Origin of the sequence: Roseateles cavernae (genome assembly GCF_040187885.1) — a bacterium.
Lineage (GTDB): Bacteria > Pseudomonadota > Gammaproteobacteria > Burkholderiales > Burkholderiaceae_C > Roseateles_E > Roseateles_E cavernae.
The window spans coordinates 113,475-163,685 of record NZ_JBDPLH010000011.1 but is presented as its reverse complement, the minus strand read 5'-3'; the positions used below and the strand labels follow the sequence as shown (position 1 = coordinate 163,685).

The window sequence follows — 50,211 nt, the reverse complement described above, 5'->3', positions numbered from 1 at the left end:
CAGCGCATACATGCTTCCGAGCACCAGCCCGTTGATGATTTGCTGTACAAAAGTTTCCATCGAAGACCCTCTGCTTTTTGAGGCGACCAGCGCCGCCCGACCCGGTCTTCATTGCAATCCATATGCCAGTTCCGAATAACTGCGGGTAATCACCGAAGGATCGGCCCTCAAAACACCCCGAAACACCGCTCGGCCGGCGTGCGGCGCCGACCGGCCTGGAGCAACAGGGCGGAAATCCACACAACACGACAAAACAGCGGGCGGGTTTTCGCATCAGCCCGACAACAGCGCACGCGGCCGGGACGGCTCGCATCAGATTGGGCACACTACGCATCCCCATGATCGACCGCTTCCAACTCGCAGCGCTGCGACAGCGGCTGACCCGCCGACTGAGCCGACCCCGCTTCTTCATCTATGTGACGGGGGGGCTGATGCTGCTCGGCCTGGTGCTGGGCCAGCGCCTCAGCGAGACCGCCGGCATGGCGCACCTGGCCGCGCTGGCCAATGAGCGGCTGGAACTCTATGCCACCAATCTGGAGGCCGAACTCGGCCGCCACGCCTACCTGCCCGACCTGCTGGCCATCGACGACGAGATGCTGGCTCTGCTGGACTCGCCGCAGGACGAGGCACGCCGGCGCCGCGCCGACCAGGCCCTGGCCCGCATCAATGTGCGCGCCGGCACCATGCAGATCTTCATCGCCGATGCCGCCGGCCAGGTGCTGGCCAGCAGCGACCGCAGCCCCGCGCCGGCCCGTCTGCGCGAGGCCATCGCCACCGACCTGCGCCATTTCTTTGCCAGCGATGCCGCCACCCGAGGCACCGACTTCTATCTGCTGCATCCGGTACGCCAGCAGGGCCGGCTGCTCGGCGTGATCGCGGTGCGGCTGAGCCTGGCGCCGCTGGAGGCCACCTGGGTGGACCTGGGCCTGCGCAGCCAGGGCGAACGCCTGCTGGTGGCCGATGAGCAGGACGTGGTCATCATGAGCTCGGTGCCCTACTGGAAGTATTTCGTGCTGGGCCAGGCCGACGAGGACCGGCGCGCCGCGCTGCGCGCCAGCGGCCGCTATCCCGAGTCACCACTGACCAGCGTGGGCATCCCGCGCCGCCTGCTGGCCAGCACCAATTCCAGCCTGGTGCGCGTGCCGCCGCTGGAGGACAAGCCGCGCGTGATCGAAGGCCCGCAGCTGCTGGCCCAGGAGCGCTTGCTGGTGCCGCTGGGCCTGCGCATGGTGGCGCTATCCGACCCGACCGAGGTCTGGCGCCAGGCCCGTTACGCCGGCTGGAGCGGCGCGGCCTTCGGCGCCTGCGCCGGCATGCTGGCCCTGTATCTGTCCTCGCGGCGGCGCGCGCTGCGCCAGCTGTTCCAGGCCAAGGCCGAGCTGCAGGAGGCGCACGGCCAGCTCGAGCGCATCGTCGACATCCGCACCACCGAGCTGCGCGGCAGCAATGCCGAGCTGAAGCGCCAGATCGCCCAGCGCCTGCAGGTCGAGGATGAGCTGGTGCAGGCCGGCAAGCTGGCGGCGCTGGGCCAGATGTCGGCCGGCATCTCGCACGAGGTGAACCAGCCGCTGACCGCGCTGCGCGCGCTGGCCCGCAACGCGCAGCTGCTGCTGGAGAGCGGCCGCCACGAGGCGGTGGCCGAGAACCTGCGCACCATCGATGCGATGGTCGAGCGCATGGGCCTGATCACCCGCCAGCTCAAGAGCTTTGCGCGCAAGGCCGAGCTGATGAGCGCGCCGGTCTCGCTGCTGCAGGCGGTGCGCAATGCGCAGCTGCTGGTCGAGCACCGGCTGCGCGAGGGCGCGGTGGAGCTGCGCCTGGAGGTGCCGGCCGGGCTGCGGGTGCGCTGCGAGGGCAACCGGCTGGAGCAGGTGCTGGTCAATCTGTTCGGCAATGCGCTGGATGCGATGGCACACGAGACCCGGCGGCAGCTGGGCGTCAGCGCGGTGTCCATCGACGCCGGCGCGCGCGTGCTGGTGAGCGTCAGCGACAGCGGCAGCGGGCTCAGCGAGGCCCTGCTGCCGCGTCTGTTCGAGCCCTTCTTCACCACCAAGCCGGCCGGCGAAGGCCTGGGCCTGGGCCTGGTGATCTCGTCGAAAATCATCCATGAGTTCGGCGGCACGCTGCGCGCCGTCCGGCTGGATCAGGGCATGAGCTTCGAGTTCGACCTGGCCGTCGACACCTGGGATGCAGCAAAGGAAGCACATGTTTGAGGGATATCACGTCGTCTTTGTCGAGGACGATCTGCCGGTGCGGGTCAGCCTGACGCAGACCCTGGAGCTGGCGGGTCTCGCCGTCACGCCCTGCCGCTCGGCCGAGGAGGCGCTGCCGCATATCGCACCGGGCGCGCAGATCATCGTGATCACCGATGTGCGCCTGCCCGGCATGGACGGCCGCGCCCTGCTCGACCATGTGCTGGCCACCGATGCCAGCATCCCGGTGATACTGATCACAGCCCATGGCGACGTCGCGATGGCGGTGCAGGCGATGCGCAGCGGCGCCTACGACTTCTTCGAGAAGCCCTTCGCGCCCGAGCGCCTGGTCGACACCGCGCGGCGCGCGCTGGATCTGCGCCTGCTGCGCAGCGCCACCGACGAGCTGCGCGCCCAGCTGCAGCGGGCCAGCGGCATCGAGGCCGCGCTACTGGGCAACTCGGCCGTGATGCAGCAGCTGCGCCGGCAGATCCTCAATCTGGCCGGCACCTCGGCCGATGTGATGATTCTGGGCGAGACCGGCACCGGCAAGGAGCTGGTGGCGCGCTGCCTGCACGACCAGAGCGCGCGGCGCGACCGCAACTTCGTCGCGATCAACTGCGGCGGCCTGCCCGAGGCCTTGTTCGAGAGCGAGCTGTTCGGCCATGAGCAGGGCTCGTTCACCTCGGCGGCCAAGCGCCGCATCGGCAAGATCGAGCATGCCAACGGCGGCACCCTGCTGCTCGACGAGATCGAGACCATGCCCATCGCGCTGCAGATCAAGCTGCTGCGGGTGCTGCAGGAGCGCCGCGTCGAGCGCCTGGGCTCCAACGATGAGCTTCCCATCAACGTGCGCTTCGTCGCCGCCAGCAAGGCCGATCTGCGTGAGCTGGGCGAGCAGAACAAGTTCCGCAGCGATCTCTACTACCGGCTCAATGTCGCGCTGCTGCATCTGCCGCCGCTGCGCGAGCGGCGCGAGGACATCCCGCTGCTGTTCCAGCATTTCGTTGCCCAGGCCTGCGCCCGCTACGAGCGCCCGGCGCCCGAACTCAAGCCCGAGCGGCTGCGCGAGCTGATGGCGCACGACTGGCCCGGCAATGTGCGCGAGATCCGCAATGCGGCCGACCGCTTCGTGCTGGCGCTCGATGATCTGGACAGCAGTGCCGCGCTGCAGCAGGTGCCGGCGCTGAATCTGGCGCGCCAGATGGACCTGGTCGAGAAGACCCTGATCGAGCAGGCGCTGCGCCGCACCCAGGGCAAGGTGCCGGCCGCGATGGAACTGCTGGGCATCGCGAAGAAGACGCTCTACGACAAGCTGCACCGGCACGCGATCAATCTCGACGCGTTCAGGTGATCAGCGGTAGTGCGCGGGATCGGGCGTGTCGGTCGGCTGCGCGATCACGCGCTTGAAGGCCGCGCTCATCGGCAGCTGCAGATTGATGCCCAGCGGTGGTATCGGCGACTCGAACCAGCGCCGGTAGATCGCGAAGATCTCGCCGCTGCGGTACAGGCCGATCAGCACGCCGTCGACCAGCTGCTTGAAGGCCGGGTCGTGGCGGCTCAGGCCGATGCCATAGGGCTCGACGGTCAGCGCCTGCTCGGACACCTCGTAGCCCTGCGGGCTGGGCAGCTGGGCCAGCATGCTGCGCAACAGCACATCGTCCATCATGAAGGCGCGCGCGCGCCCGGTGCGCAGCAGATGGAAGGCCTCGGGGTCATCGAGCCCGGCCAGGATGCGAAAGCCCAGATTGTCCTGCTCGTTGATGCTGTGCAGGTACTGGATGCTGGTCGTGCCTATGGTGGAGGCCACCGGCTTGCCGCGCAGATCGCGCAGGCTGCGCACCCCGTCGACGCTGCGCGACAGCAGCTTGGTCTCGGTCACGAAGGTGGTGATCGAGAAGGCCTGGTTGCGCGCGCGCTCGGCATTGTTGGTCGTGATGCCGCACTCCATGTCCAGCATGCCGTTGGCCACCATGGGCAGCCGGGTGGCCGAGCTGACCGCGACCCGCTTGACCTCCAGCTCGGGCAGCCTCAACTCGCGTTTGACGGCCGCGATCACCCGCTCGCACAGCTCGATCGAGTAGCCGATCGGCTTCAGATTGGCGTCAAGATAGGAAAACGGCAGCGAGGCGGGCCGGTAGCCCATCACGATGACGCCGGTGTCGCGGATGCGCGAGATCGACGGGCCATCGGCGGCGGCCGCCCCCAAGGGCAGTAAGCAAAGCAGGAGCAACAAGCGCATGCCCCGATTTTTGTTCGCGCCGCGGCGCCAGGCAAGCGCGCAACTACCGATGGCACCCGGCGACACAATCGGCCGGAATTCGGTACACACTGCGGCCCTCACCGCTCACGGAGATTGATTTGAAACTGAAGATGGCGAAGAACTCGCTGTTCGCGATCCTGCTGCGCTCGTCCTGGTGGATCAGCCTGCTGATCGCGCTGCTGCTGGGCCTGCTCAGCGCGGCCCTGCTGCCCGACGGGCTGAAGGTGGTCGGCGCCATGTCGGGCCTGCCTTTTGTCGTGATCAGTGTGATGGCCGCGCGCCGCCAGTGGCATCTGCCCAGCGCCGCGCGCATCGCGCAGACCGAGCAGGCCGTGATGGCGATGAACTGGCCGAGCTTCTCGGCACTGCTGGAGCAGGCTTTTGTTCGCGACGGCTATGCGGTGCAGCGCGGCAAGGGCGAGGCCTTCGACTTCGAGCTGACCAGAGGCGGCCGCCGCATGCTGGTCTGCGCCAGGCGCTGGAAGTCGGCCCGCACCGGGCTGGAGGTGCTGCGTGCGCTGCAGACGGCGCGCGCGAGCTCGGAGGTGGAAGACGCGCTCTACATCGGCCTGGCCCCGCTCAGCGACAACGCCCGCCCCTTCGCGACCGAGCAGCGCATTGCGATCTGGCAGTCGGCCGAGCTGGCCCATGCCCTGCGCGGCCTGCCGCTGCCGCCCGCGGCCGGCTAAGAAAGCGCCCGGCGCCGGCCGGGCTTGATGCATATCAAAGCGCCGGCCCGCTGCGTGGCTAAGCTGCGGCCATGCTCCAACGTCTACGCAGCCTCGTCGGCAAGCTGGCCATGATACAGACCGGCTTTCTGGTCGTGGCCCTGGCGTCGATCGCCTTCACGCTGTGGGTGTCGTGGCAGCTGGAGGGCGGCGCCGGCGCGATCAACGAGGCCGGACGCATGCGCATGCTGAGCTATCGCATGGCCTTGTCCCAGGCCGACGCCCGGCCGAGCGCGCTGCAGCGCGATCTGCAGGAGTTCGAGGCCATGCTGCTGCGCCTGCGTGTCGGCGACTCGCAACGGCCGCTGTTTGTCCCCGACACCGAGGATTGCCGCGAGCGGCTGGCCGCCGTCGAGCGGCAGTGGCCGATGCTGCGCGCCGCGCTGCTGGAACCGGTCGAGGGCCGCAGCCTCAGCCCCCAGGTCGACGCTTTTGTGGCCACCATCGATGGCTTGGTCGGTGCTGTCGAGCAGACCATCGCGGCCCGCACCGCCATCCTCGGCGGCCTGTGCTTCAGCCTGGTGGTGCTGGTGGTGGCCGCCTCGGTGGTGTTCGTCTCCGGCACCTATGTCTGGATCATCCAGCCATTGCAGCGCCTGCGCGAGGGCTTGCGGCAGATGGCAGCGGGCCAGCTCGGTGTGCGGGTCGATGAGACGAGCTCGGTGGTCGAATTCAGCAGCCTGGCCGAGGGCTTCAACCAGATGGCGGGTGCGCTGGCGGAGTCCTATCAGGGGCTCGAAGACAAGGTCAGGGACAAGACCGCCCATCTGGCCCAGCAGAACGAGCGGCTGGAGGCTCTCTACGATGTGGCGTTGATGGCCGGCCAGGCCGATGCCAGCCTGGAAACAATGGCCCAGTCCTTTGCCGTCAAGGTCGCGCGCATCGCGCGTGCCGATGCCTGTGCGGTGCGGCTGGCCGCGCAGGACGAGCAGCGCTGGCTGCTGATGGGCCAGACCTGCCTGCCGCAGGCGATGATCGACGCCGAGCGCTGCCTGCGCAAGGGCGAATGCGCCTGCGGCAGCGCCCTGCCCGAGGCGAGCGGCGCCCGCGTGATACCGATCCAGAGCATCGAGGCCCCGAAGCTGGGGCATTGCGAGGCGGCCGGTTACCAGACCGTGATCTCGGTGCCGATGCGGGCCGGAACGCGCATGGTCGGCGAGGTCGAGCTGTTCTTCTACGGCGAGCGCCGCCTCAGCGAGGCCGAGCGGCTGCTGCTCGATGCGCTGGTGGGGCAGTTCGCGATCCAGGTCGACAATGTGCGGCTGGCGGCGCGCGACCGCGAGATGGCCGTCTCCGAGGAGCGCAATCTGCTGGCCCAGGAGCTGCACGACTCGATCGCCCAGGTGCTCGCATTTCTGAAGATCCAGGTCCAGCTGCTGCGTGGCGCGCTGGCCAGGCAGCGTCTCGCCGAGGTGGAGCGCAGCGTCGACGAGATCGACACCGGGGTGAAGGAATGCTATGCCAATGTGCGCGAGCTGCTGGTGCACTTCCGCACCCGGCCCGGCCACGAGGACATCGAACACGCGCTGCGCAGCACGCTGGCCAAATTCGAGCGCCAGAGCGGGCTCGGCACCCATCTGAGCTTGCAGGGCGACGGCCTGCCCTTGCCGCCCGACCACCAGGTGCAGGTGCTGCACATCATCCAGGAGGCCCTGTCGAACGTGCGCAAGCATGCCGAGGCCGACCATGTCAGCCTCAGCGTCGAACAGCTGCCACGCTGGAGCTTCGAGATCCGCGACAACGGCCGTGGCATCGAGCTGCCCGATGCCGGCAGCGAGCAGACCCATGTCGGCCTGCAGATCATGCGCGAGCGGGCCCAGCGCATCGGTGCGCAGCTGCGCATTGCCCGCCTGCCCGAGGGCGGCACGCTGGTGCGCCTGACCCTGCCCCAGCAGACCTCGCTGCAAGCCGCCCCCGAAACCCTTCAGACCGCCCTGCACTCATGAGCCCGGCCATCACCATTCTTGTCGTCGACGACCACACGCTGTTCCGCCGCGGCCTGATCGCGCTGCTGCGCCAGGAGGAAGGTATCGAGGTGCTGGGCGAGGCGGCGGATGCCGGCGAGGCCTTGCGCTGCGCCCAGGCCCTGCAGCCCGATCTGATCCTGCTGGACAACCATATGCCCGGCGTCAGCGGCGTGAGCCTGCTGCCGGCGCTGCGCGAGGTGGCGCCGCGCTCGCGTGTGCTGATGCTGACCGTCAGCGAGGACGAGGACGATCTCAGCGCGGCGCTGCGCAACGGCGCGCAGGGTTATCTGCTGAAGACCATCGACGGGGAGGACCTGGCCGCCGCGCTGAGTCGCACGATGCGGGGCGAGTCGGTGGTCAGCCCGGAGATGACACACAAGCTGCTGAACGCGCTGCGCAGCAGCGGCGCCGCGAGCGCGCCCAAGCCGCCGCCGGCGGGCGAGCTGTCCCCGCGCGAGCTGGACATCCTCAAGGAGCTGACCCGTGGCGCCAGCAACAAGGAAATGGCCCGCACGCTGGGCATCGCCGAGACCACGGTGAAGATCCATGTGCAGCACATCCTGCGCAAGCTCAAGCTGAGCTCGCGGGTGCAGGCGGCGGTCTGGGGCAGCGAACAGGGCCTGGGCGGCTGAGATCCGGCTTGCGCCAGATCAAGCCAGGGCGCCGCATAGTTCTTTCGAACGAGGCCCGCTGCGGCGCCCTAGTTCCGATGCACTGACACCCATCGCCCCCTGAAGGATGTTCAGCCCGGGGCCGAAGATCGACAGTGGCAGACATGAAAACGAGGAGCTCCTCCATGTCTGCAGCAAGTCCCTCGAACCCAGGCGGCCGTGCGCTCTCGGTGCTGGTGGTCAGCACCCTGGCCTTCACGGTCTGCTTCATGGTCTGGATGATGTTCGGCGTGATCGGCATCCCGATCAAGAAGCAGCTCGGTCTGAACGCCACCGAGTTCGGCCTGCTGACCGCGATGCCGGTGCTCAGCGGCTCGCTGGTGCGCGTGCCGCTGGGCATCTGGACCGACAAGTTCGGCGGCCGCATCGTCTTCTTCAGCCTGATGCTGGCCTGCGTGATCCCGATCTGGTTGATGGCCTATGCAACGGCCTACTGGCATTTCCTGACCATCGGCCTGTTCGTCGGCCTGGCCGGCGGCAGCTTCTCGGTCGGCACGCCCTATGTGGCGCGCTGGTTCCCGAAGAACCGCCAGGGCTTCGCGATGGGCGTGTTCGGCGCCGGCAACTCGGGCGCGGCGGTCAACAAGTTCGTCGCCCCGGCCCTGGTCGTGGCCTTCGGCTGGACCATGGTGCCCCATGTCTATGCGGCGGTGCTGCTGGGCACGGCCATCCTGTTCTGGTTCTTCAGCCACTCGGACGAGCAGCATCTGGTCACCAGCAAGGCCAGCTTCGCCAGCCAGCTGAAGGCCTTGAAGGACCCCAGGGTGCTGAAGTACTGCCAGTACTACAGCATCGTGTTCGGCGGCTATGTGGCGCTCTCGCTGTGGATGGTGCAGTACTACGTCGGCGAGTACGGCCTGGACATCCGTATCGCCGCGCTGCTGGCGGCCTGCTTCTCGCTGCCCGGCGGCGTGCTGCGCGCGATCGGCGGCTGGCTCAGCGACCGGCATGGCGCCCACAACGTCACCTGGTGGGTCATGTGGGTCAGCTGGATCTGCCTGTTCCTGCTGTCCTACCCGCAGACCGAGTTCACCGTGCAGACGATCAACGGCGCCCGGACCTTCAGCATCGGCCTGAACGTCTATGTGTTCACCGCGCTGATGTTCATCCTGGGCATCGCCTGGGCCTTCGGCAAGGCCAGCGTGTTCAAGTACATCAGCGACGACTACGGCCAGAACATCGGTGCCATCAGCGGCATCGTCGGCCTGGCCGGCGGCCTCGGCGGCTTCGTGCTGCCCATCATGTTCGGCGCGCTGATGGACCTGACCGGCATCCGCTCCAGCGCCTTCATGCTGATGTACGGCGTGGTCTGGGTCTCGCTGATCTGGATGTACTGGACCGAGGTGCGCAAGACCGAGGTCATGGGCAAGCAGGCGCCCGACGCGCCCTTCAGCCGCTCCTTCCCGCGCTGACCCCCGGCGCACAACGGAAAAGAACCATGAACAACAAAAGCAGCAGCGCCGACATCGCGGACTGGCGCCCCGAGGACGAACAGTTCTGGAACAAGACCGGCAAGAAGATCGCCTACCGCAATCTCTGGATCTCCATCCCCGCCCTGCTCTGCGGCTTCGCGGTCTGGGGCATGTGGGGCATCATCACCGTGCAGATGCTGAACCTGGGCTTTCCCTTCAGCCAGGCCGAGCTGTTCACGCTGACGGCCATCGCCGGCATCTCGGGCGCCACGATGCGCATCCCGGCCAGCTTCCTGATCCGCATGGCCGGCGGGCGCAACACCATCTTCCTGACCACCGCGATGCTGCTGGCCCCGGCCATCGGCACCGGCGTGGCGCTGCAGCACCCCGAGTGGCCGCTGTGGGTGTTCCAACTGATGGCGCTGTGGTCGGGTGTCGGCGGCGGCAACTTCGCCTCGTCAATGTCCAATATCTCGACCTTCTTCCCGAAGCGCCTGCAGGGCACGGCGCTGGGGCTGAACGCCGGCCTGGGCAATTTCGGCGTCACGACCATGCAGATCGTGATCCCGCTGGTGATGACCGTCGGGCTGTTCGGTGCGCTGGGTGGTGACTCGAAGTCGCTGCTGAAAGACAGCGGCTGGATCTTCGGCAAGATCGCCGCCGGCACGCCCACCTGGATACAGAACGCCGGCTTCGCCTGGGTGCTGTCCCTGGTGCCGCTGTCCCTGCTGTGCTGGCTCGGCATGAACAACCTGAAGACGGTGACCCCGGCCGCCGGCCACCCGCTGCTCGCCTTCGCCAAGATCACCTATCTGTACTCGCTGGCCTTCATCCCCTCCATCGGGATGCTCTATCTCTACCTGCCTGCGCCCACCGGACTGGGCCTGCTGAATATGTGGGTGGCGATCCCGCTGGACATCCTCGCGGCGCTGCTGGTGATGAAGCTGGCCGCCTTCGGCACGATGAAGGAGAACGTCGCCAAGCAGTTCGAGATCTTCAAGAACAAGCACACCTGGGCGATGACGGCGCTGTACGTCGTGACCTTCGGCAGCTTCATCGGCTTCTCGATGGCCCTGCCGCTGGCGATCACGGTGATCTTCGGCTTCATCCATGCCCCCGACGCGGCCGGCGTGATGCAGCACACGCTGAAGAACCCGAACGCCCCCTCGGCCCTGACCTATGCCTGGATCGGCCCCTTCGTCGGCGCCGCGGTGCGGCCCGTCGGCGGCTGGATCTCGGACAAGGTGGGCGGCTCCATCGTCACCCAGATCATCTCGGCCCTCATGGTGTTCGCCTCGGCGGCGGTCGGCTACGTGATGCTGCAGGCTTACGGCTCGGCCACGCCGGAGCAGCATTTCCCGATGTTCATGGGCCTGTTCATCCTGTTGTTCGCCGCCAGCGGCATCGGCAACGGCTCGACCTTCCGCAGCGTCGGCTTCATCTTCGACCGCCAGCAGGCCGGCCCGGTGCTGGGCTGGACCTCGGCGGTGGCCGCCTACGGCGCCTTCATCGCCCCGGTGCTGATCGGCCAGCAGATCAAGGCCGGCACCCCGCAGTACGCCTTCTACGGTTTCGCCGTGTTCTACGCGGCCTGCCTGATCCTGAACTGGTGGTTCTATCTGCGTGCGAATGCGTACGTGAAGAACCCCTGAAGCTCCAAGGAACAAGACCATGAGTCACTTTCTCGACCGCCTCAACTACTTCGCCTCGCCCAAGGAGGACTTCGCCGACGGCCACGGCCGCAGCACCGGCGAAGACCGCAGCTGGGAGGATGCCTACCGCAACCGCTGGGCCCACGACAAGATCGTGCGCTCCACCCATGGCACCAACTGCACGGGCTCCTGCTCGTGGAAGATCTATGTCAAGGGTGGCATCGTCACCTGGGAAACCCAGCAGACCGACTACCCGCGCACCCGCCCGGACCTGCCCAACCATGAGCCGCGCGGCTGCGCCCGCGGCGCGAGCTACAGCTGGTATCTGTACAGCGCCAACCGCGTCAAGTACCCGATGGTGCGGGGCTCGCTGCTGAAGCACTGGCGCGCCGCGCGCAATGTCGCGCGCACCCCGGTCGATGCCTGGAAGAACCTGGTCGAGAACCAGGAACAGCGCCGCGAGTGGCAGCAGGACCGCGGGCTGGGCGGCTTCGTGCGCTCGAGCTGGGACGAGGTCAACGAGATCATCGCCAGCGCGAATATCTACACCATCAAGAAGCACGGCCCCGACCGCGTGATCGGCTTCTCGCCGATCCCGGCGATGTCGATGATTTCCTATGCCGCCGGCAGCCGCTACCTGAGCCTGATGGGCGGCGTCTGCATGAGCTTCTACGACTGGTACTGCGACCTGCCGCCGGCCAGCCCGCAGATCTGGGGCGAGCAGACCGACGTGCCCGAGAGCGCCGACTGGTACAACAGCAACTACATCATCGCCTGGGGCTCCAACGTGCCGCAGACGCGCACGCCGGACGCCCACTTCTTCACCGAGGTGCGCTACAAGGGCGCGAAGACGGTGGCGATCACGCCCGACTACGCCGAGATCTCCAAGCTGGCCGATATCTGGCTGCACCCCAAGCAGGGCACGGACGCGGCGATCGCGATGGCGATGGGCCATGTGATCCTGAAGGAGTTCTACTTCGACAAGCGGTCGAGCTACTTCGATGACTACGCGCGGCGCTACACCGACCTGCCGCTGCTGGTGAAGATGAAGAAGCAGACCACGGCCGACGGCCGCGAGTTGCTGGTGCCCGACCGCTATCTGCGCGCCAGCGACTTCGGCGGCAAGCTGGGTCAGGACAACAACCCCGAGTGGAAGACCCTGGCCTTCGACGCGCTCGGCAAGGTGGTGCTGCCGAATGGCTCGATCGGCTTCCGTTGGGGCGCCGGCGAGCGGCCAGATCTGGGCAAATGGAATCTGGAAAGCAAGGAAGCGCGCAACGATGGCGATGTGCGATTGAAGCTCTCGGTGCTGGAGGATGGCGCTCAGGCCCATGAGGTGGCCGAGGTCGGCTTCCCCTACTTCGGCGGCGTCGAATCGCCGCAGTTCACCGCCAACAAGCAGCAGGACGTGCTCTCGCGCCAGGTGCCGGTCGTGCGCCTGAGGCTGGGCAAGCATGAGGACGCCGGCGAAGCCCTGGTGGCCACGGTGTTCGATCTGCAGGTGGCGCAGTACGGCATCAACCGGGGCTTTGGCGACAACACGCCCACCAGCTACGACGACAACCTGCCCTACACCCCGGCCTGGGCCGAGAGCATCACCGGGGTCAAGCGCGAGCTGATCACCCAGGTGGCGCGCGAGTTCGCCGACACCGCCGACAAGACCCGGGGCAAATCGATGGTCATCATCGGCGCGGCGATGAACCACTGGTACCACTGCGATATGAACTACCGCGGCATCATCAATATGCTGATGATGTGCGGCTGCATCGGCCAGAGCGGTGGCGGCTGGGCCCATTACGTCGGCCAGGAGAAGCTGCGCCCGCAGACCGGCTGGACCGCGCTGGCCTTTGCGCTGGACTGGATACGCCCGCCGCGCCAGATGAACAGCACCAGCTTCTTCTACGCCCACACCGACCAGTGGCGCTACGAGAAGCTCGACGTCTCCGAGGTGCTGTCCCCGCTCGCCGACAAGGCCCAGTACGGCGGCAGCCTGATCGACTACAACGTGCGCGCCGAACGCATGGGCTGGCTGCCCAGCGCGCCGCAGATGCAGACCAACCCGATCCAGATCGTCAAGGACGCCCAGACCGCTGGCATGGATGCCAAAGACTATGCGGTCAAGGGGCTCAAGGATGGGTCCTTGCGCATGAGTTGCGAGGACCCCGACCACGAGGCCAACTGGCCGCGCAATATGTTCGTCTGGCGCTCCAACATCCTCGGTTCCTCCGGCAAGGGCCACGAGTACTTCCTCAAACACCTGCTCGGCACGACCAATGGCGTGCAGGGCAAGGACCTCGGCCAGGACGATGCCAAGCCGCAGGAGGTCGAGTGGCATGCCAAGGCCCCGGAGGGCAAGCTGGACCTGCTGGTGACGCTGGACTTCCGCATGAGCACGACCTGCCTCTATTCGGACATCGTGCTGCCGACCGCCACCTGGTACGAGAAGAACGACCTCAACACCTCGGACATGCACCCCTTCATCCACCCGCTAAGCACCGCGGTGGACCCGGCCTGGCAGGCCCGCAGCGACTGGGAGATCTACAAGGGCTTTGCGAAGAAATTCAGCGAGCTCTGCGTCGGCCACCTCGGCGTCGAAAAGGAGCTGGTGCTGACCCCGCTGATGCATGACAGCCCGGCCGAGCTGGCCCAGCCCTTCGGCGTGTCCGAATGGAAGAAGGGTCAGTGCGAGCTGATCCCGGGCAAGACCGCGCCGCAGATCGCCGTGGTCGAGCGCGACTACCCGAATCTCTACAAGCGCTTCACCGCACTCGGTCCGCTGATGAACAAGGCCGGCAACGGCGGCAAGGGCATTGGTTGGGACACCAAGACCGAGGTCGAGCAGCTGGGGGACCTGAACGGCCGGGTGCGCGACGAGGGCGTGACTCAGGGCATGCCCAGGATAGAGACCGATATCGATGCCACCGAGGTGGTGCTGTCGCTGGCGCCCGAGACCAACGGCCATGTGGCCGTCAAGGCCTGGGAGGCGCTGGGCAAGCAGACCGGCCGCGACCACACCCACCTGGCCCTGCACCGCGAGGACGAGAAGATCCGCTTCCGCGACATCCAGGCGCAACCGCGCAAGATCATCTCCTCGCCCACCTGGTCGGGCCTGGAGAGCGAGAAGGTCAGCTACAACGCCGGCTACACCAATGTGCATGAACTGATCCCATGGCGCACGCTGACGGGCCGCCAGCAGTTCTACCAGGACCACCCCTGGATGCAGGCCTTCGGCGAAGGCTTCAGCAGCTATCGCCCGCCAGTCGACCTGAAAACCCTGGTGGAGGTGCAGGGCATCAAGCCCAACGGCAACAAGGAGATCGCGCTCAACTTCATCACGCCGCACCAGAAATGGGGCATCCACTCGACCTATAGCGACAACATCATGATGCTGACGCTGAACCGTGGCGGCTCGGTGATCTGGCTCAGCGAGGACGACGCGAAGAGCGCCGGCATCGTCGACAACGACTGGGTCGAGCTCTTCAACGCCAACGGCGCGATCGCGGCCCGCGCGGTGGTCAGCCAGCGCGTCAAGAACGGCATGGTGATGATGTACCACTCGCAGGAAAAAATCATCAACACACCGGGCTCCGAGATCACCGGCACGCGCGGCGGCATCCACAACTCGGTGACCCGCATCGTCACCAAGCCCACCCACATGATCGGCGGCTACGCCCAGCTGAGCTACGGCTTCAACTACTACGGGACCATAGGCACCAACCGCGACGAGTTCGTGCTGGTGCGCAAGATGTCCAAGATCGACTGGATGGACGACGAGGTCGCCGCCACCGAAGGAGAACACGCATGAAGATCCGCGCCCAAATCGGCATGGTGCTGAACCTGGACAAGTGCATCGGCTGCCACACCTGCTCGGTCACCTGCAAGAACGTCTGGACCAACCGGCCCGGCATGGAATACGCCTGGTTCAACAATGTGGAGTCCAAGCCCGGCATCGGCTACCCGAAGGAATGGGAGAACCAGGCCCGCTGGAACGGCGGCTGGATCCGCAAGCCCAACGGCCAGATCGAACCGCGCCAGGGCGGCAAGTGGAAGCTGCTGATGCGCATCTTCGCCAACCCCAACCTGCCGCAGATCGACGACTACTACGAGCCCTTCAGCTTCGACTACGACCATCTGCAGTCGGCCCCCAAGAGCAAGGCGCCGCCGACCGCCCGCCCGCGCAGCCTGATCACCGGCCAGCGCATGCAGAAGATCGAGTGGGGGCCCAATTGGGAAGAAATCCTCGGCGGCGAGTTCGCCAAGCGCAGCAAGGACATCAACTTCGAGCAGGTGCAGAAGGACATCTACGGCCAGTTCGAGAACACCTTCATGATGTACCTGCCCCGGCTGTGCGAGCACTGCCTGAACCCGGCCTGCGTCGCGTCCTGTCCCTCGGGCTCGATCTACAAGCGCGAGGAAGACGGCATCGTGCTGATCGATCAGGACAAGTGCCGCGGCTGGCGCATGTGCGTCTCCGGCTGCCCCTACAAGAAGATCTACTACAACTGGCAGAGCGGCAAGGCCGAGAAGTGCATCTTCTGCTACCCGCGCATCGAGGCCGGTCAGCCCACCGTCTGCTCGGAAACCTGTGTCGGCCGGATCCGCTATCTGGGCGTGCTGCTGTATGACGCCGATCGCATCCAGGAAGCCGCCAGCGTCAAGGACGACAAGGACCTCTACCGCGCCCAGCTCGACATCTTCCTCGACCCGCATGACCCGGCCGTGCAGGCCCAGGCGCGCAAGGACGGCATTCCCGAGGCCTGGCTGGAATCGGCCAGGAAGAGCCCGGTCTACAAGATGGCCGTCGACTGGAAGGTCGCCCTGCCCCTGCATCCCGAGTACCGCACCTTGCCCATGGTCTGGTATGTGCCGCCGCTCTCGCCGATCAGCGCTGCGGCCAATGCCGGCCAGATTCCGGGCAGCGGCATCAATGGCGACATCCCCGACGTCAAGCAGTTGCGCATCCCCGTGCAGTACCTGGCCAATCTGCTGACCGCCGGCGATGTGGCACCGGTCGAGCGGGCGCTGGAACGCATGCTGGCGATGCGCGCCTACCAGCGCGGCAAGCATGTGGACGGCATCGAGAACAAGGCCGTGCTGGACCAGGTGGGCCTGCTGAAGCACGAGGTCGAGGACATGTACCAGACCATGGCCATCGCCAACTACGAGGACCGCTTCGTGATCCCCACCACCCACCGCGAGTACGCCGAGAACGCCTACGACCTGCGCGGCGGCTGCGGCTTCAGCTTCGGCAACGGCTGCTCGGAGGGCGAGAGCAACGTCAGCCTGTTCGGTGGCGACAAAAAACGCACGATCCCGATCAAGGCCACGCTGTGAGGACGCCGACATGAACAACACCCCGATGTCCCGCTCCTGCCGCGTGCTCGCGCGCCTGCTGGACTACCCGCAGGCCGAGATGCGCGCGGCCCTGCCCGAGCTGCATGCGGTGCTGCGCGATGAAGCGGCGCTGAGCGCCGAGCGCCTGCAGGAACTGAAGGCGCTGATGAGCACGCTGCAGCAGGGCGATGCCTATGCCGTCGAGGGCCGCTATGTCGACAGCTTCGACCGCGGCCGCGCCACCAGCCTGCATATGTTCGAGCATGTGCACGGCGACTCGCGCGACCGCGGCCCGGCCCTGGTCGACCTGGCACAAACCTATGAAGCGGGCGGCATGTTCTTCGATGCCAGCGAGCTGCCCGACTACCTGCCGGTGGTGCTGGAGTTCGCCTCGACCCAGCCGCCGGCCACCGCCCGCGCCTTTCTCGGCGAGATGGCCCATATCCTGAACACCATCCACAGCGGCCTGATCAAGCACGAGAACCCCTACGCGGCCGCGATCGGCGCAGTGCTGGAGCTGGCCGGCGAGACGCCGCAGGCGGTGCAGATCACGGCCGACGAAGCGCTCGACGAGGCCTGGGTCGAGCCGCCCGCCTTCGATGGTTGCAGCAGCAAGGGCCAGAGCCGCCCCGGCACGCCACAGCCCATCCATATCGTCAAGAAGACCCCCATGAACCCAGGAGTGCGTCCATGAACTCGCTCGACTTTGCACTGTTCGGCCTCTATCCCTATATCTGCCTGGCCGTCTTCCTGCTCGGCAGCCTCTTGCGCTTCGACCGCGACCAGTACAGCTGGAAGAGCGATTCCTCGCAGCTGCTGCGCACCGGCTCGCTGCGCTGGGGCAGCAATCTCTTCCATGTCGGCATCCTGGTGCTGTTCTTCGGCCACACCGTCGGCATGCTGACGCCGCACTTTCTCTACGAGCCCCTGATGAGCGCCGGCGCCAAGCAGCTGATGGCGATGATCGTCGGCGGCGTCGCCGGCCTGCTCGGCTTCATCGGCCTGAGTCTGCTGCTGCACCGCCGCCTGACGGATGCGCGCATCCGCCGCAACAGCAAGCCCAGCGACATCGCGCTGCTGGCCCTGCTGTGGCTGCAGCTGCTGCTGGGCCTGGCCACGATCCCGCTGTCGGCCCAACACCTGGACGGCGGCATGATGATGGCGCTGGCCGAATGGGCGCAGCGCATCGTCACCTTCCGCGGCGGCGCGGTCGAGCTGCTGGCCGGGGCCTCCTGGGTCTTCAAGCTGCATATGTTCCTGGGCATGACGGTGTTCCTGGTCTTCCCCTTCACGCGCCTGGTTCATGTCTGGAGCGGCTTCGGCACGCTGGCCTACCTGATCCGCCCCTATCAGATGGTGCGCAGCCGGCGCTTGAATCTGCCGCCGGGCCACAACCAACCACGCTGAGCACAGGAGAACAAGATGAGCACACAGCAACAAGGATGTGGTGGCGGCAGCTGCGGCTGCGGTGGCGGCAAGAGCACGGCAGCCACCGCGGTCACATCGCCGGTCGCGATGATCAACGGCGTGCCCCTGCACGCCGACGCCGAGGTCCTCGCGCAGGAAGATCTGCGCCAGCGCGCCTACAGCGAGCTGCTGCGCCAGGCCGCGCAGCGCGCCGGCCTGCTGGCCGTGGGCGATGTGCCGGCACTGGACGGCCTGCTCAGCGAGGCCGCGTCGGCGGCGATCGAGCAGTTGCTGGAGCGCGAGCTGCGCCTGCCCGAGCCCGACGAGGCCGCCTGCCGGCGCTTCTTCGAGGCCCATGTCGCGCGCTTCGCGATCGGTGAGCGGGTCCATGCGCGGCACATCCTGTTCGCCGTCACCGAAGGCATGGACATTGCCGCGTTGCGCCAACGCGCGGAGGGGCTGCTGGTCTCGCTGCGCTGTGTCGATGCCGAGGCCTTCGCGCAGGCGGCCGCCGAGTTCTCAAACTGCCCCAGCGGCGCCGAGGGTGGCGAGCTGGGCTGGCTGACGCGCGACGATTGCGCGCCCGAGTTCGGCGCCGCCCTGTTCGCGCAGGACGAGGCCAGCGCGCATATCGGTGTGCTGCCGCGCCTGGTCAGCACCCGCTTCGGCTTCCATATCGTGCGGGTCGAGGCCCGCGAGCCGGGCCTGCGCCAGGGTTTCGAGGCCGTGCAGGCCGCAATTGCCCAGACTCTGCGCCAGCAAGCCTATGTGACGGCCCTGCGCCAGTACCTGAACCTGCTGGCCGGTGCGGCCCGCATCGACGGCCTGGCCCTCGAGGGCGCCGATTCGCCCTTGCTGCAGTAGTCACCGACCATGCCCGACGACCTGCTGTCGCGGCTGCGGCGTTTCAATACCGACTTCTTCCCGCAGTACCAGGCCCGCTTCAAGGACCTGGTCGAGCAGGGCCAGCATCCGAGCACCCTGTTCATCGGCTGCTCGGATTCGCGCCTGGTGCCCCATATGCTGACCGGTTCGGGACCGGGCGAGCTCTTCCTGGTGCGCAATGTCGGCGCCTTCGTGCCGCCCTATGACGGCTCCCAGGGGCTCCATGGCACGGCCGCCGCCATCGAATATGCCGTGCTGGCCCTGAACGTGCAGCACATCATCGTCTGCGGCCACAGCCATTGCGGCGGCATCCGCGCGCTCTACGGCGAGGTGCCGGCCGATGCGCCCAATCTGCGCGCCTGGCTGGAGCTGGGCCGCGAGGCCGCCTTGCCGGTGCAGCTGTCCGACGAGGCGCTGCGCCGCACCGAGGAACGCTCGGTCGTGCTGCAGCTGGAGCGGCTGATGGACTACCCGATGGTGCGCGCCCGGGTCGAGCGCCGCGAGCTGGCCCTGCATGGCTGGCACTATGTGATCGAGGCCGGCGAAGTCCATGTGTTCGACGTCAATGCCGGTGGCTTCGTGCCGGCCTCGCGCGCGCTGCACAGCGGCACCGGCCCCTATGCCGACGCCGATCAGGGCGCCTTCTTCAACGAGATCGACCCGGCCTGGGCGCCCAGGCGCTGAAAGCTCCGCATGCATCAGCTCGATGCCATGCTCTTCATCACCGCGGTGATGGCCGGCAGTGTGATCCCGATGTTCACCCACAACGGCATGCCTGGCGATCTAGCGACCGCTGCCGCTCAGGCCAACAAAAAAGCACCTGGCATTGCTGCCAGGTGCTTTCGTTTCCTACCGAATTTGGTAGGCGCGATTGGATTCGAACCAACGACCCCCACCATGTCAAGGTGGTGCTCTAACCAACTGAGCTACGCGCCTGAAGAGCTTCGCACTATAGCATGGATTTTTGAGTCTTTCAAACTCCCGCCGTATTTCGCGCTTATTTTCTCCGCGCGCTGCGCACGCCACTGACCTGGGCCACGCTGCGCAGCACCTGGGCCAGGCGACCGGAATCGGCCACCTCGACGGTCAGACTCATCCAGGCGGTCTCGCCCTTGGCCACCTTCAAGGATTGCGTGTTGACCGCAATCACATTCATCTTTTCCTTGGCCAGCACCTCCAGCACATCGCGCAGCAGGCCCTGGCGGTCGCTCGACTCGATGATCACATCGACCGGATAGAGCGCACCCTTCTCGGGCGTCTCGCCCCAGGCCACCGCGATCACGCGCTCGGGCGCGCGTTGCGCCATCTGGCGGAAGTTGCTGCAGTCGGCGCGGTGGATGGCCACGCCCTTGCCGCGCGTCACATAGCCGCCGATGCCATCGGGAGGCGCGGGCCGGCAGCAGCGCGCCAGATTGGTCAGCAGCGAGTCGACACCGACCACCAGCACGCCACCCTTGGGTGCCGAGCTGCCCGCCTTGGTCCGGCGCTGCACCAGCATCTCATCGGTGTCGGGCTCGGGCGCCGGCGGGCGCAGCAGATTCTCGATATTGCGCAACGAGTATTCGTCCTTGCCCACCACCTCGAACAAGGCATCGGCATTCTTGAAGCCCAGGCGCGCGGCCAGATCCTCTAGCTTGGTGGCGGTCTTGCCCTCGCGCTGCAACAGCTTCTCGACCAGCTCGCGGCCCTTGGCAATCGTCTGGGCCTGGGCCAGCGCATTGAACCAGGCGCGCACCTTGGTGCGCGAGCGCTGGCTCTGCAGATAGCCCAGTTCGGGGTTGAGCCAATCGAGCGAGGGGCCGCCCTCCTTCAGCGCGCTGATCTCGACGGTCTGCCCGCTTTGCAGCCTGGTGTTCAGCGGCACCATCTGGCCATCGATCTTGGCGCCCCGGCAGCGATGGCCCAGATCGGTGTGGACGGCGTAGGCGAAGTCGATCGGCGTCGCATCCCTGACCAGCTCGACGATGGTGGCCTGGGGCGTGAACACATAGATGCGGTCGTCGAACACCGGTTGCGCGCCGGGCGCATCGCCCTCGACGAAATCACGCTCCCAGGCCAGCAGCTGGCGCAGCACGGCCTTGCGCGCGGCCGCCACCTGCTCCTCGAACTCGCCGGCCGCCGTCACGCCGGCATAGCCGCGCGCGCCCGCCTCCTTGTAGGCCCAGTGCGCGGCCACGCCGTGTTCGGCATGCTCGTGCATCGCCCGCGTGCGGATCTGCACCTCCATCGGCCGCTCGTCCGGCCCCAGCACGACGGTGTGCAGGCTTTGATAGCCGTTCGGCTTGGGCTTGGCGATGTAATCGTCGAACTCCCCGGCCACCGGCACAAAGCGCTCGTGCAGCAGGCTCAGGCAGGCGTAGCAATCGCTGACATCGGGCACGATGACTCGGAGCGCGCGCAGGTCGAAGACCCGGTCCAGCTCCAGGCTCTTGCCCTGCATCTTCTTCCAGATGCTGTAGAGATGCTTGGGCCGGCCCTGCACCTCGGCCTGCAGGCCGTGGACCGCCAGATCGGCCTGCAGCGCCAGGCGTGCGGCCTCGATGCGCTGCTCGCGCTCGACGCGCTTCTCGTCCAGCGCACGGGCCAGCCCCTTGTAGGCCTCGGGCTGCAGAAAGCGGAAGGACAGGTCCTCCAGCTCCCACTTGATCTGCCAGATGCCCAGCCGGTTGGCCAGCGGCGCGAACACCTGCTGCGACTCGGCCGCCACAGCCTGCGAGCACTCGGTCTTGGTCGCGGCAAAGTAGCGCAGGGTCTGCAGCCGCGAGGCCAGTCGCAGCAGCACCACGCGCAGATCGCGCGAGAAGGCCAGCAGCATCTTGCGCACCCGCTCGGTCTGCTGCTGGCGCTGCTCCTCGCCCTTCAGCGCGCCCTGCGCCTCGCGGGCCGCGCGCTGCAGCTGCACCAGCTTGCGCGTGTGCGTCACCAGGCTGGCGTAGCTGTCGCCAAAGGCCTTGGCGACGATGTCCTCGGGCTTGTTCAGATAGTCGCCGGCATAGACCAGATAGGAGGCCGCCTGCATGGCCGGCGCCGCGCCAATGCCGGCCAGTATCGCGGCGACGCCATCGGCATGGGCCAGCGCGTCCTCGCCGGTGTCCAGCGGCTGGCCGGCCAGCAGCGGCTCGGCAAAGGCGCGGGCACGCACCACGGCCGCCTGGCCCTCGCCGGTGTCGGCCAGCGCGACGATGGGCGCGGCCTGCTCCGCTCTTGCGGGCAATCCTGTCTTCATAACTACGTGAGGAAATGCTGCACCAGGGCGATCTGATCGGCAGCCACCAGGGTCGGCGCATGGCCGACACCGGGCAATTCATGCAAGAGCGCACGGGGGCCGCGCTGCGTCATCGCCTGGGCGGTCGCGCGCGACAAGAGATCGGAGTCGGCCCCACGCAGCAGCAGGGTCGGGCAGCGCAGCGCGTCATAGGCCTGCCACAGCGCGGCCTCGCCGGCCGCCGCCAGCGCCGGCGTCAACGCGGCAAAGGGCTCGGCGATGCGCGGGTCGTAGTGCAGGCGCACGCCCTCGCCTTCAGCATCGGGCCTGAACATCGGCCGCGACAAGGCCAGCCACTCGGCCTCGCTATGCGGCCCGAAGCCGGCCGAGATCTCGCGCAGATGGGCGACGCCCTGCGCCAGGCTGTCAAAGTGCATGCGCTGGCCCAGATAGCTGCCGATGCGCTCCAGCGCCGCATACTCGATGGCCGGGCCCACATCATTGAGCACCAGGCGCCGCACCGGGCTGTCCGGCAGCGCCGCCAGACCCAGGCCGATCAGGCCGCCCATCGAGGTGCCGACCCAGTCGACCTCGGCCACATCCAGCCGCGCCAGCAGGGTCACCATATCGGCCACATAGACCGGCACCTGGTAGAGCGCCGCGTTAGGACGCCGGTCGGACTCGCCGCGCCCCATCACATCGGGGCAGATGACGCGGTAGCGCTCGCTCAGGCTGCGGGCCAGCACATCGAAATCACGGCCCTGGCGGCTCAGGCCATGGACGCAGACCAGCACGCGGGGGTTGTCGCGCGCGCCCCATTCCCAATAAGCCATGCGATGCAGGCCGGCGCTGCTCAGGCATTGCACATGGTTCAGGCGCGGTTCGGGCATTTGTTTCGGTATCCTTTGCAGGCATCCTAACAACCCCCGAGGAATTCCCCATGTTGAAAGGCAAAACCGCCTTGGTCACCGGCTCCACCAGCGGCATCGGCCTGGGCATCGCGCTGACCCTGGCGCGCCAGGGTGTGAACATCGTGCTGAACGGCTTTGGCGATGCCGAGGGGCCGAAGGCCGAGGTGGCGGCACTCGGAGTCAAGGTCGGATACCACGGTGCCGACATGAGCAAGGCCGGCGAGATCGAAGCGATGATGGCCTCTATCGACGCCGAGTTCGGTGGTTGCGACATCCTGGTCAACAACGCCGGCATCCAGCATGTGGCCGCCGTCGAGGACTTCCCGGTCGAGCGCTGGGACGCCATCATCGCGATCAACCTGACCTCCGCCTTCCACACCACCCGCCTGGCCCTGCCGGGCATGAAGGCCAAGGGTTGGGGCCGCATCCTCAATATCGCCTCGGTGCACGGCCTGGTGGCCTCGGCGCAGAAGTCGGCCTATGTGGCCGCCAAGCATGGCATCGTCGGCTTCACGAAGAGCGTGGCGCTGGAAACCGCCACCACCGGTGTGACCGTCAACGCGATCTGCCCCGGCTGGGTGCTGACGCCGCTGGTGCAAAAGCAGGTCGATGCCCGCGCCGCTGCCGATGGCGTCAGCATCGACGAGGCCAAGAAGCGGCTGCTCGCGGAGAAGCAGCCCTCGCTGCAGTTCACGACGCCGGAGCAACTCGGCGAGCTGGCCGTGTTCCTGTGCTCCGACGCTGCGGCCAATGTCCGCGGCCAAGCGTGGAGCCTGGACGGCGGCTGGACCGCCCAGTAAGGCTTACTTCGTCATCACGACCACGCCGTTGACCGAGACGCTGACGGTCGCCTTGCCGGCCTCGACCGGCAGGGCCTCATCGGCCATGCCGGCGGCCTTCATGCGCATCATCGAGGGCGCGGCCATCGGCATCGGCCCGGAGTCGGCCGTGTTGACGCTGACCTCGCCGATCTGGTAGCCGGAGAAGCCGAACTGGCGCGCATAGTCAGCCGCGCGCAGCTTGTAGCGTGCGATCGCCTGGGCCACAACCTCACCCTCGACCTTCTCGCGCGCCTCGCGCGACAGGCTGTAGCCGACGCGGGCAATGCTCATCGTCGCGATGCGGCCGCTCAGCTGGGCGATCGCCGCCGTGTCCTTGCCCTCGACCTGCAGCTCGGCCGTGCCCTGCCAGCCATTGATCTGGCCGGTCTTGGGCGCATAGCGCGGGTAGAGCGCGAAATTGCCGGTCTGCACCTCGACCTGGCCCGGCTTGGCGATCTTGCGTGCCTCGGCCAGCGCGGCATCCAGGGCCTGCTTCAGCGCGCTCTGCACCTGGGCCGCGTCGCTGCCCTCCTTGGTGGTCGTGAAGCTGACGCCCAGCACATCGCGGCTCACTTCCTGGCTCGCGGTGGCGCTCAGGTTCAGCGCGTTCTGGCGCGGTGCCTCGGCCTGGGCCAGCACGGGCGCCAGGGTCATCAAGGCCAGTGCGGCCATGGTTTTGCGTGTCATCGATCTCCCTCAATCGGTTGGTGAACCCTGAGCTTAGCGGTGCGCGCCAGCCATCCGTTGACAAGGAAACATCTGCTCACAGTCCGCGCGGCCAAAGATGTAACAGCGGGCCAAAGCCCTGCAAAATGCCGCTGTTACAAATTCAGGAGTGGCCATGAACACCAGCGCCCAGACCCGGCCCAATCGCATCTTGGTCGTTGACGATGACGCGCGCATCCGCGATCTGCTGCGCCGCTATCTGACCCAGGAAGGCTTCGAAGTCCTGCTGGCAGAGGATGGCAAGGCGCTCAACAAGCAACTGACCCGCGAGACCGTGGACCTGATGGTGCTGGACCTGATGCTGCCCGGCGAGGACGGCCTGTCGATCTGCCGCCGCCTGCGCGCCGCCAATGACAACACCCCCATCATCATGCTGACCGCCAAGGTCGAAGAGGTGGACCGCATCGTCGGCCTCGAGGTCGGCGCCGACGACTATCTGAGCAAGCCCTTCAATCCGCGCGAGCTGCTGGCCCGCATCAATGCGGTGCTGCGCCGCCGCCCGGCGATGGAGGCGCCCGGCGCCCCGTCCAAGGAGCCGATGACGGTGAGCTTCGGGCCTTTCGAGTTCGATCTGGCGATGCGCCGGCTGTCGAAGAATGGCGAGGCCCTGCCGCTGACCACCGGCGAGTTCTCGATGCTCAAGGCCCTGGTGCGCCATCCGCGCCAGCCGCTGAGCCGCGACAAGCTGGCCCAGCTGGCGCGCGGCCGCGAGTTCGAGCCTTTCGACCGCAGCCTGGATGTGCAGATCTCGCGTCTGCGCAAGCTACTGGAGGCCGACCCGGCCCAGCCGCGCTATATCCAGACCGTCTGGGGGGTCGGCTATGTCTTCGTGCCCGATGATGTGAGCTGAGCGGGCGTCGCCGATGTCGCGCCCCCATCTCGCGCTGAACCTGTTCTGGCGCACTTTTGCGCTGCTGGCCCTGCTGCTGGTCGGCGGCGTGATCGCCTGGCAGCAGACCTTCAAGGCCCTGGAGGCCGAGCCGCGCGCGCTCGAATCGGCGCAGCAGCTGGCCGGCCTGGTCAATCTCAGCCGCGCCGCGCTGGCCAATGCCGACGCGATCAACCGGGTCGCGGTGATCAGCTCGATCGCGCGCAGCGAGACGGTACGGGTGCGGGTGGCCGAGCAGCACGACCGCTGGCAGCCCTATGACACCAGCCCGTTCGCCAAGCGCCTGGCCGCCGAGCTGCGCGGGCGCCTGGGCATAGACACCGTGGTGGCGCGCAGCGTCAACGGCGACGACGGGCTGTGGGTGCGCTTCGGCATCGACCGCGACAGCTACTGGCTGCAGACCAGCCCGGCCCCGCTGTCGGTGACGCTGAGCAGCAACTGGTGGTGGATCGTGATCGCGCTGGTGGCCACGGTGCTGGGCTCGGCCACGATCGCGCGGCTGATCAACCAGCCGCTGCGCGAGCTGTCGATCGCGGCCGGCCGCATCCGCGAGGGCGAGTACGACTCGCGCCTGGACGAGAGCACCCGCACCAGCGAGATCCGCGAGGTCAATATGGGCTTCAACCGCATGGCCCGCGAGCTGGCCAAGATGGAGGAGGACCGCACCGTGATGCTGGCGGGCATCTCGCATGACCTGCGCACGCCGCTGGCGCGGCTGCGGCTGGAGGCCGAGATGAGCGTCAGCGACGAGCTGGCGCGCCAGTACATGGTGCAAGACATCGACCAGCTCGACGCCATCATCAACAAATTCATGGACTACGCCCGGCCCAGCGAGCTGCAGCTGCAGCCGCTGAACCTGGCTGAGCTGGTCGAGCGCGAGGCACAGGCCTTCCGCGACCCCACCCAGCTGCGCATCGGCATCTTCATCCCGCCGGTGCTGAAGGTCTGGGCCGACGAGACCGAGCTGGGCCGCGTGCTGCTGAACATCTTCGAGAATGCACGCCGCTACGGCCACGGTCCCGATGAAGCGGCCTGGGTCGAGGTCAGCGCCGAGCAGGAGGGCAACTCGGTGCTGCTGAAGGTGCGCGACCACGGCCCCGGCGTCCCGCCGGACAAGCTGGCACGGCTGACCACGCCCTTCTTCCGCGGCGACGCGGCCCGCACGGCCGCCACCGGCGCCGGCCTGGGCCTGGCCATCGTCGAGAAATCACTGCAGCGCATCGGCGGCCAGCTGGCGCTGAGCAATGCCCAGGGCGGCGGTCTGCTGACCCAGATCAGGCTGCAGCGGGCGAGCTAGCCTGCAGCAGGCAGACGGCGCGGGCCTCGATGGCCCGGCCCTCGCCCACCGGCCCCATCTTCTCGGCCGTCTTGGCCTTCACATTGATCTGGCCGGCGTCGATGCCCAGCACCTCGGCCAGGCGCGCCCGCATCGCCGGGATGTGCGGCGCCATCTTGGGCGCCTGGGCGACGATGGTGCTGTCCAGATTGACGATCTCCCAGCCGGCCGCGCGCACCCGGGCATAGGCCTCGGCCAGCAGCACCATCGAATCGGCGCCCTTGAATTCGGCCGCAGTGTCGGGAAAGAGCTTGCCGATATCACCCAGCGCGGCCGCGCCCAGCAGCGCGTCGGTCAGTGCATGGGCCAGCGCGTCGGCGTCGGAATGGCCCAGCAGGCCGTGGCTGTGCGGGATGGTGACGCCGCCAAGTATCAGGGGGCGGTCGGTGACGAGGGCGTGGGTGTCCCAGCCTTCGCCGATGCGGAACATAATGCGGGCCATTTTGGGCGGCTCTCAAGGGAAGAGGACGGAGAGCTTAGCGTGCTTTGCGCGCCCCCGGCCTCGGCACACCAAGAATCCAAACGCCCATGCCCATCCAGGCCCTGCTCTGCTGTGTACTGTTCCTGCAGTTGCTGCTGCCGGCGCTGGCCCAGGCCGAACCTGCGCCAGCCACGCCGACCGCACGCCCCCGCATCGGCCTGGTGCTGTCCGGCGGCGGCGCCCGCGGCATGGCCCATATCGGCGTGCTGCGCGCGCTGGAACGGCTGCGTGTGCCGGTCGATCTGATCGTCGGCACCAGCATGGGCGCGGTCGTCGGCGGCGCTTATGCGGCGGGGCGCAGCGTCGAGGAGCTGGAAGCCTTTGTCCACGGCGCCGACTGGGACGCCATCCTGGCCGACCGGCCGCAGCGCCGTTCACTGAGCTTCACGCGGCGCGAGGAAGACCTCGCCGTGCCCTCGCGCATCGAGCTGAACGTGAATCTGCAAGGGGCGAGCCTGCCGCCGGCGGCCGCCGGCAATAGCGCGCTGGAGCATGCGCTGGAGCAGCTGGTGACCGGCGCGCACGCCGAGCTGCCCAGCAGCCGCCTGGCCCTGCCCTTTCGCGCGCTGGCCACCGATCTGCTCAGCGGCGAGCTGCAGCAGATGAGCGACACGCCGCTCTTCCTCGCGCTGCGGGCCTCGATGGCGGTGCCCGGCGTGTTTGCCCCGGTGCGCATCCAGGGCCGGCCCCTGGTCGACGGCGGCCTGGTGCGCAATCTGGGCGTGGACATCGCGCGCAGCATGGGCGCCGACCTCATCATCGCGGTCAATGTCGGCTCGCCGCTGCTGGAGGAGCGCGAGCTGAGCAGCGCCATCGGCGTGGCCAACCAGATGATCCAGATCCTGACCGAGCAGAACGTCGCGCGCTCGCTGAAGGAGCTGCGTGCCGACGATGTGCTGATCGACCCCCAGCTCGACGGCATCGGCTTCATGGACTTCAGCCGCCGCGAGCTGGCACTGGAGGCCGGCGAGCGCTCGACCCTGGCCACGCAGGAGCGGCTGGCAGCGCTGGCGCTGAGCGAGGCCGACTATGCCGCCTACCGACGCACCCGGCTGCAGCAGGCCGCGCCGGTGCTGGCCGCCGACAGCGCGCTGCCGCTGGGCGAGCTGCGCATCGAGGGCACGCGGCGCAGCCAGGTGCCAGCGCTGAAGGGCCAGCTGCAGCATCTGCTGGGTCTGGCGCCGGGCACACCGGTGACCCAGGCCCAGGCCGAGCAGGCGGCAACCGCGCTCTACGGCAGCGGCGAGTTCGAGCGCGTCGACGCGCAAAGCGTCGAGCGCGAGGGGCGGCGCGACATCACGCTGCGGGTCAGCGAGGCCGACTGGGCCTTCAGCCGCCTGCGCCTGGGCCTGGATCTCTACAGCAATTTCGACGACACCAACCGCTTCTCCGTCGTCGCGATGCACCACCTCGGCTGGCTCAACCGCTGGGGCGCCGAGCTGCGCAGCACGCTGCGCCTGGGCGCCCACCGCGAGCTGAGCACCGAGCTGATGCAGCCGCTGGGCGCGGGCTCGCCCTGGTTTGTTGCGCCCAGCCTGCGCTCCGAGAGCAGCGATGCCGATCTGTTCCAGGAGGGCCGGCGCATCGGCCGCTATGCCTACAGCAGCAGCCGCAACGAGGTGGCGCTGGGTAGGCGCCTGGGCAACTGGGGCGATGTGCGCCTGGGCTTTGGTGGCCTGAGCAACCGCGTGCGCATGCTGGTGCCCGAGGATCTCCTGCAGGGCCAGCAGCGCCAGCGCTATGGCACCGTCTATGGCCAGCTGCGCGTCGACAGCCTGGACTCGGTCGCCTTCCCCAGCCGCGGCCAGCTGCTGGACCTGCGCCTGGACCTGCTGCACTCGGACGTGGAAGGGGGCTCGATGCAGCTGGGCCTGGCGGCGATGAGCGCCTTCCAGTGGCGCGCCTGGGCCGGCCATGTCTATCTGGAACTGGCGCACGGCAGCTATGGCAGCGAGCGCAGCCTGGGCGGTTTTCTGCGCCTGTCGGGCAGCCCGGATGCCTCACTGCAGGGCCAGAACATCGCGCTGGCCCGGCTGGTGATGGCCAAGCGCATCGGCCAGATGCCGCTGGGCCTGGGCCAGGCCGTGCGGGCCGGCTTCTCGCTGGAGGCCGGTGGCGGTGTGCAGCGCGGCCAGATCGTCGGCCCTAGCGACCTGAAGATGGCCGCCAGCGGCTTTCTGGCCGTCGATACCCGCTTCGGCCCCTTCTACTTCGCGCTGGGCCATACCCGCGAAGGTCGCAGCGCGGTCTACCTCTTCCTCGGCCCGGTGTTCCGCTAGGGTTCGGGCGGTGCTACCGCCGGCAGCATATGGCGGCACCTTTGCTGCCGCTGTGGCATTCAGGCGTCAGGCCGACAACACTCGGCCCCGCCATGACACTGACCAAGCTGCTCCTCCCCCCCGCCCGCTGGCCGGCCACACTGCGGCTGCGCCGCCGCCATGGCCTGCTGCTCAGCGGGGCCTTGCTGGCGCTGATGGCCTGCAGCAGTGCCGAGCGCGCGGGCCAGCTGCCCTGCCTGAAAGCGCAGCTGGGCCGCTTCAGCGCCAAGCTCGTGCTGAGCTGGCATTGCAAGGCCGACAGCGCACCGGCCGGCCCCAGCGTCCCCAGGCTCAGCGCCGCATCGCGGTGAACTGCGAGAACTCCCAGGAGCGCAGCCCCAGCAGCAAGGTGTAGCCGTCGCGCAGCGCCGGCTGCAGGCGCTGGTCGTCCTGGTGCAGGCGCGCCAGCTCGGCGGCCAGCTGCTGGATCTTCTGCACCAGCTCCTGTGCGCTCGGGTCGGACAGCCGGCCGTGCACGCACAACATGGTCTCTCCGGGTCCGTCGAAGCGGCCGGCGAAATAGTCGCCGACCACATGCTGGCGCATCAGCTGCTGGACCGGCCCGTCGGGCAGCCAGCGGAACGCGCGCGAGACGCGCAGCCGGTAGCGGTTCAGCGGCTTCAACTCGATCAGCGCGAGACGGTCCAGCTTGAGCAGATAGCCGATGCATTCGGCCTCGCTGATCGCATAGGTCTCGATGATCTGCTCCAGGGTCCAATGCCCGAGGCAACAGGTCGCCACCATCAGCAGCTTGGCATCGGCCACCAGCGCTCGCTCCTGGGCCAGGGTCAGCGTGTCGGACTGCGGCGCCGCATCGGCCGCCTGGCGCAACACATCCTCCAGCGCCACACCGATCACCTTGCAGACCTGGGCCAGGCGCGACAAGCTCATATCGCCTTGCGAGAACATGCGCTTGATGCTGGACTCGCTGAGATCAAGCCGCTCGGCCAGGCCGCGATAGGTCATATTGGCCGCGCGCATCTCGCTGCGCAAAACCTGCAACAACAGCTCCGGACTGCTCATCTCCACCCTCCCCGCCCTGGTCTTGCATGGGCACAAGTATCGTTTTTCGCCACACAGCGGACCGAACTATGCCACTTGCCAGAGTCAACTGGCAGTTTCCCGAAGCCCCAAGGACACTGCGTTCCGTCGTGAACCCGCAGCGGGTCACAGGCAGAACAAACCCAAGGAGTAGTGCCCCATGAAATCCCCCGTTCGCTATGCTTTCGCCGCCTTCGCCACAGCCACCGCCTTGCTGGCCGCCGGCGCCGCCTCGGCCCAGTCGTCCAGCAACACCGGCCCGAGCATGTATGCCGGCGCCAGCCTCGGCCTGTCCAACAAGTACGACATCGGCTGCCAGACCGGCGTCAAATGCGACAAGTCCGCCAAGACCGGCGGCAAGATCTTTGGCGGCTATATGTTCGACGAGACCTTCGGCGTCGAGGCGATGGGCTTTGGCATCAAGAGCGGCATCGGCAGCCTGAAGAACCAGGCCAATGTGCTGGTGCCTGGCGCGGTCAATCTGCGCGGCCTGGGCGTCAGCGGTGTGGCCGCCTACAACGCCGGCCCCTTCGCGCTGAAGGGCCGTCTGGGCGTGGCCTACACCCAGGCCAAGTCCTACGCGGGTGCCACGAGCAAGAAGTCCAGCATGCAGCCGCTGATCGGCGCCGGCGTCAGCTATGCGCTGACCGAGCAGATCGCGCTGAATGCCGATTGGGACCGCATCTCGGCCAAGTACGGCAGCAACAAGGTCAAGACCCATGCCGATATGTTCTCGGTGGGCCTGAGCTACAAGTTCTGAGCCTGCGCTGAGTGCAAGTCAAACGCCCCGCATGCGGGGCGTTTCTCATGGCGTGGTGAGCGTCAGTGACGGGTCACGACCAGCGGCGCGCCGCGGGTCACGATCAGGGTGTGCTCGAACTGGGCCGACAGATTGCCCTTGATGCCCGACAGGGTCCAGCCATCGGCCTGCTCGTCGACCATCGTGCTCTTGGTCGACAGAAAGGGCTCGATCGTGATCACCATGCCCTCGGTCAGCACGCGGGTGTCGCTGGCGTCAAAGTAGCCGGGGATGTATTTGGGCTCCTCATGCAGCGAGCGGCCGACGCCGTGGCTGCACAGGTTCTCGATGATCTTGAAGCGGTGGGCCTTGGCGACCCGCTCGATCGCATGGCCGATGCGATTCAGCCTGGCGCCGTGGCGCACCTCCTTCAAGGCCTGCTCCAGCGCATAGCGGGCGGCGAACACCAGCTGGGTCTTGGTCGGCGTGGTCGGCGGCACGACGCGGGTACCGCCGGTGTCGGCGAAGTAGCCACCCAGCTCGGCCGAGACATCGATATTGACGACATCGCCCTTGGCGATCACGCGGTCACCGGGGATGCCGTGTGCGGCCTGCTCGTTGATGCTGATGCAGGTGGCGCCGGGGAAGTTGTAGCTGGTGGCCGGGGCCGACCTGGCGCCGAACTCGGCCAGCCACAACGCGCCCATCTCGTCGAGCTCGCGCGTCGTGATGCCCGGCTTGATCGCATCGAGCATGCGGTTCAGCACGCTGGAAACAGCATGGCCGGCGGCCTTCAGGCCGGCGATATCGGCGTCGGTTTCTACGGTCATGTTCGGGTCCTTAGCAGGCGTTCGGCCAGGGCGAAATCCGCCGGCCAGGTGACTTTGAAATTCTCCATCGGGCTCTCGACCAACAGCGGCTGGTGGCCCAGCGCCTCAACGGCACTGGCCTCATCGGTGATGCCCTCGCCGCCGCCGGCCAGGGCCGGCTTCAGCAGGCCCAGGCGAAACATCTGCGGCGTCTGCGCGGCCCATTTGGCGCTGCGGTCCACCGTGTTCATCACGCGGCCGTGGCTGCTCTGCTTCAAGGTGTCGGCCAGCGGCATCGCCAGCAGGCCGCCGACCTCGTCATCGGTACAGGCCGCGATCAAGGCTTGGACCCATTCGGGCCGCAGCAGGCAGCGCGCCGCGTCATGCACCAGCACCCAGTCATGCGCCTGGGCGCCGCGCGCCAGCAACTCGTCGAGACCGTTGGCAACGCTCTCGGCCCGGCTCGCACCGCCGCAGCGCGCCACCCAGCCGTCGAAGCCCGGCACCGCGGCCTCGAACTGATCATCCTCGGGCGACAGCACCACCAGCGTGGCGGCAAGACCTGACACTTTGGCCAGCGCCTCCAAGGTGTGGGCCATCATCGCCCGCCCCGCCAGCGGCACATACTGCTTCGGGCCATCGGCGCCCGAGCGCACGCCGACGCCGGCGGCCGGCACCAGCGCATAGCAGCGCGGCTGCAGGCCTATTGCGTAATTGCTCATCGCGGCATTTTAAGCGGGGGGCTCACATCAAGCAGTAATCGACCGGCTGCAGCGCCGGCGGCGGCGCAGCATCGCCCAGGGCCTGGCGCATATCGATCTCGATGCTGCGGCAGATCGCGTCCAGCGGCAGGTCGTTGGACAGCAGGCCGAACGGTTCCTCGATCTCGTCACCCAGCGCATCCAGGCCGAAGAAGGTGTAGGCCACGATGGCGACGACGAAGGGCGTCATCGGGCCGATGCTGTCGACCAGGCCGAAGGGCAGCAGAAAACAGTAGAGGTAGGCGGTGCGGTGCAGCAGCAGGCTGTAGGAAAAAGGCAGCGGCGAGCTCTTGATGCGCTCGCAGGCCGCGCCGGCGGCCGTGATCGCCGACAGCGTGGCATCGAGCTGGGCCGCGCGCACGCTGTCCACCAGCCCCTGCTCGCGGGCCTGTTTCAGGTCGGCCCCCATGGCCAGCATCAGCGCGGCGGACTTGTTGACCGCCGGGGTCAGGGCTTGCCATTCGGCCGGCCGCAGCCAGGCCTGCACCTCGCCGGCGCGGTCCTGCGTGCCGCGCAGCTGGTGCTTCAGCGCCTGGGCAAAGGCGATGGCGCGCAGGATCAAGCGGGTCCGCACATCATCCAGCTGGCCCAGCATCGGCTGCCCCGGCAGATCGATCAGGCTGAGCGCCTGGCGGGCCAGGTTGCGGCTGCGCAGCAGCAGGTCGCCCCAGAGCTTGCGCGCCTCCCAGTAGCGGTCGTAGCAGGCGTTGTTGCGAAAGCCCAGGAAAATCGCCAGCGGCAGGCCCATCAAGGTGAACGGGATCGTCGTGACGATGACCTTGTGCTCGAAGAAGATGCCGTGCGTGACGGTCACCAGCACCGCTAGCGCGATATTGGCCAGCAGCGGGCCGCGGATCTGTTTCAGGATGGAGCCGCGCAGCACGAAGAACAAGCGCAGGCCCGAAGGGCGGTCTCGGACGATCATGGCTGGCCGCGCATCGTGCCATCGCGCAGATAGCGGGTGTGCCAGGCAAAAGCCTCGTGCAGCAGATGCGGCGTGTGCAGGCCCGGTGCGCTGAGCCGGGCGCGCGCCACATAGTCGCGCAGCGCCGGGCGGTAGTCGGGATGGGCGCAGCGCTCGATCACGAGGGTCGCCCGCTCCTTGGGCGACAGGCCGCGCAGATCGGCCAGGCCCTGCTCGGTGACGATGATCTGCACATCGTGCTCGGTGTGGTCGACATGCGAGACCATGGGCACGATGCAGGAGATCGCACCGTCCTTGGCGGTCGAGGGCGTCATGAAGATGGACAGATAGGCGTTGCGGGCAAAGTCGCCCGAGCCGCCGATGCCGTTCATGATGCTGCTGCCCATGATGTGGGTGGAGTTGACGTTGCCGTAGATGTCGGCTTCTATCATCGCGTTCATCGCGATCAGGCCGAGGCGCCGTATCAGCTCGGGGTGATTGCTGATCTCCTGCGGGCGCAGCAGGATGCGCGAGCGGTAGAACTCGATATGGGCTTCGAACTCGGCCGCTGCGGCCGGGCTCAGCGACAGCGCGGTGGCCGAGGCAAAGCTCAGCTTGCCCGAACGCAGCATCGCCAGCATGCCGTCCTGCAGCACCTCGGTATAGGCCGTCAGCCCCTCGAATGGCCCTTCGTTGAGCCCGTCCAGCACCGCATTGGCGATATTGCCGACGCCCGACTGCAGCGGCAGCAGGGCCGGCGTCAGGCGCCCGCGCTCCACCTCCTGCTGCAGGAACTCGATCAGATGGCCGGCAATCGCCCGCGAGACCGCATCGGGCTCGGCGAAGACGCTGTTGCGGTCGCCCTGCCCGGTCTCGACCACGGCCACCACCTTGCTCGGATCGCAGCGCAGCCAGGGCTCGCCGATGCGGTCGCTGACCTGGGTCAGCGGGATCGGCACCCGGTGCGGCGGCCGCTCGGTGCCGTAATAGATGTCGTGCATGCCCTCCAGCGCGGCCGGCTGGCGGTGATTGACCTCGAGGATGATCTGGTCGGCCTGGTCCAGCCAGGTCTTGTTATTGCCCACCGAGGTGGACGGGATCAAGCGGCCGTCCGGCAGGATGCCGGCCACCTCGATCACCGCGACGTCCAGCTTGCCGAAGAAGCCGAACCAGACGTACTGGGCCACATGGCTGAGGTGGATGTCGGTGTACTCCATCTCGCCGGCATTGATGCGCTTGCGGCTGGTCGGGTCGGACTGGTAGGGCAGGCGCATCTCGACGCCGTTGACCTTGGCCAGCGCGCCGTCAAGCTCGGGCGCGGTCGAAGCGCCGGTCCACAGGCCGATGCGGAACTCCCGCCCGGCGGCGTTCTCGGCGGCAATGCGCGCGGCCAGCGCCTGCGGCACGGCCTTGGGATAGCCGGCACCGGTGAAGCCGCTCATGCCCACATGGGCACCGGCCGGTATCAGCGCGGCGGCAGCCTCGGCCGACATCAGGCGCTGCAGCAGCAGCGGGTTCTGGATACGAGAGACAGAAGAAGGCATGGAGGACAATCGGGCAGCGGCGGCAATGCCGCGCAGCTTAGCCCAATATCAGGGTTAACACTGACTCCCCTGGCAATTCTCGCGATGCGCATTCAAGACATTCAACACCGGCTGCACGCCCTGGGCGCCAAGCCGCCCCATGTGCAGCGGCTGCTGCGGCACTGGGTCCAGGCCCTGCCGCTGGACCAGGGCCGGCGCGCCATCGAGGACTTCCTGCCGCTGACGGTGCGCGAGGTCTTGCCGGCGCTGATGGCCGAGCTGCAAGGCCTGGCCCGGCTGCGCTCCAGCCACCCCGGCGAGGACGGCTCGGCGCGGCTGCTGGTCGATCTCGTCGATGGCCAGATGATCGAGAGCGTGCTGCTGCCGCGCGACGGGCTGTGTGTGTCCAGCCAGGTTGGTTGCGCGGTCGGCTGCCAGTTCTGCATGACCGGGCGCGACGGGCTGATCCGCCAGGTGACAAGTGGCGAGATCGTCGCCCAGGTGGCACTGGCGCGCACCCTGCGACCGGTCAAGAAGGTGGTCTTCATGGGCATGGGTGAGCCGGCCCACAACCTCGACAACGTCGTCGAGGCGATCGAGTTGCTGGGCACGGCCGGCAATATCGGCCACAAGAACCTGGTGTTCTCGACCGTCGGCGACCCGCGCGTCTTCGAGCGCCTGCTGGAAGGTCCGGTCAAGCCGGCGCTGGCGCTGAGCCTGCACACCAGCAAGCCGGCCTTGCGTGAACAGCTGCTGCCGCGCGCGCCGCGCCTGACGCCGCAGCAGTTGGTCGACGCCGGCGAGGCCTATGCCCGCGCCAGCGGCTATCCGATCCAGTACCAATGGACCCTGCTGGACGGCATCAATGATGGCGAGGACGAGTTGGACGGCATCGTCGCGCTGCTGAAGGGCAAGTTCGGCCTGCTGAACATGATTCCCTACAACAGCGTGCCCGAGCTGCCCTTCACCCGCCCCAGCTGGGACAAGGCCCGGGACATCGCCCGGCGCCTGCACCAGCGCGGCGTGCTGACCAAATTGCGCGATTCGGCCGGTCAGGATGTCGATGGCGGCTGTGGCCAGCTGCGCGCCCGGGCCGAGGCGCCCATCCGACTGCTGGGCCGCAAGATCGCGATCCAGCCTGCCGATAAAATCGCCCACCAATAACACCAACCCCGACAGCGCCCGCGCGCTGCCCCCCGATGTCCCAGCCCGACGAAACCCTGAAACCCCATAACTTCCTGCGCGCCATCATCGAGCGCGATCTCGAAGGCCAGGGCCAGCTGCAGGGCGAGCGCCGTTTTGCCGGCAGCCCGGGCGATGCCCTGCACCATGGCGCCGGCCCGCTGGATCCGGCCAAGATCCGCACCCGCTTCCCGCCCGAGCCCAACGGCTATCTGCACGTCGGCCATGCCAAGGCCATCTGCCTGAACTTCGGCCTGGCGCGCGACTATGGCGGCATCTGCCATCTGCGCTTCGACGACACCAACCCGGAGAAGGAAGAGCAGGAGTACGTCGACGCGATCAAGGAGATGGTGGCCTGGCTGGGCTGGAGCTGGGATGCCGAGTCCGAGGGCAAGACCACCTCGCATCTGTTCTACGCCAGCGACTACTTCGACTTCATGTACCGCGCGGCCGAGCACCTGATCACGGCCGGCGACGCCTATGTGGACGAGCAGACGCCGGAACAGATGCGCGCCAACCGCGGCGACTTCACGACACCCGGCACCAACAGCCCCTTCCGCGAGCGCACGCCCGCAGAGAACCTGGCGCGCTTCCGCGAGATGCGCGACGGCAAGCATCCGGACGGCGCGATGGTCTTGCGCGCCAAGATCGATATGGCCTCGCCCAATATCAATCTGCGTGACCCGGCGCTGTACCGTATCCGCCGCGCCACCCACCACAACACCGGCGACACCTGGTGCATCTACCCGATGTACACCTACGCCCATCCGATCGAGGACGCGCTGGAGCGCATCACCCACTCGATCTGCACGCTGGAGTTCGAGGACCAGCGGCCCTTCTACGACTGGCTGCTGGAGCACCTGGCCGATGGCGGCCTGCTGGCCCGCCCGCTGCCCCGCCAGTACGAGTTCGGCCGCCTGAACCTCAGCTATGTGGTCACCAGCAAGCGCAAGCTGCGCCAGCTGGTCGAGGAAGGCCATGTGAGCGGCTGGGACGACCCGCGCATGCCGACCCTGGTGGGCATGCGCCGGCGCGGCTACACGCCCGAGAGCATCCGCGCGATGGTGGACGGCTCCGGCACCACCAAGACCAATAGCTGGCTGGACTACTCCGTGCTGGACGGCTATCTGCGCGCCGATCTGGAAGGCAAGGCGGCGCGCGCCAGCGTGGTGCTGGAGCCGCTCAAGCTGAAGCTGACGAACTTCACCGAGATCTTCGGTTCCATCGAGCACCGCGAGCCCTGCCACGCCCCGGCCCACCCGCATCTGCCCGAGCTGGGCCAGCGTGACTTCACCTTCGGCCCCGAGCTGTGGGTCGAGCGCGAGGACTTCATGGAGGTGCCCAGCAAGGGCTACCACCGCCTGTTCCCCGGCAACAAGACGCGGCTCAAGTACGGCTATGTGGTCGAGTGCACGGGCTGCGAGAAGGACGCGGACGGCAACATCACAGCCGTGCTGGCAACCATCGTTCCCGACACCAAGAGCGGCACGCCAGGCGCCGATGCAATCAAGGTCAAGGGCGTGATCACCTGGGTGGGCGCCCACGAGGCCGTCGCGGCCGAGGTGCGACTGTACGACCGCCTGTTCACCGTGCCGCAGCCGGGCGCGGGCGATATCGACTTCATCACCGAGATCAACCCGAACAGCTGCAAGATCGTCCAGGCCTATCTGGAGCCCTCACTGGCCGCCGTGCCGGCCGACACCCACTTCCAGTTCGAGCGCCACGGCTACTTCATCGCCGACTCGGTCGACCACAAGGCTGGCCAGCCGGTCTTCAACAAGGTCACCGGGCTGAGGGACGGCTGGGGCAAGTAAGGAGCACGGCGGGAGTCGCGTACTCCCGCCCGATCACGGTGCGGGCAAACAGATAGTTGGTCAGCGCCCGCGGGCTCAGCTGGTCCAGCGCCACATTGCCGCGCTCGTCGCAAGGAAAGGCCAGGGCCTTGCCGGTGTCGAAAAGTGACTGAAAACGCAGTTCGAAGGGGCTGCGTGAGCTGTCCATGATGGGCTCCTGAGGCGTTGCACGGATCAAGCCTAGGCGGCCCCACGCGGACTGCGCGTGCAAAGGTCTCGTTTCAGCGCCCCGGCTCCTGCGATCGGGGGATGGAACGCCAGCTATTCACGCCGCTTACAGCTCCGCCAGGTCCGCCATGCGCCGCACCTTGACCTTGCGGCCCTTGAGCTTGCCGTTGGACAGGCGCACGACCGCTTCGCGGGCGATGCTGCGCTCGACCGCCACATAGCTGTGGAACTCGGTCACATTGATCTTGCCGATCTGCTCGAAGGCATAGCCGGCCTCGCCGGTCAGCGCGCCGACGATATCGCCGGGGCGGATCTTGTCCTTGCGGCCGCCGAGGATCTGCAGGGTCTCCATCGGCGGTTGCATCACCGGGCCGGGCGTGGGCGTCAAGGTGTCCAGCGACTGCCAGTTCGACTCCTTGCCCAGCATCTGTTCGATGCGGCCGATGCGGCCCATCTCATCCAGGCTGGCCAGGGTCAGCGCCAGGCCCTCAGCGCCGGCCCGGCCGGTGCGGCCTATGCGGTGCACATGGACCTCGGCATCGGGCGTGGTGTCGACATTGATCACGCACTCCAGCTGCGCGATGTCCAGGCCGCGCGCCGCCACATCGGTGGCCACCAGCACCGAGCAGCTCTTGTTGGCGAACTGGATCAGCACCTGGTCGCGGTCGCGCTGCTCCAGATCGCCGTGCAGGGCCATCGCGACAAAGCCCTGGCCCTGCAGCACATCGACCAAGTCTCGGCATTGTGCCTTGGTATTGCAGAAGGCGATCGTGCTGGCCGGGCGGAAATGATTCAGCAGCAGCGACACCGCATGCAGGCGCTCGCTCTCGGCCACCTCATAGGCCAGCTGGCGGATCTGCGCCGGAGCCCGGGTCACATCGGTGGCGCCGAGTTTCACTTCCTTGGGCTCGCGCATGAACTGGCGGCTCAGCTCGAGGATGGCCTCCGGATAGGTGGCCGAGAACAGCAGGGTCTGGCGGGTCTTGGGCGCCTGCTTGGCGATGGTCTTGATGTCGTCGATGAAGCCCATGTCCAGCATGCGGTCGGCCTCGTCGAGCACCAGGGTGTTCAGCTTGCCCAGGCTCAGGCTGCCGCGCTCCAGATGGTCCATCACCCGGCCCGGCGTGCCCACCGCGATATGGCAGCCAAAGCCCAGGCTGTCCATCTGGGGCTTCATCGGCGAACCGCCGCACAGGGTCAGGATCTTGATGTTGTCGGCCGCGCGCGCCAGCCGGCGGATCTCCTGCGTCACCTGCTCGGCCAGCTCGCGGGTCGGGCACAGCACCAGGGTCTGCACGCGCAGGTCCGCCGCGTCCAGCCGGTGCAGCAGTGACAGCGCGAAGGCGGCGGTCTTGCCGCTGCCGGTCTGGGCCTGGGCGATCACGTCCTGGCCGGCCAGGGCCAGCGGCAGGCTGGCGGCCTGGATCGGGGTCATCTGGGTGTAGCCGAGCTGGGCCAGATTGGCCTGCATCGCGGGGCTCAGCGGCAGCTGGGCAAAGGAGAGCTTGTCGTTTTGGGGGGCGTTCATCGACGGATTATCCCCTGCCCGACTGTCCGCCGGCCGTCCGGACAGCTGTCCGCGGACACCGAAGCAGTCCATGCCCCGCGCATTAAGTCATTGATTTTCAATAATTTCCCCCTTCACCAGCGGCAGGCACGGGCTTTGCAATCAAGAGCGGCATGATCCGCGACACCTCCGCCCAAGACCGTCCCCTGCCAAGCCGCTCGGGCCGACGCCGCCTGCTGATGCTGGCCCTGCCCTTGATCGCCCTGGCGGCGGCCGTGGCCGTCTGGCCTTCGGTGCAACGCCTGGCCGCCGGCCAGGCCTCGGTCAGCCTGTCGCGCCTGACCGTGGCCACCGTGGCCCTGGGGCCGCTGGTGCGCGATGTGGCCGGCGAGGGCCGGGTCGTCGCGGCCAACAGCCCGACCCTCTATGCCCCGCAGGCCGGCAGCCTGAGCCTGGAGGTGCGCGCCGGCGACGGCGTCAAGCGCGGCCAGCTGCTCGGCCGCATCGCCAGCCCCGAGCTGAGCGCCCGCCTGGCCCAGGAGCAAAGCAATGCCGACGCGATGCGCACCGAGCTGCTGCGCGCCGAGGTCCAGGCCCGCCAGCAGCGCGCCGCGCTGCAAAGCGCCTGGGAGAACGCCAAGATCGACCGGCAGACGGCGCAGAACCATCTGGCCCGCCAGACCCAGGCCTTCGAGGCCGGCGCGACCGCCGGCATGCAGGTCGAGCAGGCGCGCGACGCGCTGGAGAAGGCGCGCATCACGCTGGCCCATGCCGAGTCCGGCCTCGGCCTGACCGAGGACAGCCTGAAGTTCGATGTCCAGGCCAGGCGCCAGGCGCTGGAACGCCAGAGCCTGCTGGTGCAGGACCTGCGGCGCCAGCTCGCCGAGCTGGAACTGCGCTCGCCGGTGGACGGCCAGGTGGGCCAGCTGCTGGTGGCGCAGCAGGCCCAGGTGGCGCGCGACGCGCAGCTGCTGACCGTGGTCGACCTCTCGGCGCTGGAGCTGCAGATGCAGGTCGGCGAGAGCTTTGCCCGCGAGCTGGCGATCGGCATGCCCGGCGAGATCAAGGGCAACGGCCGCAGCTGGCGCGGCCGGGTCAGCAGCATCTCGCCCGAGGTGGTCAACGGCGAGGTCGCGGCGCGGCTGCGCTTTGACGGCGAGGCGCCGGAGCAGCTGCGCCAGAACCAGCGCCTGTCGGTGCGCGTGCTGCTGGACCAGCGCGAGCAGGTGCTCGGCGTCGCACGCGGCAGCTTTGCCGACGAGGCCGGCGGCACCCATGCCTATGTGCTGCGCGAGGGCGTGGCCGAGAAGGTGGTGGTGCGCCTGGGTGCGCGCAGCCTCGACAAGATCGAGATCCTGGCCGGCCTGAAGGCAGGCGACCGGGTCGTGATTGCCGGTACCGACGCCTTCCAGGGCGCGGACCGGGTGACGATTGCCAACTGAAGGGACACAAGAATGCTCAAGATGACCGGCCTGGCCAAGGTCTACCGCACCGAGATGGTCGAGACCTATGCGCTGCGCGACTTCAATCTGACCGTCAGGGAGGGCGAGTTCGTCGCCGTCACCGGCCCCTCGGGCTCGGGCAAGACCACCTTCCTGACCATTGCCGGCCTGCTGGAAGCGCACAGCAGCGGCCGCTACGAGCTCGACGGCGTCGACGTCAGCGGCCTCGGCGACGCGCAGCGCTCGCGCCTGCGCAACGAGAAGATCGGTTTCATCTTCCAGGCCTTCAACCTGATCGGCGACCTCAATGTGGCCGACAACATCGAGGTGCCGCTGCGCTACCGCGGCTTCAACAGCGCCGAGCGGGCCCAGCGGGTGCGCGACTCGCTGGAGCGGGTCGGCCTGGCCTCGCGGGCCCGCCACTACCCGGCCGAGCTGTCGGGCGGCCAGCAGCAGCGCGTCGCGATCGCCCGCGCGCTGGCCGGCGGCCCGCGCCTGCTGCTGGCCGACGAGCCGACCGGCAACCTCGACAGCCAGATGGCCCGCAGCGTGATGGAGCTGCTGGAGGAGCTGCACCGCGAGGGCGCCACCATCGTGATGGTCACCCACGACCCCCAGCTGGCCGCCCGCGCCCAGCGCAATGTGCATGTGATTGACGGCCAGGTGGTCGACATCACCAGCGATCTGTCGGCCCTGGAACGTCATGCGGCCTAAGACCGGAACACTGTTTCTGATGATGCTGGCGCTGACGCCAGGTCTTGCCGGGGCCGCCGAGGATCTGCTGCAGGCCTATGCCCAGGCCCGCGCCAGCGACCCGGTGCTGGCCGCCGCCGAGGCCGCGCGCGGCGGCGTCCGCGAGGAGCTCGGCCAGGCGCGCGCGCCGCTGCTGCCGCAATGGACGCTGGCGTGGACCCAGGAGCACCAACGCCTGGCGGGCGGCAGCGAGCAGCGCTCGCGCGAGCTGCAGCACCGCATCAGCCAGGTGCTGCTGGACTTCGCCCGCATGGCCCGGCTGCGCTCGGCCCAGGCCCGTGACGAGGGCCAGCAGGCCCTGCTGCAGGCGGCCCGGCAGGCCTTGCTGGTGCGGGTGGCCCAGGCTTACTTCGGCGTGCTGAGCGCCAGCGACGCGCTGGCCACCGTACAGGCCAATGAAGACGCCTTCGCCCGCCAGGTCCAGCAGGCCCAGGCCCGCTTCGCCGCCAGTCTGGGCGCCCAGGTCGATATCGAGCAGGCCCGCACCTACCACGCCCTGGCCCGCGCCAACACCGTGGCGGCGCGCAAGGCCCTGCTCGACGCCCGCGAGGCCCTGGCCGAGATCACCGGCAGCCCGCCCGGCCCTCTCAAGCCCCTGGCTCAGGACCTGGCCGCGCTGCCGCCCGAAGCGGCCGAGCGCGAGGCCTGGGTGACGCAGGCGCTGCGCGACAACCCGGCGCTGCGCGCCGAGCAACTGGCCCTGTCCGCCAGCGAGCAGGCGCTGGACGCGGCCCGCGCCGCCCATCTGCCGACCCTGAGCCTGGCGCTGGAGAGCGGCCGCCACTGGCCGCAAAGCTTGGGCGCCGGCGCGGGCGCTGGTTCGGGCCGCAGCGACACCACGCTGGGCCTGAGCCTGAGCCTGCCACTGTTCGCCGGCGGCGCCACCGAAGCACAGCGCCGCCAGGCCGCCTACCAGCGCGACGGCGCCCGCGAGGCGCTGGAGCAGCGCCGCCGCCGCGTGGTGCGCGAGACGCTGGCGCAGTTCGACGCGGTGCAGCTGGGCGCCGCCCAGATGGACAGCACCCGCAGTGCGGTCGAGGCCGCCGGCCGGGCCCTGGCCGCCACCCAGACCGGCCAGGAGCTGGGCACCCGCAGCATGACCGATCTGCTGCTCGCGATCCAGAACCAGGCGGCCGCCCAGGGTGCTTACTCCCAGGCCCGCCACCAGTATGTGCTGGCCCGCCTGCAACTCCGGCAGGCGGCGGGGGCCATCGACGAAACCCACTTGGCGGCCGTCAACACGCTGCTGCAGGAGTGAAGGAAGACATCATGTTCAGCTACTACCTCTCCCTGGCGCTGCGCAGCTTCAGGCGCAGCAAAGCCCTCAGCGCGCTGATGGTGATCGCGATCGCGCTGGGCGTCGGCGCCTGCATGACCACCTTGACGGTGTTCCGCGTGCTGGCCGGCGACCCGATCCCGCACAAGAGCGCGCGGCTCTTCAATGTGCAGCTCGATGCCGAGGGCATGCGCGACTACACGCCCGGCGAAGAGCCCGGCCTGCAGCTGACCCGCTTCGATGCCGAGGCCCTGCTGCGCGAGGCGCGCGGCGTGCACCAGGTGATGATGAGCGGCGGCGATGTGGCGCTGGACCCGGCCGGCTCGGGCCGCCCCGAGCAGACCCCGTTCAACGTGCGCGCCCGCTGGGCCAGCAGCGATTTCTTCGCGATGTTCGAGCCGCGCTTTCTGCAGGGCCAGGGCTGGAGCGCCGCCGATGACAGCGCCCAGGCCCGCGTCGCGGTGATCTCGCGCGAGCTCAGCGAGCGTCTGTTCGGCAGCAGCATGAGCGTCGGCAAGCTGCTGCGCATCGGCGACAAGGACCTGACCATCGTCGGCGTGCTCGACAGCTGGCGCCCGGCGCCCCACTTCTTCGACCTGACGCTGGGCGCCTATAGCGAGGCGGCCCAGGTCTATGCGCCGTTCCAGACCGCGGTGGCGCTGCGCTTCGGCACCTCGGGCAATACCAATTGCTGGGGCAACAGCAGCGTCAACGACCCGCGCGAGCTGAACGCTCCCTGTGCCTGGGTCCAGTACTGGGTCCAGCTCGACACGGCCGAGCAGCGCGAGGCCTACCGCAGCCATCTGAACCACTACAGCGAACAGCAGCGCAGCGCCGGGCGCTTCGAGCGGCCCGCCAATGCCCGCCTGCTGTCGGTGATGGACTGGCTGCTGGTGCGCAAGGCCGTGCCCAGCGACATCCGGCTGCAGCTCTGGCTGGCCTTCGGTTTCCTGCTGGTCTGCCTGACCAACACCGTCGGCCTGCTGCTGGCCAAATGCCTGCGCCGCAGCGGCGAGATCGGCGTGCGGCGCGCGCTGGGGGCGTCCAAGCGCGCAATCTTCGCGCAGTTCCTGGTCGAGGCCGGCAGCCTGGGTCTGGTCGGCGGTCTGCTGGGCCTGGCGCTGACCTGGGCCGGGCTGTGGGCCGTGCGCCAGGATGGCAGTGCCCATGCCGAGCTGGCCCGGCTCGACCCGGTCATGCTGGCCACAACCCTGGCCCTGGCCCTGCTGGCCAGCCTGATCGCCGGCCTGCTGCCGGCCTGGCGGGCCTGCCAGATCACTCCCGCAATCCAGCTGAAGGCTCAATGATGGACATCCTGCCGATTCTCTCGACGCTGAAGCGCCACAAGACTGCGGCCGGCCTGATCGTGCTGCAGATCGCGCTGACCTGCGCCATCGTCGCCAACGCGCTATTCCTGATCAGCGAGCGCCTGGACCTGATCGGCGCGCCCACCGGCATGGCCGACCAGGAGCTGCTGGTGATCGGCATGGCCGGCGTCGTGCGCGCCGACAATGCCGAGGTGCAGACCCGCAGCGATCTGCGCGCGCTGCGCGACCTGGCCGGCGTCAAGAGCGCCGTGCTGGTCAACCAGATTCCCTTCGGCGCCAGCTCCTACGGCAGCGGCCTGCGCACCACGCCCGATCCCAACAAACGCGGCATCAGCGTCAGCGCCTACAACGCCGGCGAGGGCTGGCTGGAAACCCTGGGCCTGCGCCTGGTCGAGGGCCGCGACTTCGAGCCGGCCGAGTATGCCGATGCCTCGGCGGTGTTCCGCGACGACGCCGAGCCCAAGGTGCCGGCCGTCATCATCAACCAGCGCCTGGCCGAACGCCTGGTGCCGGGTCGCTCGGCACTGGGGCAACTGGTCTATCTCTACGGTCCGGATGCGCCGCAGCGCGTCGTGGGCGTGCTGGAGCGGCTGCCCTCGCCCTATCTGCGAGGCCGCGACGAAACCGACCTGCACGCGGTGATGCTGCCGATACGCAGCAGCTACCGCGGCGGCAGCTATGTGCTGCGCGTCGCCCCCGAGCAGCGCGACGCGGTGCTGAAGACCGCGGTCGATACCCTGGTCAAGGGCAGCGTCGGCACCAAGCGAGTGGTGCGCAACCAGCGCAGCCTGGCCGATATGCGCGCCGACTACTACCGCCAGGACCGCTTCATGGTGGGCCTGCTGCTGGCGGTCTGCGCGGCCATGCTGGTGGTGACGGCCTTCGGCATCGTCGGCCTGGCCAGCTTCTGGGTGCAGCAGCGCAGCCGCATGATAGGCACGCGCCGCGCCCTGGGCGCCAGCCGGGCTCAGATCCTGCGCTATTTCCAGACCGAGAACTTCCTGCTCTCCAGCATAGGCATCACGCTGGGCATGGCACTGGCCTACGGCATCAATCTGCTCCTGATGACGCAGTACGAGCTGCCGCGCCTGCCGCTGCTCTACCTGCCCATCGGCGCGCTGCTGCTGTGGGCCCTGGGCCAGCTGGCCGTGCTGGGCCCGGCGCGCCGCGCCGCGGCGCTGCCGCCGATGCTGGTGATGCGGGGGCTGAATTAAAGTCCGCTCCCAATGCGCACCGTTCTGATCATCGATGACCACCCCGGCGTGGGCGAGGCCCTGGCCCTGCTGCTCTCGCTGCACGACATCCGCGCGCTGGTGGCGCCGGACCCGGCCCAGGGCCTGGCCCTGCTCGAACGCGAGGACGTGGACCTGGTGATACAGGACATGAACTTCCAGGCCGACACCACCTCCGGGCTTGAGGGTCAGGTCTTGTTCAAGGCGCTGCGTGCGGCCCGGCCCGACCTGCCGGTGATACTGCTGACCGCCTGGACCCATCTGGAGAGCGCGGTGGCCCTGGTCAAGGCCGGGGCCGCCGACTACCTGGCCAAGCCCTGGGACGACGCCAAGCTGCTGGCCACGGTGGAGAACCTGCTGGAGCTGGCCGAGAGCAGCCGCGCCCTGCACAGCGGCCGCCGCGAGCGGCGCCGCCGGCACGAGGCGCTGGCCGGCCGCTACCGGCTCGACGGCCTGGTGTTCGCGTCCGACGCGATGCTGCGCTGCCTGGAGCTGGCCTGCCAGGTGGCCCGCTCGGCGGCGCCGGTGCTGATCACCGGCCCCAATGGCAGCGGCAAGGAGCGGGTCGCGGCCATCGTGCATGCGAACTCGGGCCTGACCGACGCACCTTTTGTCGCGGTCAACTGCGGCGCCCTGCCCGGCGAGCTGATCGAGGCCGAGCTGTTTGGCTCCGAGAGCGGCGCCTTCACCGGCTCGACCCGGGCCCGCGAGGGCCGCTTCGAAGCGGCCGACGGCGGCACGCTGTTTCTCGACGAGATCGGCAACCTGCCGCTGGCCGGCCAGGTCAAGCTTCTGCGCGTGCTCGAGACCGGCCGCTTCGAGCGCCTCGGATCGAGCCGCACGCGCGAGGTCAAGGTCCGCGTGCTAAGCGCCACCAATGCCGATCTGCGCGCGATGGTGCGCGCCGGCAGCTTCCGCGAGGACCTGTACTACCGGCTCAATGTCATCGAGATCGCGCTGCCGGCCCTGGCCGAGCGCGGCGAGGACATCCTGCCGCTGGCCGAGCATTTTCTGGCCGGGCGCGCCACGCTCAGCGAGGGCGCCCGTGCCGCGCTGCTGGCCCATGCCTGGCCCGGCAATGTGCGCGAGCTGAAGAATGTCATCGAGCGAGCCGCCCTGCTGGCCGGCGGGCAGACCATAGGGCCGGAGCTGCTGGCCCTGCCGGCGCCGGCGGCCCACCGCAATCTGGACGAGCCCAGCCGCGAAGCCGTGCAGGCCGCGCTGAACAGCGCCGGCGGCGTGGTCAGCCGCGCGGCCCAGGCGCTGGGCCTGTCGCGCCAGGCCCTCTATCGGCGCATGGAGCGCTACGGCATGGACGCGGCCTGATGTGGCTGAAATGACGCGGCTGAACACGCTGGCCATGCGGCTGACGCTGGGCCTGGTCGCCACGGGCCTGGGCACGCTGGCCCTGCATGCCGGCCTGAGCGTCTGGCCGCTGCCGCAGCTGCTGGCCCTGCTGGGCCAGCCCGCGTTGAGCGCGCCGGCCGCGCTGGCGCTGACCGCGGCGCTGCTGCTGCCGCTGGCCTGGTTGATCGCCCATGGGCTCAGCGCGCCGCTGGCGCGCCTGCTGCGTGCGCTCGAGGGCGCGGTGCTGAGCTATCGCGACGGCGAGTTCGGCAGCTCGATCGCAGCCGATGCGCCCGGCGCCAGCATCGAGATGCAGGCGCTGATGCGCCTGCACCAGGAACTGGGCCATGCGCTGCGCGAGCAGCGCCAGCACCTGGCCCAGCGCGAGCTGCTGCTGGACACCGTGGTGCAGAACACCCCCGTCGCGTTGGTGCTCAGCGATGCCGGCGAGCGCGTGGTCTATGCCAATATCGCCGCCCGCCAGCTGCTGGCCGAGGGCCGCAGTATCCAGGGCGCGGACTTCAGCGCGCTGCTAGCCGAGGCGCCGGCCGCGCTGCGCGAGGCCATGCAGACCCAGCAGGACGGCCTGTTCAGCCTGGAGCTGGACGGCGCCGAGGAGAGCTTCCATCTGTCGCAGCGCGAGTTCCGTCTGCAGGGCCGACCGCACCGCCTGCGCCTGCTGCGTCGCATGACCCGCGAGCTGTCGCGCCAGGAGGTGGCGAGCTGGAAGCGGGTGATACGGGTGATCAGCCACGAGCTGAACAACTCGCTGGCGCCGATCTCCTCGCTGGCCCACAGCGGTGCCGAGCTGGCGCGCCGGGGCGGTGCCGAGCACCTCGCCCGCCTGCCCGGCGTGTTCGCCAGCATCGGCGACCGCGCCCGCCATCTGCACCAGTTCCTCGACGGCTATGCCCGCTTCGCCAAGCTGCCGGCGCCGCAGCCCGCCGAGGTCGACTGGGCCACCCTGCTGGAGCGCCTGGGCGCGCACTACAGCTTCCACCTGAACGGCGCGCTGCCGCAGCGGCCCGGTCACTTCGACGCGGCGCAGATCGAGCAGGCCTTGATCAACTTGCTGAAGAACGCCCACGAGGCCGGCGGCCCGCCCGAGGCCATCACGCTGGGCGTTGCCCATGAGGGTCAGGACTTGCGCCTGACCGTCTCCGATGGCGGCCCCGGCATGAGCGAGACCGTGCTGAGCCAGGCCCTCTTGCCCTTCTACTCGACCAAGCGCAGCGGCTCCGGCCTGGGCCTGGCCCTGGCCCGCGAGATCGCCGAGGCCCACGGCGGGCGCATCGCGCTGAGCAACCGTCGCGATGGGGGCTTGAGTGTGGTGCTGAGTTTGCCGCAGCAGCCGGGCTGATCTCTTGCAAGTCCTGTCAAAGCCCAGCGCCACACCATGAACTTCCTTCAGCATCCGCAATCCCCAGCCGAGCTCGCCGCCCTCGACGCGCTGCTGGCCGACCGGCACAGCGCCTGGTGGGACGGCTTCTACGCTGACCGGGCCAGGCCGGTGCCCTTCTTCGGCAGCGCGCCGGACGAGTGTCTGCATGAATGGCTCGCAGACGGCCTGATCGCGCCGCGCGGCACGGCGCTGGATCTGGGTTGCGGCAATGGGCGCAATGCCGTCTTGCTGGCGCGCTCGGGTTTCGCCGAGGTCACAGCGGTCGATTATTCGCAGGCGGCGATTTCCTGGGCCACGCAGCGCGCAAGCGAAGCCGGTGTCAGCCTGCGGCTGCAGCAGACCTCGGTCTTCGACCTCGAGCTGGCACCCGGTGGCTACGACCTGGTCTATGACTCGGGCCTGTTCCATCACCTGCCACCGCACCGCCGGGACAGCTATCTGCAGCTGGTCGCCGCCGCCCTGAAGCCGGCCGGGCACTTCGGCATGGTCTGCTTTCGGCCCGAGGGCGGCAGCGGCCTGTCGGATGCCGAAGTCTATGAGCGCCGCAGCCTGGGCGGCGGGCTCGGCTATAGCGAGCCCGCGCTGCGCGAGATCTGGGAAGGCAGCACATTGTTTCGCATCCGCCAGCTGCGCCAGATGAAGCCGCAGCGGCCGGCTGAAAGCGGGCTGTTCGGCGAGGGCTTTCTGTGGGCCATGCTGGCGCAGAGGCAATGAGCAACGATCTGCGGGAGTGGACCCAGTGACCGACGATGAATCGCTGCAACAGGCCATCGATGATGGCGGTGAGCCTGCGGCCCTATGACCCGAACTGGCCCGTGCTTTTCGAGGCCGAGCGGCAGCGACTGCTGGCCTTGTTTCCCGACCTGCTGCTGGATGTGCAGCACTTCGGCAGCACCGCTGTCGAGGGCATGAGCGCCAAACCCATCATCGACATCCTGGCCGGTGTGGCCTCGATGGCCGTGGCCGACTCGCTCGTCGACCCGCTGACCCGCAGCGGCTACACGAGCTCGGCCGAGTTCAACGCCACACTGTCGGACCGCCGCTGGCTGATGCGGCATGCGCAGGGCCGCCGGACCCATCACCTGCATCTCGTGGTCCTCGGCGAAGCCGTCTGGCGCCAGCGCCTGCACTTTCGGGATGCGCTGCGGGCCGACCCGAAGCTGGCGGATCGCTACCTCGCGCTGAAAGGCCGGCTGGCGCTGCAGCATGCAGCTGATCGGGAGCTGTACACCCAGGCGAAGGCCGAGTTCGTAGCCGCCGTTTCGGGTGGTGGATGAGCCCAGCCTTCGCACGGAGAATCGCACAGAGCAGGAGCTCCCGCCTCAGGTCCCCGCCTGTCAATGACACCTTCTCAAGCTGCCCACCGATGAAAACGCGTCGACTCGCCACAGGCCTCGCCCTGATGCTGGCCCTCACCTTGTCCGTCAATGCACAAACACTGACGGCACGCACACCACGCGGTGCCACGCTCCAGGTCCAGGCCGACTTCCCTGCTGGCCCCGGGCCGTTCCCGGCTGTGGTGCTCGCCAGCGGCACCGGCTATCACATGGCCCTGCCCGTCCTGGAGCAAAGCGCGCGCCGCCTGAACGTTGCAGGTATCGCGGTCTACCGTTTCAACTGGGCCTACTTCAGCCCCTCCGACGGCAAGCCCGGGCGGCCTTCCGAGGATCTGAGTCTTGAGCTGGAGGACATGGCCAGCGTGCTCGCGCTGGCGCGAGCCGATGCCCGCGTCGACAAAGGCCGGAT

The 50,211-nt window shown here is 68.3% G+C and carries 43 protein-coding genes and 1 tRNA gene (1 of these 44 cut by a window edge); 31 read left to right on the top strand and 13 right to left on the bottom strand.

Going from position 1 to position 50,211, the window contains the following annotated elements; genetic code table 11:
- Positions 1–338 precede the first annotated feature (338 nt).
- Both ABGI63_RS22745 and ABGI63_RS22740 read left to right on the top strand, forming a co-directional pair.
- Positions 339–2,213 carry a sensor histidine kinase gene (locus ABGI63_RS22745; protein ID WP_349744821.1) on the top strand — a complete coding sequence of 625 codons (1,875 nt, stop codon included), beginning with the start codon at positions 339–341 and terminating at the stop codon, positions 2,211–2,213.
- Positions 2,206–3,546: a sigma-54-dependent transcriptional regulator gene (locus ABGI63_RS22740; RefSeq protein ID WP_349744819.1), complete on the top strand. Its 1,341-nt coding sequence runs from the start codon at positions 2,206–2,208 to the stop codon at positions 3,544–3,546. The genes ABGI63_RS22745 and ABGI63_RS22740 overlap by 8 nt, the downstream gene beginning before the upstream one ends.
- Here ABGI63_RS22740 and ABGI63_RS22735 read toward each other — a convergent pair whose 3' ends face one another.
- Positions 3,547–4,434, bottom strand: coding sequence for an amino acid ABC transporter substrate-binding protein (locus ABGI63_RS22735; RefSeq protein WP_349744818.1), 888 nt, complete (start codon positions 4,432–4,434; stop codon positions 3,547–3,549). It lies immediately after the preceding gene.
- 119 nt (positions 4,435–4,553) lie between these two features.
- Between ABGI63_RS22735 and ABGI63_RS22730 the strand changes: the two genes are divergently transcribed.
- The 11 genes from ABGI63_RS22730 to ABGI63_RS22680 all read left to right on the top strand — a co-directional run bounded on the left by ABGI63_RS22730 (position 4,554) and on the right by ABGI63_RS22680 (position 19,195).
- A complete protein-coding gene (locus tag ABGI63_RS22730; protein WP_349744817.1) occupies positions 4,554–5,144 on the top strand; it encodes a restriction endonuclease in 591 nt (196 codons plus the stop codon).
- A 71-nt stretch (positions 5,145–5,215) separates the two neighbouring features.
- On the top strand, positions 5,216–7,129 hold the full coding sequence (locus ABGI63_RS22725; protein WP_349744815.1) for a type IV pili methyl-accepting chemotaxis transducer N-terminal domain-containing protein: 1,914 nt from the start codon (positions 5,216–5,218) through the stop codon (positions 7,127–7,129).
- Positions 7,126–7,782 carry a response regulator gene (locus tag ABGI63_RS22720; RefSeq protein WP_349744813.1) on the top strand — a complete coding sequence of 219 codons (657 nt, stop codon included), beginning with the start codon at positions 7,126–7,128 and terminating at the stop codon, positions 7,780–7,782. The genes ABGI63_RS22725 and ABGI63_RS22720 overlap by 4 nt, the downstream gene beginning before the upstream one ends.
- A gap of 164 nt (positions 7,783–7,946) precedes the next feature.
- A complete protein-coding gene (locus ABGI63_RS22715) occupies positions 7,947–9,233 on the top strand; it encodes an MFS transporter (protein ID WP_349744810.1) in 1,287 nt (428 codons plus the stop codon).
- 26 nt (positions 9,234–9,259) lie between these two features.
- Positions 9,260–10,885, top strand: a complete 1,626-nt coding sequence (locus tag ABGI63_RS22710; RefSeq protein ID WP_349744808.1) for an MFS transporter — start codon at positions 9,260–9,262, stop codon at positions 10,883–10,885.
- A gap of 19 nt (positions 10,886–10,904) precedes the next feature.
- Positions 10,905–14,690: a nitrate reductase subunit alpha gene (locus ABGI63_RS22705; RefSeq protein ID WP_349744807.1), complete on the top strand. Its 3,786-nt coding sequence runs from the start codon at positions 10,905–10,907 to the stop codon at positions 14,688–14,690.
- Entirely contained in the window at positions 14,687–16,219 is a 1,533-nt protein-coding gene (narH, locus tag ABGI63_RS22700) for a nitrate reductase subunit beta (RefSeq protein WP_137943194.1), read from the top strand. The genes ABGI63_RS22705 and narH overlap by 4 nt, the downstream gene beginning before the upstream one ends.
- Positions 16,220–16,229: 10 nt before the next feature.
- Entirely contained in the window at positions 16,230–16,913 is a 684-nt protein-coding gene (narJ, locus tag ABGI63_RS22695) for a nitrate reductase molybdenum cofactor assembly chaperone (protein ID WP_349744806.1), read from the top strand.
- Complete coding sequence (narI, locus tag ABGI63_RS22690) at positions 16,910–17,626, top strand: respiratory nitrate reductase subunit gamma (RefSeq protein ID WP_262973469.1); 717 nt, start codon at positions 16,910–16,912, stop codon at positions 17,624–17,626. The genes narJ and narI overlap by 4 nt, the downstream gene beginning before the upstream one ends.
- A gap of 15 nt (positions 17,627–17,641) precedes the next feature.
- Positions 17,642–18,490 carry a peptidylprolyl isomerase gene (locus ABGI63_RS22685; protein WP_349744804.1) on the top strand — a complete coding sequence of 283 codons (849 nt, stop codon included), beginning with the start codon at positions 17,642–17,644 and terminating at the stop codon, positions 18,488–18,490.
- A gap of 9 nt (positions 18,491–18,499) precedes the next feature.
- Entirely contained in the window at positions 18,500–19,195 is a 696-nt protein-coding gene (locus tag ABGI63_RS22680; RefSeq protein ID WP_349744803.1) for a carbonic anhydrase, read from the top strand.
- 175 nt (positions 19,196–19,370) lie between these two features.
- On the opposite strand, the gene ABGI63_RS22675 is transcribed toward ABGI63_RS22680, so the two are convergent.
- The 3 genes from ABGI63_RS22675 to ABGI63_RS22665 form a co-directional block, all read right to left on the bottom strand.
- Positions 19,371–19,447: transfer RNA gene (locus ABGI63_RS22675), tRNA-Val, on the bottom strand.
- A 61-nt stretch (positions 19,448–19,508) separates the two neighbouring features.
- Positions 19,509–21,737: a RelA/SpoT family protein gene (locus tag ABGI63_RS22670; RefSeq protein WP_349744802.1), complete on the bottom strand. Its 2,229-nt coding sequence runs from the start codon at positions 21,735–21,737 to the stop codon at positions 19,509–19,511.
- A 2-nt stretch (positions 21,738–21,739) separates the two neighbouring features.
- Positions 21,740–22,606 (bottom strand): alpha/beta fold hydrolase, encoded by an 867-nt coding sequence (locus ABGI63_RS22665; protein ID WP_349744800.1) that lies wholly within the window; start codon positions 22,604–22,606, stop codon positions 21,740–21,742.
- Between the two features lie 50 nt (positions 22,607–22,656).
- Here ABGI63_RS22665 and ABGI63_RS22660 point away from each other — a divergent pair, with 50 nt between their 5' ends.
- Positions 22,657–23,427, top strand: a complete 771-nt coding sequence (locus ABGI63_RS22660; protein ID WP_349744798.1) for a 3-hydroxybutyrate dehydrogenase — start codon at positions 22,657–22,659, stop codon at positions 23,425–23,427.
- Between the two features lie 3 nt (positions 23,428–23,430).
- On the opposite strand, the gene ABGI63_RS22655 is transcribed toward ABGI63_RS22660, so the two are convergent.
- Positions 23,431–24,135, bottom strand: coding sequence for an SIMPL domain-containing protein (locus tag ABGI63_RS22655; RefSeq protein WP_349744797.1), 705 nt, complete (start codon positions 24,133–24,135; stop codon positions 23,431–23,433).
- 154 nt (positions 24,136–24,289) lie between these two features.
- On the opposite strand from ABGI63_RS22655, the gene ompR reads away from it, so the two are divergent.
- Entirely contained in the window at positions 24,290–25,024 is a 735-nt protein-coding gene (gene ompR / locus ABGI63_RS22650) for an osmolarity response regulator transcription factor OmpR (RefSeq protein WP_137943204.1), read from the top strand.
- A 13-nt stretch (positions 25,025–25,037) separates the two neighbouring features.
- Positions 25,038–26,360: an ATP-binding protein gene (locus tag ABGI63_RS22645; RefSeq protein ID WP_349744796.1), complete on the top strand. Its 1,323-nt coding sequence runs from the start codon at positions 25,038–25,040 to the stop codon at positions 26,358–26,360.
- Here the strand turns inward: ABGI63_RS22645 and ispF are convergent.
- Positions 26,338–26,841 (bottom strand): 2-C-methyl-D-erythritol 2,4-cyclodiphosphate synthase, encoded by a 504-nt coding sequence (gene ispF, locus ABGI63_RS22640; RefSeq protein WP_349744794.1) that lies wholly within the window; start codon positions 26,839–26,841, stop codon positions 26,338–26,340. The genes ABGI63_RS22645 and ispF overlap by 23 nt on opposite strands.
- 86 nt (positions 26,842–26,927) lie before the next feature.
- Between ispF and ABGI63_RS22635 the strand changes: the two genes are divergently transcribed.
- Complete coding sequence (locus ABGI63_RS22635) at positions 26,928–29,159, top strand: patatin-like phospholipase family protein (protein ID WP_349744792.1); 2,232 nt, start codon at positions 26,928–26,930, stop codon at positions 29,157–29,159.
- Positions 29,160–29,251: 92 nt separating this feature from the next.
- Complete coding sequence (locus ABGI63_RS22630) at positions 29,252–29,509, top strand: hypothetical protein (protein WP_349744791.1); 258 nt, start codon at positions 29,252–29,254, stop codon at positions 29,507–29,509.
- Here the strand turns inward: ABGI63_RS22630 and ABGI63_RS22625 are convergent.
- Entirely contained in the window at positions 29,490–30,221 is a 732-nt protein-coding gene (locus tag ABGI63_RS22625; RefSeq protein ID WP_269840968.1) for a helix-turn-helix domain-containing protein, read from the bottom strand. The genes ABGI63_RS22630 and ABGI63_RS22625 overlap by 20 nt on opposite strands.
- Positions 30,222–30,399: 178 nt before the next feature.
- On the opposite strand from ABGI63_RS22625, the gene ABGI63_RS22620 reads away from it, so the two are divergent.
- A complete protein-coding gene (locus ABGI63_RS22620) occupies positions 30,400–30,999 on the top strand; it encodes an outer membrane beta-barrel protein (protein WP_349744788.1) in 600 nt (199 codons plus the stop codon).
- A gap of 62 nt (positions 31,000–31,061) precedes the next feature.
- Here ABGI63_RS22620 and map read toward each other — a convergent pair whose 3' ends face one another.
- The 4 genes from map to scpC are packed head-to-tail and all read right to left on the bottom strand — an operon-like array spanning position 31,062 to position 34,996.
- On the bottom strand, positions 31,062–31,808 hold the full coding sequence (map, locus tag ABGI63_RS22615) for a type I methionyl aminopeptidase (protein WP_349744786.1): 747 nt from the start codon (positions 31,806–31,808) through the stop codon (positions 31,062–31,064).
- Positions 31,805–32,509, bottom strand: a complete 705-nt coding sequence (gene ispD / locus ABGI63_RS22610; protein ID WP_349744784.1) for a 2-C-methyl-D-erythritol 4-phosphate cytidylyltransferase — start codon at positions 32,507–32,509, stop codon at positions 31,805–31,807. Before ispD ends, map begins: the two co-directional genes overlap by 4 nt.
- A 22-nt stretch (positions 32,510–32,531) precedes the next feature.
- On the bottom strand, positions 32,532–33,473 hold the full coding sequence (locus ABGI63_RS22605) for a bestrophin family protein (protein WP_349744783.1): 942 nt from the start codon (positions 33,471–33,473) through the stop codon (positions 32,532–32,534).
- Complete coding sequence (gene scpC, locus ABGI63_RS22600) at positions 33,470–34,996, bottom strand: succinyl-CoA:acetate CoA-transferase ScpC (protein ID WP_349744781.1); 1,527 nt, start codon at positions 34,994–34,996, stop codon at positions 33,470–33,472. Before scpC ends, ABGI63_RS22605 begins: the two co-directional genes overlap by 4 nt.
- Positions 34,997–35,080: 84 nt before the next feature.
- Between scpC and ABGI63_RS22595 the strand changes: the two genes are divergently transcribed.
- The gene (locus ABGI63_RS22595; protein WP_349744779.1) at positions 35,081–36,139 is read left to right on the top strand and encodes an RNA methyltransferase; all 1,059 of its coding nucleotides are present in this window, start codon (positions 35,081–35,083) and stop codon (positions 36,137–36,139) included.
- Between the two features lie 35 nt (positions 36,140–36,174).
- Positions 36,175–37,971, top strand: a complete 1,797-nt coding sequence (locus ABGI63_RS22590) for a glutamine--tRNA ligase/YqeY domain fusion protein (RefSeq protein ID WP_349744777.1) — start codon at positions 36,175–36,177, stop codon at positions 37,969–37,971.
- Here ABGI63_RS22590 and ABGI63_RS22585 read toward each other — a convergent pair.
- The gene (locus tag ABGI63_RS22585) at positions 37,940–38,158 is read right to left on the bottom strand and encodes a hypothetical protein (protein ID WP_349744775.1); all 219 of its coding nucleotides are present in this window, start codon (positions 38,156–38,158) and stop codon (positions 37,940–37,942) included. The two genes, ABGI63_RS22590 and ABGI63_RS22585, sit on opposite strands and share 32 nt — an antisense overlap.
- Positions 38,159–38,284: 126 nt before the next feature.
- Positions 38,285–39,706, bottom strand: coding sequence for an ATP-dependent RNA helicase DbpA (gene dbpA / locus ABGI63_RS22580; protein ID WP_349744773.1), 1,422 nt, complete (start codon positions 39,704–39,706; stop codon positions 38,285–38,287).
- Between the two features lie 152 nt (positions 39,707–39,858).
- Between dbpA and ABGI63_RS22575 the strand changes: the two genes are divergently transcribed.
- From ABGI63_RS22575 to ABGI63_RS22530, 10 genes are all read left to right on the top strand, one after another.
- Positions 39,859–41,127: an efflux RND transporter periplasmic adaptor subunit gene (locus ABGI63_RS22575; protein WP_349744772.1), complete on the top strand. Its 1,269-nt coding sequence runs from the start codon at positions 39,859–39,861 to the stop codon at positions 41,125–41,127.
- A gap of 12 nt (positions 41,128–41,139) precedes the next feature.
- Positions 41,140–41,841 carry an ABC transporter ATP-binding protein gene (locus ABGI63_RS22570; protein WP_349744771.1) on the top strand — a complete coding sequence of 234 codons (702 nt, stop codon included), beginning with the start codon at positions 41,140–41,142 and terminating at the stop codon, positions 41,839–41,841.
- Positions 41,842–41,860: 19 nt separating this feature from the next.
- Positions 41,861–43,138, top strand: a complete 1,278-nt coding sequence (locus ABGI63_RS22565; RefSeq protein ID WP_349744770.1) for a TolC family outer membrane protein — start codon at positions 41,861–41,863, stop codon at positions 43,136–43,138.
- Between the two features lie 11 nt (positions 43,139–43,149).
- Positions 43,150–44,463: an ABC transporter permease gene (locus ABGI63_RS22560; RefSeq protein ID WP_349744768.1), complete on the top strand. Its 1,314-nt coding sequence runs from the start codon at positions 43,150–43,152 to the stop codon at positions 44,461–44,463.
- Positions 44,460–45,698 (top strand): ABC transporter permease, encoded by a 1,239-nt coding sequence (locus ABGI63_RS22555; RefSeq protein ID WP_349744767.1) that lies wholly within the window; start codon positions 44,460–44,462, stop codon positions 45,696–45,698. Before ABGI63_RS22560 ends, ABGI63_RS22555 begins: the two co-directional genes overlap by 4 nt.
- Before the next feature lie 12 nt (positions 45,699–45,710).
- The gene (locus tag ABGI63_RS22550) at positions 45,711–47,042 is read left to right on the top strand and encodes a sigma-54-dependent transcriptional regulator (RefSeq protein ID WP_349744766.1); all 1,332 of its coding nucleotides are present in this window, start codon (positions 45,711–45,713) and stop codon (positions 47,040–47,042) included.
- Positions 47,043–47,052: 10 nt separating this feature from the next.
- Entirely contained in the window at positions 47,053–48,423 is a 1,371-nt protein-coding gene (locus tag ABGI63_RS22545) for a sensor histidine kinase (RefSeq protein ID WP_349744764.1), read from the top strand.
- A gap of 36 nt (positions 48,424–48,459) precedes the next feature.
- Entirely contained in the window at positions 48,460–49,179 is a 720-nt protein-coding gene (locus ABGI63_RS22540) for a class I SAM-dependent methyltransferase (RefSeq protein WP_349744762.1), read from the top strand.
- Between the two features lie 59 nt (positions 49,180–49,238).
- The gene (locus ABGI63_RS22535; RefSeq protein WP_349744761.1) at positions 49,239–49,742 is read left to right on the top strand and encodes a GrpB family protein; all 504 of its coding nucleotides are present in this window, start codon (positions 49,239–49,241) and stop codon (positions 49,740–49,742) included.
- Positions 49,743–49,831: 89 nt separating this feature from the next.
- Positions 49,832–50,211 carry the 5' end (the start) of an alpha/beta family hydrolase gene (locus ABGI63_RS22530; RefSeq protein ID WP_349744759.1) on the top strand. 406 nt of this gene lie beyond the right edge of the window, so 380 of the gene's 786 nt are visible here — the first part of the coding sequence; the start codon lies at positions 49,832–49,834; its stop codon lies beyond the right edge, outside the window.

Coding starts and splice junctions, on each gene's coding strand:
- ABGI63_RS22565 (WP_349744770.1), top strand. CDS start 41,861: ATGATGCTGGCGCTGACGCCAGGTCTTGCCGGGGCCGCCGAGGATCTG.
- ABGI63_RS22605 (WP_349744783.1), bottom strand. CDS start 33,473: ATGATCGTCCGAGACCGCCCTTCGGGCCTGCGCTTGTTCTTCGTGCTG.
- dbpA (WP_349744773.1), bottom strand. CDS start 39,706: ATGAACGCCCCCCAAAACGACAAGCTCTCCTTTGCCCAGCTGCCGCTG.
- ABGI63_RS22625 (WP_269840968.1), bottom strand. CDS start 30,221: ATGAGCAGTCCGGAGCTGTTGTTGCAGGTTTTGCGCAGCGAGATGCGC.
- ABGI63_RS22555 (WP_349744767.1), top strand. CDS start 44,460: ATGATGGACATCCTGCCGATTCTCTCGACGCTGAAGCGCCACAAGACT.
- ABGI63_RS22735 (WP_349744818.1), bottom strand. CDS start 4,434: ATGCGCTTGTTGCTCCTGCTTTGCTTACTGCCCTTGGGGGCGGCCGCC.
- ABGI63_RS22540 (WP_349744762.1), top strand. CDS start 48,460: ATGAACTTCCTTCAGCATCCGCAATCCCCAGCCGAGCTCGCCGCCCTC.
- map (WP_349744786.1), bottom strand. CDS start 31,808: ATGACCGTAGAAACCGACGCCGATATCGCCGGCCTGAAGGCCGCCGGC.
- narJ (WP_349744806.1), top strand. CDS start 16,230: ATGAACAACACCCCGATGTCCCGCTCCTGCCGCGTGCTCGCGCGCCTG.
- ABGI63_RS22575 (WP_349744772.1), top strand. CDS start 39,859: ATGATCCGCGACACCTCCGCCCAAGACCGTCCCCTGCCAAGCCGCTCG.
- ABGI63_RS22635 (WP_349744792.1), top strand. CDS start 26,928: ATGCCCATCCAGGCCCTGCTCTGCTGTGTACTGTTCCTGCAGTTGCTG.
- ABGI63_RS22670 (WP_349744802.1), bottom strand. CDS start 21,737: ATGAAGACAGGATTGCCCGCAAGAGCGGAGCAGGCCGCGCCCATCGTC.
- narH (WP_137943194.1), top strand. CDS start 14,687: ATGAAGATCCGCGCCCAAATCGGCATGGTGCTGAACCTGGACAAGTGC.
- ABGI63_RS22570 (WP_349744771.1), top strand. CDS start 41,140: ATGCTCAAGATGACCGGCCTGGCCAAGGTCTACCGCACCGAGATGGTC.
- ABGI63_RS22585 (WP_349744775.1), bottom strand. CDS start 38,158: ATGGACAGCTCACGCAGCCCCTTCGAACTGCGTTTTCAGTCACTTTTC.
- ABGI63_RS22660 (WP_349744798.1), top strand. CDS start 22,657: ATGTTGAAAGGCAAAACCGCCTTGGTCACCGGCTCCACCAGCGGCATC.
- ABGI63_RS22655 (WP_349744797.1), bottom strand. CDS start 24,135: ATGACACGCAAAACCATGGCCGCACTGGCCTTGATGACCCTGGCGCCC.
- ABGI63_RS22710 (WP_349744808.1), top strand. CDS start 9,260: ATGAACAACAAAAGCAGCAGCGCCGACATCGCGGACTGGCGCCCCGAG.
- ABGI63_RS22630 (WP_349744791.1), top strand. CDS start 29,252: ATGACACTGACCAAGCTGCTCCTCCCCCCCGCCCGCTGGCCGGCCACA.
- ispF (WP_349744794.1), bottom strand. CDS start 26,841: ATGGCCCGCATTATGTTCCGCATCGGCGAAGGCTGGGACACCCACGCC.
- ispD (WP_349744784.1), bottom strand. CDS start 32,509: ATGAGCAATTACGCAATAGGCCTGCAGCCGCGCTGCTATGCGCTGGTG.
- ABGI63_RS22725 (WP_349744815.1), top strand. CDS start 5,216: ATGCTCCAACGTCTACGCAGCCTCGTCGGCAAGCTGGCCATGATACAG.
- scpC (WP_349744781.1), bottom strand. CDS start 34,996: ATGCCTTCTTCTGTCTCTCGTATCCAGAACCCGCTGCTGCTGCAGCGC.
- ABGI63_RS22720 (WP_349744813.1), top strand. CDS start 7,126: ATGAGCCCGGCCATCACCATTCTTGTCGTCGACGACCACACGCTGTTC.
- ABGI63_RS22685 (WP_349744804.1), top strand. CDS start 17,642: ATGAGCACACAGCAACAAGGATGTGGTGGCGGCAGCTGCGGCTGCGGT.
- ABGI63_RS22595 (WP_349744779.1), top strand. CDS start 35,081: ATGCGCATTCAAGACATTCAACACCGGCTGCACGCCCTGGGCGCCAAG.
- ABGI63_RS22705 (WP_349744807.1), top strand. CDS start 10,905: ATGAGTCACTTTCTCGACCGCCTCAACTACTTCGCCTCGCCCAAGGAG.
- ABGI63_RS22645 (WP_349744796.1), top strand. CDS start 25,038: ATGTCGCGCCCCCATCTCGCGCTGAACCTGTTCTGGCGCACTTTTGCG.
- ABGI63_RS22665 (WP_349744800.1), bottom strand. CDS start 22,606: ATGCCCGAACCGCGCCTGAACCATGTGCAATGCCTGAGCAGCGCCGGC.
- ABGI63_RS22745 (WP_349744821.1), top strand. CDS start 339: ATGATCGACCGCTTCCAACTCGCAGCGCTGCGACAGCGGCTGACCCGC.
- ABGI63_RS22680 (WP_349744803.1), top strand. CDS start 18,500: ATGCCCGACGACCTGCTGTCGCGGCTGCGGCGTTTCAATACCGACTTC.
- ABGI63_RS22560 (WP_349744768.1), top strand. CDS start 43,150: ATGTTCAGCTACTACCTCTCCCTGGCGCTGCGCAGCTTCAGGCGCAGC.
- ABGI63_RS22545 (WP_349744764.1), top strand. CDS start 47,053: ATGACGCGGCTGAACACGCTGGCCATGCGGCTGACGCTGGGCCTGGTC.
- ABGI63_RS22590 (WP_349744777.1), top strand. CDS start 36,175: ATGTCCCAGCCCGACGAAACCCTGAAACCCCATAACTTCCTGCGCGCC.
- ABGI63_RS22535 (WP_349744761.1), top strand. CDS start 49,239: ATGATGGCGGTGAGCCTGCGGCCCTATGACCCGAACTGGCCCGTGCTT.
- ABGI63_RS22715 (WP_349744810.1), top strand. CDS start 7,947: ATGTCTGCAGCAAGTCCCTCGAACCCAGGCGGCCGTGCGCTCTCGGTG.
- ABGI63_RS22740 (WP_349744819.1), top strand. CDS start 2,206: ATGTTTGAGGGATATCACGTCGTCTTTGTCGAGGACGATCTGCCGGTG.
- narI (WP_262973469.1), top strand. CDS start 16,910: ATGAACTCGCTCGACTTTGCACTGTTCGGCCTCTATCCCTATATCTGC.
- ompR (WP_137943204.1), top strand. CDS start 24,290: ATGAACACCAGCGCCCAGACCCGGCCCAATCGCATCTTGGTCGTTGAC.
- ABGI63_RS22620 (WP_349744788.1), top strand. CDS start 30,400: ATGAAATCCCCCGTTCGCTATGCTTTCGCCGCCTTCGCCACAGCCACC.
- ABGI63_RS22550 (WP_349744766.1), top strand. CDS start 45,711: ATGCGCACCGTTCTGATCATCGATGACCACCCCGGCGTGGGCGAGGCC.